Annotated in this window: 55 protein-coding genes (2 of these 55 running past the window's edge); 17 read left to right on the top strand and 38 right to left on the bottom strand. The window is 66.1% G+C overall.

The window, feature by feature from the left end; all coding sequences use genetic code 11:
• Positions 1-463, top strand: partial view of a hypothetical protein gene (locus tag GSQ87_RS07730; RefSeq protein ID WP_158914932.1) — the end only. Its footprint begins 521 nt before the window's first position; only the last 463 of its 984 coding nucleotides appear in the window; its start codon lies beyond the left edge, outside the window; its stop codon occupies positions 461-463.
• 73 nt (positions 464-536) lie between these two features.
• Here GSQ87_RS07730 and GSQ87_RS07725 read toward each other — a convergent pair whose 3' ends face one another.
• From GSQ87_RS07725 to GSQ87_RS07695, 7 genes are all read right to left on the bottom strand, one after another.
• Positions 537-824, bottom strand: a complete 288-nt coding sequence (locus GSQ87_RS07725; RefSeq protein ID WP_158914931.1) for a hypothetical protein — start codon at positions 822-824, stop codon at positions 537-539.
• Between the two features lie 136 nt (positions 825-960).
• Entirely contained in the window at positions 961-1,215 is a 255-nt protein-coding gene (locus tag GSQ87_RS07720) for a hypothetical protein (protein ID WP_158914930.1), read from the bottom strand.
• 70 nt (positions 1,216-1,285) lie between these two features.
• Positions 1,286-2,125 carry a carboxylesterase gene (locus GSQ87_RS07715; RefSeq protein WP_158914929.1) on the bottom strand — a complete coding sequence of 280 codons (840 nt, stop codon included), beginning with the start codon at positions 2,123-2,125 and terminating at the stop codon, positions 1,286-1,288.
• A complete protein-coding gene (locus GSQ87_RS07710; protein WP_158914928.1) occupies positions 2,122-3,510 on the bottom strand; it encodes an aspartate aminotransferase family protein in 1,389 nt (462 codons plus the stop codon). The genes GSQ87_RS07715 and GSQ87_RS07710 overlap by 4 nt, the downstream gene beginning before the upstream one ends.
• Complete coding sequence (locus GSQ87_RS07705; RefSeq protein ID WP_256375876.1) at positions 3,507-4,250, bottom strand: MtnX-like HAD-IB family phosphatase; 744 nt, start codon at positions 4,248-4,250, stop codon at positions 3,507-3,509. The genes GSQ87_RS07710 and GSQ87_RS07705 overlap by 4 nt, the downstream gene beginning before the upstream one ends.
• 375 nt (positions 4,251-4,625) lie before the next feature.
• Entirely contained in the window at positions 4,626-5,501 is an 876-nt protein-coding gene (locus tag GSQ87_RS07700) for a retropepsin-like aspartic protease (protein ID WP_158914926.1), read from the bottom strand.
• Positions 5,502-5,691: 190 nt separating this feature from the next.
• The gene (locus tag GSQ87_RS07695) at positions 5,692-6,780 is read right to left on the bottom strand and encodes a 2OG-Fe(II) oxygenase (RefSeq protein ID WP_158914925.1); all 1,089 of its coding nucleotides are present in this window, start codon (positions 6,778-6,780) and stop codon (positions 5,692-5,694) included.
• A 166-nt stretch (positions 6,781-6,946) separates the two neighbouring features.
• Between GSQ87_RS07695 and GSQ87_RS07690 the strand changes: the two genes are divergently transcribed.
• Positions 6,947-8,176, top strand: coding sequence for a cyclopropane-fatty-acyl-phospholipid synthase family protein (locus GSQ87_RS07690; RefSeq protein WP_158914924.1), 1,230 nt, complete (start codon positions 6,947-6,949; stop codon positions 8,174-8,176).
• Between the two features lie 6 nt (positions 8,177-8,182).
• Here the strand turns inward: GSQ87_RS07690 and GSQ87_RS07685 are convergent, their stop codons facing one another.
• The 3 genes from GSQ87_RS07685 to GSQ87_RS07675 form a co-directional block, all read right to left on the bottom strand.
• Positions 8,183-9,679, bottom strand: a complete 1,497-nt coding sequence (locus GSQ87_RS07685) for a phospholipase D-like domain-containing protein (protein ID WP_158914923.1) — start codon at positions 9,677-9,679, stop codon at positions 8,183-8,185.
• A gap of 143 nt (positions 9,680-9,822) precedes the next feature.
• Positions 9,823-10,245: a hypothetical protein gene (locus tag GSQ87_RS07680; RefSeq protein WP_158914922.1), complete on the bottom strand. Its 423-nt coding sequence runs from the start codon at positions 10,243-10,245 to the stop codon at positions 9,823-9,825.
• A 120-nt stretch (positions 10,246-10,365) separates the two neighbouring features.
• Positions 10,366-10,803: a helix-turn-helix domain-containing protein gene (locus tag GSQ87_RS07675; RefSeq protein ID WP_254062814.1), complete on the bottom strand. Its 438-nt coding sequence runs from the start codon at positions 10,801-10,803 to the stop codon at positions 10,366-10,368.
• Between the two features lie 258 nt (positions 10,804-11,061).
• Between GSQ87_RS07675 and GSQ87_RS07670 the strand changes: the two genes are divergently transcribed.
• Positions 11,062-11,475, top strand: a complete 414-nt coding sequence (locus GSQ87_RS07670; RefSeq protein WP_158914921.1) for a helix-turn-helix domain-containing protein — start codon at positions 11,062-11,064, stop codon at positions 11,473-11,475.
• A gap of 118 nt (positions 11,476-11,593) precedes the next feature.
• Positions 11,594-12,151 carry a DUF4337 family protein gene (locus GSQ87_RS07665; protein ID WP_158914920.1) on the top strand — a complete coding sequence of 186 codons (558 nt, stop codon included), beginning with the start codon at positions 11,594-11,596 and terminating at the stop codon, positions 12,149-12,151.
• A 43-nt stretch (positions 12,152-12,194) separates the two neighbouring features.
• On the opposite strand, the gene GSQ87_RS07660 is transcribed toward GSQ87_RS07665, so the two are convergent.
• From GSQ87_RS07660 to GSQ87_RS07650, 3 genes are all read right to left on the bottom strand, one after another.
• Positions 12,195-14,390 carry a family 1 glycosylhydrolase gene (locus tag GSQ87_RS07660; RefSeq protein ID WP_158914919.1) on the bottom strand — a complete coding sequence of 732 codons (2,196 nt, stop codon included), beginning with the start codon at positions 14,388-14,390 and terminating at the stop codon, positions 12,195-12,197.
• A gap of 121 nt (positions 14,391-14,511) precedes the next feature.
• Entirely contained in the window at positions 14,512-14,691 is a 180-nt protein-coding gene (locus GSQ87_RS07655; protein ID WP_158914918.1) for a hypothetical protein, read from the bottom strand.
• Positions 14,692-14,746: 55 nt separating this feature from the next.
• On the bottom strand, positions 14,747-15,259 hold the full coding sequence (locus GSQ87_RS07650) for a MucR family transcriptional regulator (RefSeq protein WP_158914917.1): 513 nt from the start codon (positions 15,257-15,259) through the stop codon (positions 14,747-14,749).
• A 242-nt stretch (positions 15,260-15,501) separates the two neighbouring features.
• On the opposite strand from GSQ87_RS07650, the gene GSQ87_RS07645 reads away from it, so the two are divergent.
• Positions 15,502-16,389 carry a DMT family transporter gene (locus tag GSQ87_RS07645; protein ID WP_158914916.1) on the top strand — a complete coding sequence of 296 codons (888 nt, stop codon included), beginning with the start codon at positions 15,502-15,504 and terminating at the stop codon, positions 16,387-16,389.
• Between the two features lie 5 nt (positions 16,390-16,394).
• On the opposite strand, the gene GSQ87_RS07640 is transcribed toward GSQ87_RS07645, so the two are convergent.
• Together GSQ87_RS07640 and GSQ87_RS07635 are read right to left on the bottom strand one after the other, a co-directional pair.
• A complete protein-coding gene (locus GSQ87_RS07640; RefSeq protein WP_158914915.1) occupies positions 16,395-17,009 on the bottom strand; it encodes a DUF938 domain-containing protein in 615 nt (204 codons plus the stop codon).
• Positions 17,010-17,025: 16 nt separating this feature from the next.
• Positions 17,026-18,453 (bottom strand): short-chain fatty acyl-CoA regulator family protein, encoded by a 1,428-nt coding sequence (locus tag GSQ87_RS07635; RefSeq protein ID WP_158914914.1) that lies wholly within the window; start codon positions 18,451-18,453, stop codon positions 17,026-17,028.
• A gap of 145 nt (positions 18,454-18,598) precedes the next feature.
• On the opposite strand from GSQ87_RS07635, the gene aceA reads away from it, so the two are divergent.
• The 3 genes from aceA to aceB all read left to right on the top strand — a co-directional run bounded on the left by aceA (position 18,599) and on the right by aceB (position 21,864).
• A complete protein-coding gene (aceA, locus tag GSQ87_RS07630; RefSeq protein WP_158914913.1) occupies positions 18,599-19,912 on the top strand; it encodes an isocitrate lyase in 1,314 nt (437 codons plus the stop codon).
• A 3-nt stretch (positions 19,913-19,915) separates the two neighbouring features.
• Entirely contained in the window at positions 19,916-20,119 is a 204-nt protein-coding gene (locus GSQ87_RS07625; RefSeq protein ID WP_158914912.1) for a hypothetical protein, read from the top strand.
• Positions 20,120-20,247: 128 nt separating this feature from the next.
• The gene (gene aceB, locus GSQ87_RS07620; RefSeq protein ID WP_158914911.1) at positions 20,248-21,864 is read left to right on the top strand and encodes a malate synthase A; all 1,617 of its coding nucleotides are present in this window, start codon (positions 20,248-20,250) and stop codon (positions 21,862-21,864) included.
• Positions 21,865-21,926: 62 nt separating this feature from the next.
• Here the strand turns inward: aceB and GSQ87_RS07615 are convergent, their stop codons facing one another.
• Together GSQ87_RS07615 and GSQ87_RS07610 are read right to left on the bottom strand one after the other, a co-directional pair.
• On the bottom strand, positions 21,927-22,625 hold the full coding sequence (locus tag GSQ87_RS07615) for an AIM24 family protein (RefSeq protein WP_158914910.1): 699 nt from the start codon (positions 22,623-22,625) through the stop codon (positions 21,927-21,929).
• Between the two features lie 395 nt (positions 22,626-23,020).
• Positions 23,021-24,427: a carbohydrate porin gene (locus GSQ87_RS07610; protein ID WP_158914909.1), complete on the bottom strand. Its 1,407-nt coding sequence runs from the start codon at positions 24,425-24,427 to the stop codon at positions 23,021-23,023.
• Between the two features lie 301 nt (positions 24,428-24,728).
• Between GSQ87_RS07610 and GSQ87_RS07605 the strand changes: the two genes are divergently transcribed.
• Positions 24,729-25,460 (top strand): DUF4286 family protein, encoded by a 732-nt coding sequence (locus tag GSQ87_RS07605; protein ID WP_158914908.1) that lies wholly within the window; start codon positions 24,729-24,731, stop codon positions 25,458-25,460.
• Positions 25,461-25,675: 215 nt separating this feature from the next.
• On the opposite strand, the gene GSQ87_RS07600 is transcribed toward GSQ87_RS07605, so the two are convergent.
• The 17 genes from GSQ87_RS07600 to GSQ87_RS07520 form a co-directional block, all read right to left on the bottom strand.
• Complete coding sequence (locus GSQ87_RS07600) at positions 25,676-27,121, bottom strand: FAD-binding oxidoreductase (protein WP_158914907.1); 1,446 nt, start codon at positions 27,119-27,121, stop codon at positions 25,676-25,678.
• A gap of 32 nt (positions 27,122-27,153) precedes the next feature.
• Positions 27,154-28,884 carry a dihydroxy-acid dehydratase gene (locus GSQ87_RS07595; protein ID WP_158914906.1) on the bottom strand — a complete coding sequence of 577 codons (1,731 nt, stop codon included), beginning with the start codon at positions 28,882-28,884 and terminating at the stop codon, positions 27,154-27,156.
• Positions 28,881-29,291 carry a Zn-ribbon domain-containing OB-fold protein gene (locus GSQ87_RS07590; protein ID WP_158914905.1) on the bottom strand — a complete coding sequence of 137 codons (411 nt, stop codon included), beginning with the start codon at positions 29,289-29,291 and terminating at the stop codon, positions 28,881-28,883. The genes GSQ87_RS07595 and GSQ87_RS07590 overlap by 4 nt, the downstream gene beginning before the upstream one ends.
• 10 nt (positions 29,292-29,301) lie before the next feature.
• On the bottom strand, positions 29,302-30,471 hold the full coding sequence (locus GSQ87_RS07585; protein WP_158914904.1) for a thiolase domain-containing protein: 1,170 nt from the start codon (positions 30,469-30,471) through the stop codon (positions 29,302-29,304).
• 4 nt (positions 30,472-30,475) lie between these two features.
• On the bottom strand, positions 30,476-30,886 hold the full coding sequence (locus GSQ87_RS07580; RefSeq protein ID WP_158914903.1) for a Zn-ribbon domain-containing OB-fold protein: 411 nt from the start codon (positions 30,884-30,886) through the stop codon (positions 30,476-30,478).
• 11 nt (positions 30,887-30,897) lie between these two features.
• A complete protein-coding gene (locus tag GSQ87_RS07575; protein WP_216839123.1) occupies positions 30,898-32,058 on the bottom strand; it encodes a thiolase family protein in 1,161 nt (386 codons plus the stop codon).
• Positions 32,055-32,933: an oxaloacetate decarboxylase gene (locus GSQ87_RS07570; protein ID WP_158914902.1), complete on the bottom strand. Its 879-nt coding sequence runs from the start codon at positions 32,931-32,933 to the stop codon at positions 32,055-32,057. The genes GSQ87_RS07575 and GSQ87_RS07570 overlap by 4 nt, the downstream gene beginning before the upstream one ends.
• Positions 32,930-33,598, bottom strand: a complete 669-nt coding sequence (locus GSQ87_RS07565; RefSeq protein ID WP_158914901.1) for a 3-oxoacid CoA-transferase subunit B — start codon at positions 33,596-33,598, stop codon at positions 32,930-32,932. Before GSQ87_RS07565 ends, GSQ87_RS07570 begins: the two co-directional genes overlap by 4 nt.
• Positions 33,591-34,265, bottom strand: a complete 675-nt coding sequence (locus GSQ87_RS07560) for a 3-oxoacid CoA-transferase subunit A (protein WP_158914900.1) — start codon at positions 34,263-34,265, stop codon at positions 33,591-33,593. The genes GSQ87_RS07565 and GSQ87_RS07560 overlap by 8 nt, the downstream gene beginning before the upstream one ends.
• A 28-nt stretch (positions 34,266-34,293) precedes the next feature.
• Complete coding sequence (locus GSQ87_RS07555; RefSeq protein ID WP_158914899.1) at positions 34,294-35,067, bottom strand: enoyl-CoA hydratase/isomerase family protein; 774 nt, start codon at positions 35,065-35,067, stop codon at positions 34,294-34,296.
• A 152-nt stretch (positions 35,068-35,219) separates the two neighbouring features.
• Complete coding sequence (locus GSQ87_RS07550) at positions 35,220-36,011, bottom strand: alpha/beta fold hydrolase (protein ID WP_158914898.1); 792 nt, start codon at positions 36,009-36,011, stop codon at positions 35,220-35,222.
• The gene (locus GSQ87_RS07545; protein ID WP_158914897.1) at positions 36,012-36,644 is read right to left on the bottom strand and encodes a glutathione S-transferase family protein; all 633 of its coding nucleotides are present in this window, start codon (positions 36,642-36,644) and stop codon (positions 36,012-36,014) included.
• 13 nt (positions 36,645-36,657) lie between these two features.
• Complete coding sequence (locus GSQ87_RS07540; protein WP_158914896.1) at positions 36,658-38,199, bottom strand: acetolactate synthase large subunit; 1,542 nt, start codon at positions 38,197-38,199, stop codon at positions 36,658-36,660.
• Positions 38,200-38,232: 33 nt separating this feature from the next.
• Positions 38,233-39,168 (bottom strand): hypothetical protein, encoded by a 936-nt coding sequence (locus GSQ87_RS07535; protein WP_158914895.1) that lies wholly within the window; start codon positions 39,166-39,168, stop codon positions 38,233-38,235.
• Between the two features lies 1 nt (position 39,169).
• Positions 39,170-40,600: an NAD-dependent succinate-semialdehyde dehydrogenase gene (locus GSQ87_RS07530; protein WP_158914894.1), complete on the bottom strand. Its 1,431-nt coding sequence runs from the start codon at positions 40,598-40,600 to the stop codon at positions 39,170-39,172.
• A gap of 10 nt (positions 40,601-40,610) precedes the next feature.
• A complete protein-coding gene (locus tag GSQ87_RS07525; protein ID WP_158914893.1) occupies positions 40,611-41,786 on the bottom strand; it encodes a CaiB/BaiF CoA-transferase family protein in 1,176 nt (391 codons plus the stop codon).
• The gene (locus tag GSQ87_RS07520; protein ID WP_158914892.1) at positions 41,783-42,478 is read right to left on the bottom strand and encodes a CoA transferase; all 696 of its coding nucleotides are present in this window, start codon (positions 42,476-42,478) and stop codon (positions 41,783-41,785) included. The genes GSQ87_RS07525 and GSQ87_RS07520 overlap by 4 nt, the downstream gene beginning before the upstream one ends.
• Positions 42,479-43,180: 702 nt before the next feature.
• Between GSQ87_RS07520 and GSQ87_RS07515 the strand changes: the two genes are divergently transcribed.
• The 4 genes from GSQ87_RS07515 to GSQ87_RS07500 all read left to right on the top strand — a co-directional run bounded on the left by GSQ87_RS07515 (position 43,181) and on the right by GSQ87_RS07500 (position 48,391).
• Positions 43,181-44,095, top strand: a complete 915-nt coding sequence (locus tag GSQ87_RS07515) for a LysR family transcriptional regulator (RefSeq protein WP_158914891.1) — start codon at positions 43,181-43,183, stop codon at positions 44,093-44,095.
• Positions 44,096-44,208: 113 nt separating this feature from the next.
• Positions 44,209-45,093, top strand: a complete 885-nt coding sequence (locus GSQ87_RS07510) for an amidohydrolase (RefSeq protein WP_158914890.1) — start codon at positions 44,209-44,211, stop codon at positions 45,091-45,093.
• 197 nt (positions 45,094-45,290) lie between these two features.
• Positions 45,291-46,583: an MFS transporter gene (locus GSQ87_RS07505; RefSeq protein ID WP_158914888.1), complete on the top strand. Its 1,293-nt coding sequence runs from the start codon at positions 45,291-45,293 to the stop codon at positions 46,581-46,583.
• A gap of 278 nt (positions 46,584-46,861) precedes the next feature.
• Positions 46,862-48,391 (top strand): CehA/McbA family metallohydrolase, encoded by a 1,530-nt coding sequence (locus GSQ87_RS07500; protein WP_216839122.1) that lies wholly within the window; start codon positions 46,862-46,864, stop codon positions 48,389-48,391.
• Positions 48,392-48,432: 41 nt separating this feature from the next.
• Here the strand turns inward: GSQ87_RS07500 and GSQ87_RS07495 are convergent, their stop codons facing one another.
• Complete coding sequence (locus tag GSQ87_RS07495) at positions 48,433-49,659, bottom strand: TlpA disulfide reductase family protein (RefSeq protein WP_158914886.1); 1,227 nt, start codon at positions 49,657-49,659, stop codon at positions 48,433-48,435.
• Between the two features lie 333 nt (positions 49,660-49,992).
• Here GSQ87_RS07495 and GSQ87_RS07490 point away from each other — a divergent pair, with 333 nt between their 5' ends.
• Together GSQ87_RS07490 and GSQ87_RS07485 are read left to right on the top strand one after the other, a co-directional pair.
• The gene (locus GSQ87_RS07490; RefSeq protein ID WP_158914884.1) at positions 49,993-50,883 is read left to right on the top strand and encodes a fatty acid desaturase; all 891 of its coding nucleotides are present in this window, start codon (positions 49,993-49,995) and stop codon (positions 50,881-50,883) included.
• On the top strand, positions 50,880-51,731 hold the full coding sequence (locus GSQ87_RS07485) for a phosphate/phosphite/phosphonate ABC transporter substrate-binding protein (RefSeq protein ID WP_158914882.1): 852 nt from the start codon (positions 50,880-50,882) through the stop codon (positions 51,729-51,731). Before GSQ87_RS07490 ends, GSQ87_RS07485 begins: the two co-directional genes overlap by 4 nt.
• Before the next feature lie 34 nt (positions 51,732-51,765).
• On the opposite strand, the gene GSQ87_RS07480 is transcribed toward GSQ87_RS07485, so the two are convergent.
• Positions 51,766-53,457, bottom strand: a complete 1,692-nt coding sequence (locus tag GSQ87_RS07480) for an SDR family oxidoreductase (RefSeq protein ID WP_158917424.1) — start codon at positions 53,455-53,457, stop codon at positions 51,766-51,768.
• Positions 53,454-53,855, bottom strand: a complete 402-nt coding sequence (locus GSQ87_RS07475) for a thiol-disulfide oxidoreductase DCC family protein (protein WP_254062813.1) — start codon at positions 53,853-53,855, stop codon at positions 53,454-53,456. Before GSQ87_RS07475 ends, GSQ87_RS07480 begins: the two co-directional genes overlap by 4 nt.
• A 225-nt stretch (positions 53,856-54,080) precedes the next feature.
• Here GSQ87_RS07475 and GSQ87_RS07470 point away from each other — a divergent pair, with 225 nt between their 5' ends.
• Both GSQ87_RS07470 and GSQ87_RS07465 read left to right on the top strand, forming a co-directional pair.
• Complete coding sequence (locus GSQ87_RS07470; protein ID WP_158914878.1) at positions 54,081-54,995, top strand: LysR family transcriptional regulator; 915 nt, start codon at positions 54,081-54,083, stop codon at positions 54,993-54,995.
• A 186-nt stretch (positions 54,996-55,181) separates the two neighbouring features.
• Positions 55,182-55,931 carry an SDR family NAD(P)-dependent oxidoreductase gene (locus tag GSQ87_RS07465; RefSeq protein ID WP_158914876.1) on the top strand — a complete coding sequence of 250 codons (750 nt, stop codon included), beginning with the start codon at positions 55,182-55,184 and terminating at the stop codon, positions 55,929-55,931.
• Between the two features lie 160 nt (positions 55,932-56,091).
• Here GSQ87_RS07465 and GSQ87_RS07460 read toward each other — a convergent pair whose 3' ends face one another.
• A protein-coding gene (locus GSQ87_RS07460; RefSeq protein ID WP_158914874.1) for a CGNR zinc finger domain-containing protein crosses the window boundary here: on the bottom strand, positions 56,092-56,232 show its end. 474 nt of this gene lie beyond the right edge of the window; only the last 141 of its 615 coding nucleotides appear in the window; its start codon lies off the right edge, out of view — the gene reads right to left on this strand; its stop codon occupies positions 56,092-56,094.

Here is a 56,232-nt window from a genome sequence, read left to right as displayed (position 1 = left end):
CGCGCCCGTTGCGGCCCCGCTTGCAGGTGGTTTCTGGATGATCGGGGCGGCCGATCGTCCAACCGCCATCGAGATGATCAATTCGAGCGCGCTGACGTCGCTCGGCCTTTCGCCGGAGGAAGCGCTGATGGTCGGCAAGCGGAATATGCTTCACTCCATGAGCGATCATCTGACCCACGCGCTCGAGCATCATAGGACAGGCGTCGGGATGCTGGAGAACGATCCCTACATCTCCAGCCTTTTCGCATTTCCCGAACTGTGGGCGCCGTTGGCGAAGGTGGCGGGCGGCAGCCTGCTGGTCTCCGTCCCCGCTTCGAACGTCGTCCTGTTCTGCAACGGAGACGAAGCCGGCGCGAACGAGGCGATGAAGCAGGCCGTCCAAGAGGTGATGAGCCACGCCGAACGGCCGTTTTCCCCTACCGTCTTTCGCTGGAGCGCCGACGGTTGGACCGCGCAGCCCTGATGATCGGCGAGGACCGGATCTCGTTTTTGTAAACGAGGGCCGGACCGCGCCTTACACCTTGGTTATTCGAGTTTCAGCGCGAAGCGGTCTGGGTCCCGCGCGGAACCGGCGCGCGTTCGGCGCGGTGAAGCTCGTCCAGAGCGATCCGCAGGGTGGTGTTGTAGCAGTCGATGGGCGCGTTGACTTCGTCGTTGGTTACAGTCTGGCAGACCTGGCGAGCGGCTACGCGCAGCGCAGCTTCAGCAGCATTGGGGGTCAGGCCGGCGATTTTGACGGCGACGGAGTCTTCTGGCGCAGGGTCGGCATGGGCCATGCCTGCGGTGGCGGCGAGAAGGCTGAGGGCAAAGAGGGTGCGAAGCATGGGAGTCTCCTAGTGATGGAAAACTCCTCCCAGGGGCCGCTTCTAGAAGGCGGCGATAATTGGCGTTTTAAGCAATTTCCGGCCGAAGCCAAGCTTTAATTGTGCGGTGCAACATCGCGGCGTGCGGTGTACCGGCTCAGGCCTCCTCGGCGTCCTCGCCTTTCAGGACGACGAAAGCATCGTGGAACCGCTTGAGCGCCGCGACCGAGGATTGAACCCGGCTGGTCGCCGCCGCCGGGTCGCCTTGCGCCCCGTTGATCACTGCGAGGTTGGTGCTCGCGATCGCGTCGGCGAGCGCCTGCAGACAGGTCCTGAGGGCGACAAGGTCTTCCGCCTCTCCACCATCCACAGGCTCGTCATCGCCGGGATCGATAAAGTCGGACAGGTCCACCACGTCAATTTCTCCAGCGGCTCAAACGCTGCCGCAGATATTCGCATTGTGCGAGGCGGATGTGATCCACCTACAACTTGCAGTATTCTTCCAAGAATTCCAGCGTCGCCTTGGCGACCTTGTTGCGCTCGCGATCCAGCGTGACGAGGTGGTAGCTGTCTTCGAGATAGAGCTTGCGAACGGGCCCGCGAACGGAGGCGGCCAGCCGCTCCGCGTTGCGGATGTCGGTGATATCGTCCTCGCGGGCGTGGACCAGCAGCATGGGCGCGGTGATCTGCTCCAGGCGACGGCTCGTCCAACGGATCAGGTCTAGGTTCTGGGCAAGGCTGCGCCCCGGCATGAACGCCAGGCCGGCTTCGGCGACGGCTCCGGACATCAGCAGTTCGGCCATCTTCGCCCGCAGGCGTTCGTCCTTGATGCCGTAGGGCGGCCGTTCCTTGAAGCGATAGCGGTTCACCAACGGGATACGCGCGCCGATGGGGATGAACCACGAGCCCTTGGGAATCACCCAACCGTCGTAACGCAGCGTCGGGGCGAAGCAGGCGATGCCGCTCACCCGCTCCGGATGGCGGATCGCCAGGGCCAGCGACAGCACCGCGCCCATCGACAGGCCGCCAACCAGCACCTTGCCGCCGCCGTCAGTCAGCCGGAAAAGCTCGGCCTCGGCGCCGGCCAGCCAGTCACGCCAGCCGGTCTTGAGCAGTTCGCGTTCACCCACGCCGTGACCCGGAAGCATGGGGGCCTCGACCCGATGCCCTGCATGGCGCAGGTGGCGGGTGATGATCTGGAGATCCGCTGGCGCACCGGTCAGGCCATGCAGCAGCAAGGCGGGCGACTTGGGTCGAGGAGCCGCCGCGATGGCCGCCTCCACATCGCGCCGCGGCGGCGCTTCCAGTAGCGCAACACTCATTGAGCGGCCGCGCGGGTGAAGAGCTGGTCGAGCAGTTCGATCGCCATGTCGATCTCGGCCTCTGAAATCTCGAGCGAAGGGGCGAACGTGATCACGTTCTTGTAGTAACCGCCCACATTCAGCACGAGGCCCATCTTCTTACCCCCATGTTCGAGATCGCCAGCGAGGGCGATTCCCAGCATCTTGTCGAGGAAGGCCTTGTTCGGCGTCCAGCGGTCGTCCGGCTGGCAGACCTCCAGGCGCAAGGCCAGGCCCAGGCCGTCCACTTCGCCGATCTGGTCATGGCGCTTCATCAGCCCGCGCAGGCCGTCGAGGAAGCGATCGCCCTTGGCCTTCACCATGGCGCCGTAATCGGTCTCGTGGACCATCTTCATGATCTCCAACGCCACGCTGGTGCCCAGCGGGTTGGAGTTGAAGGACGAGTGCGTGGAGCCCGGCGGGAAGATCTGCGGGTTGATCATCTCCTCGCGCGCCCAAAGGCCCGCCAGGGGGTTTAGACCGTTGGTGATGGCCTTGCCGAACACCAGCACGTCGGGCGTCACGTCATAGTGCTCGATGGCCCAGAGCTTCCCGGTGCGGAACATGCCCATGTGGATCTCGTCGACCACGAACGGGATGCCGTACTGGTCGAGCACGACCTTCAATTCCTTGAAGAAGTTCAGCGGCGGAATGACGTAACCGCCGGTCCCCTGCAGCGGTTCGGCGTAGAGCGCCGCGTATTCGCACTTGCCGAGCTTGGGGTCCCACACGCCGTTGTATTCGGTCTCGAACAGGCGGGCGAATTTCTTCACGCACTGGCTGGCGTATTCTTCCTTGTCCATGCCGCGACCGTTGCGGAACGTATAGGGGAACTCGATAAACAGCGCCTTGTCGCCGAAATGGCCGTAGCGGCTGCGGTAGCGGTAGCTGGAGGTGATGGCCGAGGCGCCGAGCGTGCGGCCATGATAGCCGCCCTCGAAGGCGAACATGTTGCCCACTCCGCCGCGCGCGTTACGCACCAGCTTCAGCGAATCCTCGATCGCCTGCGCCCCACCGACGTTGAAATGCACCCGGCCAGGCAGTCCGAATTTCTGCTGGCAGTCGTTGGCGATGAAGGCCGCCAGCTCGATCTTGTCCTCGTGCAGATACTGCGAGGCGATTTGGGGCATGGTGTCGAGCGTACGCTTGGCGACGTCGTTCAGGCGCGGATTGCGGTAACCGAAGTTCGACACCGAATACCACATCTGGAGGTCCAGATACGGCACGCCCTTACGATCGTACATGTACGACCCCTCGCAGGCGGTGAAAATCGGCGGATGCTCGACGTAGTGGACCGTGTCCCCATAGGAACAGACCCGGGCCTCCAACTCACGGAGGCGATCTTCGTCGGCTTGGCTAGCGATCATTGAGCGACCTTAAACTTCGAATGTTGCATCATGGAAACGAGATCGTCCGACGGCGACGTTTCGCCGCCCTGCCCCACGGTTTTCCATGGGCCGTCGTCGCCCAGGGTGGACAGCGCTGCGCGGATATCGGCGAAGCTGGTGAACGGAATCGACGCCAGGCCCCGGTCCATGCGCGAAGCCAGCAGCGAACTCTTGGCGAAAACCAGGTCGCATACGTCGGACACGCACATGTCCGAGCGCCCATCGCCGATGTGCAGTCTCGGATGGACCCTGGAAACGGCGAGGCATTTGCACGTCCCGGAGACACATCCCTCCGCCGCATAAGGGAAGTCCACGCTCCAGCGTCCCTCCCCCTCATAGACCAGGCGATTGGCGACGACCGGGATGTCTTCCAGGCCCAGGCGAGCCATCACCCGGCGAATCACCCAGTCATAACCGTCCGAAACGATCCGGACGTCGAGCTTGAGGCGGGCGCAGTCCGCGAAGAAGGCTCGTACCTGCACATCGACCGCGCGCTGATCGACCCAGTCGGCGAGATCGGCCTCCGACACGCGCAGCATCCGGGTTTGAAGCTCGAGGCAGGTCCGCGATCCGATGCGACCCGCCTCCCACTCGGCTTCCACCTCCAACCATTGGGGCCCCGCGAAACGGGCGAGCATCGACTGGACGACGTCGTCGCAGGTGATGGTGCCGTCGAAATCGCAGGAGATGCTCCAAGCCACGTTGGACTCACTAAGCATCGTGCTGCGGGCGAATGGCCGCCGCTTGCGGAATCCGGGATGGGTTGGTCACACTCAGACGCCTCAATACTCGTACGCTCTGCAGGCCGCCGCCGCCCCGGTTCGCACGCGCGACTTGATCATTTCCACAGCGTCATATGGCTTTACGTCGATCCGGCAGGCTCTGCTATCCTGGGCCGCCGTCTCCAGGTGCGGCTAGGGGACGCGGAACCCGAGCGTCGCCTTTCGCGTGGCGTACGCTGAAACCGTCGAGCCCCCTGACATCTGGGGAATCCGGACGAAGGGTCGGCTGTTTACGCCCCGCTGACGAGTGGAGCCTACGCGGGCCGATAGGTGGGGCGTGCACCGCACCTATCGACGACGACGCGACCGCGCCTATCGGGTGGGGGCGTTCGCCGAACCGGGCGCGGGCGTCTGGGGTTGGGAGCTGTCGAATATGGGCCCGCCCGCATAGCTGAAAACCATCACCTTCAGGCTGTTGGCCACCAGCACCCGATGAGCGTGCAGGAAGTCGGCTCCGAGCAGCATGCGCGGTTCCGCCAGATCATGGGTATGGGAGCCGAGCCGCGTCCCCGTCTCCTCCATCTTGTTGTATTTCCACATGTCCGAGACGACGATCTCGGCGTTCCGGATGGTTTCGTCACCGATGGTGAAGGTGTCGAAACGCACCACATTGGCCGGGAGACGGTGGACGCCGATCCCGCCGACCTCGCCGGACATCTGGGCCTTGTCCAGATCGACACCCGCAGCCCTGGCCGCGGCCGGCGTGACGATGGACTGGGGCGCCCCACTGTCGATCAGGGCCGGAACGACGTGACCGTTCAGCAGGATGTTCACGAGAATAGCCGGGCGGCTCGAACCGTCCGATTCGAGCGCCACCTGCGAGTAAGGCTTGTTCCAATAGGCGATCTGGGAGGCTGCGCACCCATCCACCTTCACCAGCCGAACCGCATTGTCCGGCATGTCCAGTTCGAGATCGTGCTGGGCCAGAAGTTCGCGGCCGATGACGGCGACGGCGTGATGGTCCAGGGAGGCCATGGGGAGCACGGTCATGGCCTCGTGGGGCAGTTCAATCTTGCCGAGCGTCATATTGAACTGCGCCTCGCCAGTGCCCACCCGGCCGCCGATTCCTTCCGACTTGAAGGCGTTCGAAGCGACCATCTTGACTCCCAGCCGTTGCGCGTCCGGGTAAGGCATGGCGCTGATGTCGGCGCCCGTGTCCAGCATGAACACGGCCGGTTGACCGTTCACCGCCCCCTCCACCAAAGCCCGATTGGGACTTGGTATGAGTGGGAAATTTCCAAAGACCCCAATCTTACAGTCGGCGTAAGCGTGCGGCGCCATCCCAAGCGCCGCCGCCGCCAACAGACTTCCAAGCCCCCAACGCACGTCTTTCTCCGATCAACCCCGGCGCGAGGTAGAAGCCACGGAGCGATCTTCGTCAAGACGTCGGTGCGGCGTCGACGACGTGCCGATTGCGGTCGCGGAGCGCTGCGGCTTCTTCATCGTACAGGAACGGAAGGTAGGCGTAGCGGCGCCCCGAGGTGACGGGTTTGACCTCGTGCAGCAGGCCGCAGCCGAACACCGTCGCGCCGCCCGTCGGCGGCTTGAACAGGCCCTGGCCGAACTCGGGGAAGCACAACTCCCCCCCATCATATTCCTCGGCGTTGAGGTTGATGGTGACGGCGAGCTGGCGGTGCGCGGTGCCAAGGGTGGTGTTGTCGCGATGGGCGGAAAAGAAGCCCCTGTCGCCCACATCGTAGCAGGCGACCAGGTAACGTTCGATCCGCGTCGCCTGCCAGCTGTAAGCCCTGGCGATGATCGGGGCCAACCGATCGCGCAGGCGCACCTGGACGCCGATCCTTAGCTGTTCATCCTGGAGTTCGACGTCCGCGCGGCGTTTGAAGGTCGGGTCGTAGACGCCCACGGTCCGCTCCCCCTCCTGCCGCATGACGCCCGAAAGCGTCCCGCCGACGGTTTCGTAATAGTCGATGAGCGTGCGGCAGAACTCAGGTTCGAAGACGCGCGGGATGGTCAATACCGGCGCGTGACGAGCCTCCTCGATAGGCGCCCGATCGAGGCTGGCGCGAAGAAGGTCCAGCACCCAACCGGTCTGGGTGATCGGCGCGCTGGCCGCCACGCGCAACAGGGGGTCCAGCAGGAAGACGGTGGGACGGTAATCGTCGGTGTCGCCCAACACGCCGTACAGGCGGCTGATCGCGCCGTCGTAGTCGTCAAAATAACGCAGGCCGCCGCCCGGCGCGAGCTGGCCGGAGGCGCGGTCACGTCGCGTGACGCTGACGCCGAAGAAAAGCGCGTGGCCGCCGTCGAACAGCGCGCGGCTGGCGAGGATCTGCTGGTGAGCGTTTCGGATCACCTCGTGACCCAGGCCACCGAAGAACATCAGCAGGACCCAATGGCCGCCCACGCTGTCGAAGGTGAAGGCTGGGATGTCGTCGCAAGGCGCGCAGAACCAGGGGGCGGGTTCGCCGTATCGCGGCGGCGAGCCGGTCGTCGTCGGCGTGGTCATGCTCGGTTGCGCCCGCTGTCTTCCGTCGCGGTGTGCGAAAGGCGCATCCGCGCGCCCGATGCTCGCCGCCGGATATGTCCCTCGCCATCCGGCGGATCGCCGCACGTTAAGGAAGCGTTTGACCGTCGCCTGTTCCAGGCTCGATAGGGTCGGGCGCGGGGGTGTCATGCAAGCGCTACTGAAATTCGTCTTCGGCTATGCGGTGAAGACGGGCGATCTGACGGTGGTCACGGCCAAGGGGCGCGTCCTGCGTTTCGGCGACGGGACTGGCGCGCCCGTGACCATCCGGTTCAATGACAGCGCCGCCGAACGGGCGTTGGCGCTCGATCCCGCCATGAAGCTCGGCGAGCTGTTCACCGACAGCCGGCTGCTGGTGGAGCAAGGCAGCATCTATGACTTCCTGCATCTCATGCTCCGCGATCTGCGGAACATGAAGCCGCCGCTGCTATTCCGGCTGATAGACCGCGTTCAGATGGCGCTCTGGCGATGGCTTCCGAAGAACAAACCCGAACAGTCGCGCCGCAACGTCGCCCACCACTACGATCTGGGCGACGCGCTCTACGCGCTCTTCCTCGACCCGGATTGGCAATACTCCTGCGCCTATTTCGAATATCCGGGACAAAGCCTCGCCGATGCCCAACTCGCCAAGAAACGGCATATTGCGGCCAAGCTGCTGATCGAGCCCACCTCCAGCGTGCTCGACATCGGCAGCGGATGGGGCGGGCTGGCGCTCTATCTCGCCAAGGTCGCAGGCGCGGCGGCGGTGACGGGCGTCACCCTTTCGGACGAGCAGATTGCGCGCGCACGGCTGCGGACGGAAGCGACGGGTTTGAACGACCGGGTCCAATTCCGCCTGGAGGATTATCGCGCCGTCCAAGGCCAATTCGACCGCGTGGTTTCCGTCGGCATGTTCGAGCACGTGGGACTTGGCTTCTACGATGAATTCTTCAGCACCAGCCGTCGACTGCTCCGCGACGAAGGCGTGATGTTGCTGCACACCATCGGTTCGGTCGGCACACCGGGCCCAACCAACCCCTGGATTCTGAAGTACATCTTCCCCGGCGGCCACATCCCGTCCCTTTCGGACATTGTGCCTCCGATCGAGCGTTCGGGGCTGGTCATCACCGATATCGAGATGCTGGGGCCCCACTACGCCGAAACCCTCTTGGCCTGGCGCACCAACTTCATGGCCCGGCGAGATGAGGCCGAACGTCTCTATGACGCGCGCTTCTGCCGGATGTGGGAGTTCTACCTCGCCCTGTCCGAAGTCGCGTTCCGCACCAACGACATCACCATCTACCAGATCCAGCTCTCGCGGGAGCGCCAGACCGTGCCGCTCACGCGGGACTACCTAGCCGCCGCCGAGGAGACCCTTCGCACACGCGAGAAAGCCTGACGGCCCTCAGTGCTCGGGAACGAGCTTGGCGTGTGACGGGTCGAACGCGAAAGCCTTCAGGTTAGCCTGCAAAGCGGCACGACGTCGCCAGGGTCGCCAGGCGTCCGCCGAAGCGACCGGATCGCCGATGTGGTAGGTGGCGACCGCGGCGGAGAGCGCATTCATGCGACCCGAACCGATCGGGCGCAGGCGCGTGTAGCCGCTGGCCCTTAACCGCTCGACCGCCCGGGTGATCGCGCCTTCCGCGTCGATCGCCGCGCTCACCACCCCCTCGTCGCATCCAAACCAATGCGCGAGTAGACGGGTGCGGAGCTGGGCGATCCGGGCTCCGGCGGCGGTGGCGCCAGGACCCGAGGCCTCGATACAAAGGTCGCACTCGGTGTCGAAGCCCATGGAGCGGTTGTTGATATTGGCCGACCCGATCCGCAGCAACACATCGTCGATGATCGTCAGCTTTGCGTGGACGATGATGGTGCGGCCAAGCGTGGTCACCGGGCTGTAGGCCCTGAAACGACCGTGCACATCGGCCGCCTTCAGGTGCGCCACGAAGTCCAGCCGGGTCTTGTCCATCGTCGCCTGGTCGAAATAGCTCGGCGAATGCTGGGTGGAGATCAACATCACCTCGGGTCCACCAGTCTCCCTCAGGCGGGACGCCAGCGCCTCGGCGATCAGGGGCGAGGTGAAGTATTGGTTCTCCATATAGATCGACTTGCGCGCGGCCTTGATCGACGCGATGTGCAGCGCCTCGACTTCGCGCACCTGGGGATAGGCTCGCCACGCGCCGTGCGTGCGCGCCGCGCCGACGTCGATGTCGTGGAAGTCCGGCTCGACGCATTCGGGCCACGCCGGCGACTGCGATTGCTGGCAAGGATCGATGGCCTCTCCGGTCGCGCGCAGCCAACGCTCACGGAAAATCTCGCTCAGCATCACCGCGGCGTCGCCGTCGACGATGCCCATCACCTCGTGGCGGCTGTCGAAATCCTTATGGTCGCGCCGGGTCTTTTCGCGGCGAGGGTCGTCGTCCAGGTGCTTGGTGGTGTCCCATCGGTCCGGCCCGATGTCGCCGCCGCCGCAGAACGCGATCTGGTCGTCGACCACCAGCATCTTCTGGTGATGGCAGGCGCCGGCCGGCAGCTTGCCATCCAGGACAAAGCGGACACGCGTGCCTGCGAACGCCTTGCGGTCGGCGAACGGGAAGAAACGCTGGGTCGCCGCCACCGGCATGGCCGAGTTCCAACACAGGATGCGGATGTCCAGGTCCGGTCGAGTGGCGGCGAGGTGCTTCAGGAAGTTGCCGAACCGGTCGTCCTCGTCGCCGCTACCGTCCGGCCCCGGATGGAAGAAGGTGTCGTGCTCGAAGGCCCAGTTCAGGAAATGGATCGAGCGCTGCGCCCGCTGCATCGCCACCTTGGCCGCCTCGAAATAGCAGGCCATGTCGACCAGCAGCGCCGCGCGGTTGGCGCGCGTCACCCGCAGGCAGGTGCGTCCCTCCTCGAGCAGCATGGCGTCCCCTCCGAATCGATGGGGAAAGCGTATGCGACCTGAGCTTCCGCGTCAGGCGCTATGGTCCGGCTCGCCCGCACGGAAGGGTATAGAAGCCCATCTTGTACGGATGGACTTCTCGCTATTTGCAAACGTTTTGGCCCTTAGGCTGCGCGTCTACCCGTTTCGGCGGGATTGGCCGCCATTGTCAGCAACAGTTCAAGCATGACGGCCTGAGCAACCAAGCCGCTCATCTCGAGCGCCCCTGCCCCACAGCCCCTATTGGCCATCAACCTGGCCATGGCGCTCATGGTGATGGCGCCCCCATCGTGGGGATGCGTTTCGGCTAGGAGTTCCAGGGCCGCATCGGAATATCGGGTCAGGTAGGGGACGTCGGCGGCGCACATCCATTGCGTCACGTGACCCTTTGCGTCGGGTGCGCAATTCACGCCCCACCCATCGATGTCCTCGATCATATCCAAGGCGCAACCCGGCGGCCCCAGCACGACGGCGATGATCTCGGCGTCCAGCCGCCTGCTGGGCTCCGACGTAGCGTTCAGCTTTTCGACGAGTTCTAAGATCGACATGAGGCCTCCCTCGGTCAGATGCGCGGGGCTCCCCGCCCGACACAAAGGCTGCGCCGAGACTGTTAATCACTACCTAAGACATTTTTTTTGGTGGCCCGGCTAAATCGTGAGTGGACGCGCTCAATCCTGTTGCGGCTCGTGATCGTCGTTGGAGGCGGCATGGAGGGCGGGCGTGTCGTAGGGGTGGTCGGCCAGGTCGCGGGCGAGAGCGACCATAAGCTGAAGCCGCCGCTCCGAGATGTGGGTGAGGCTCATGATCAACTCATGCATGCCGCGCACGGTCGTCGTAAGGGTGAGTAGGGGCGCGTGCTCCTCGACCGGATAGTCGACCGGGGGAAGCAGGTCGGCCGCCGACACATCAAGGTGACGAGCCAACTTGACGAGCACCGATGCAGAGACGCGGTTTGCGCCCCTCTCGTATTTTTGCACCTGCTGGAAGGACACGTCCACGGCCATACCTAGCTGGGCCTGCGATATGTTCTTGCTGCGCCGTATCTCACGGAGGCGGTGGCCTACATAGATGTCGATCGGGTCTGGCGTCTCATTGGGCGTCTGCAATTTTTCCGATCTCATGCGGCTAGGAACGGTCAAGCTGGGTGTTGGATGCATACAGCATTACCGGCACGATGAACATTTCGTCCGACCATCACATGAAGCGCGGCGTGTTCAGCTTCCTGGTTCCGCTATCACTTTGTCAATCAAGGTTTCTTCGTAAGGGCCCGCGTGAAAAGATTTCGCGCAAGCAACGAATGCGCGTGCATATTGCGACATTGCAATATTAACCTACGCCCAGAACATTGGGTGGGAGGCGATAAAATGGCCCTGACAAATGCCGAAAGAGGTGGACCCGATCCGATCGACGTCCTCGTTGGCTTGAAGATTCGGGAGCTGCGTCGGGAACGGCGTATGTCGCAAGCCTCCCTAGGCGAAAAGCTCGGCATCACGTTCCAACAAATCCAGAAATACGAGCGCGGCGCCAACCGGATATCGGCTTCGATGCTGGTGAGGGCGGCCGACGCGTTCGAGGTTCACCCCGCGGCGTTGCTTCCCGATTCAAGCGCTGCGGCGCCGGAATCGTCCACTGTCCTCTACATGCTGACGAAAGTTCGGGGAGCAAACGAAATGGTGGAGGTGTTTTCGCGGACATCGCCGCGCCTTCGAACCGAGCTCTTGCGTTTCGCACGCAGCCTGGCCGCGGAGACGCATCAGGAATTGGAGTTGGAAACCTAGGCCACCTCCCTGTCGCGCCGCTTGGACGGGCTCTGACGGGGGCTCGCCCCCGTCCGCTCGACTCGGGCCGCAGGCGCAGTCTAAACGGTCCATTCTCGACGCCAGCGCTGGGAGCTCAATGTCCGCATACGAAGCTCACGAACAAAACGAACGCGCCGAACACGCCCATCAGATCCATCACCCGCTGATAACCCGCGTATCGATCACCATCGCCCTCCTGGCGGTCAGCGCGGCGATCGTCGGCAGCCTGGAGACGGTGGCGAGCGGCGCGGCGATCAACGCCACCAGCCGCGCGGTGCTGTTCCAGGACCGCGCGACGGACGCCTGGAACGAATACCAGGCCGACAGCCTGAAAAAGCACATCTATGGAATCGCCGGCGATACGCCCGGCCCGAACGCCGCCCGCTATCGGAAGACGGCCGCCGAACAGGTCGAAGTCCAGAAGCTGCTCCGCGCCAAGGCCGAGGGAGACGAGCGCCAGCGCGAACATCTGGTGCAGGTCGCCGAAGCGGCCGAGCGCCGCCACCATTGGCTGACCGCCGCCGCCGCGCTGCTGGAGATCGGCATCGGCGTTTCGTCCGTCTCGATCATCACCCAGAACAAATGGCTCTGGTACGCCGCCCTGGCGCTCGGTGCGGGCGGTCTCTCCCTGTTCGCGGTGAGCTGGCTGGTCTGAGTCGGCGGCTTCGACCTGAAGCGCGGGCCGTCCAAGCCGTAGACTAGGCCGCCGCCTGCAGTGCGCTCAAAGCCGGACGCAGCGTGCGGGCGAACCGGCCGAGCGCGCCCTCGAAGCTGGGCATGATGAAGCCCCGCTCGGTGGCCAAGGCCGAATCGGTCGGACGTTCGGCGCGCCAACCCAGCATTTCGGGCGAGGCGCGGGAGACCAGGCTGATGTCCTGCCCCAGCGCGCTACCGATACGCACGGCGAAATCATACCAAGACAAAGCCTCGCCGCTACTGAGGTGCCGCACGCCAGTCTCGCCATCAATCAGCAGATCGAGCACGGCCTGAGCCAGGTCGGGCGTATAGGTGGGCGTCATGATGTGGGTGGCCGATGCATAGACCGGCTGCCCCGCGGCCAGACCGCGCGCCACCTGCGCGGCGAAGTTCTGGGCGTCGTAGGGCGAGAACAGCGGCCCGATCCGAACCACCAGATTGCTAGCCCCGACGGCCGCGATAAGGCGTTCGGCCTCGGCCTTGCTACGCCCATAGGCGCCAAGCGGGCTTGGCGAATCGCTTTCGGTATAGGCGCCCTCTCGCCTATCCCCGAAGACCAGGTCCGATGAGAAGTTCACACACGGCAGTCCGCGCTCCACGCAGGCCTTGGCCAGCGCGGCGGCGCCTCGGACATTGACCACATCGCAGTCGTCGGGGCGACGTTCCGCCTCGTCGACCCCCGTCCATCCCGCGGCGTTGATCACCGCCCACGGTTCCAGGCCGTCGAGGATCGTCGCGAACCCGTCCGACGCGGCGAGATCGATTTCTTGGCGGGAGGTGAGCCGATGCGGAACACCCCGCAGCCGACACGCGCCGGCAATGGCCTGACCGAGGGCGCCCGTCGCCCCCGTGATCAGCAAGGGCGGCTCTTGCAGGAGATCATGGTCGGGTGCGTGCGCGAGGACGGGATCACAGCTATACGGCGGCCGCTCGAGCCGCAGGTCGCGACGCCACCAGCCCCGGTTCAGCAGCACGGGATGCGCCCTGGCTACAGCCTCGGGACTGTCACCTAGGCCGAGCCGGCGGAGCATGTCCGCCATCGCGGTCGCGCGCACCGACGGACCTCGAATGTCGAACGTTCCCGGCTCGTAGGACCCGGCCTTGCGGGTGATCAGGCTATCCCAGTCGTAGTTGCCGAGCAGCGCCCAGGCGGTGACTGCGCGAACGTCGACGCCCGCATCCCGCAGGTCGAGCGCGGTCCGCCAGGCCTCGAAGGTCCAGCGCATCTGCTCGTCGCGGGTGCAGCCGTTGTGGCTCTCGGTAATGGCCAGCGGGATCGCATACCGATCCCAGGCCTGGCGGAGCAGCGACTTCAGGTCGACCGGCTGGGGCGAAAGTATCCGTACGGCGTCAACGTCGGCATGGGCGCCCGACGGGATATCCCACTCCGGATAGTTCTCCACCCGCTCGTCGAGGAAGCGGACGCTGGTGGGGTAGTGGTTGACGCCAATGATGTCCGGCGGACAGGGATCGTCGGCGATCGCCTTCAGGCGGTCTGCGAGCCCGAATCCGGCGATGCGTTCAAACAGCGGGTGGTCAGGGCCGATGCTGCCCGTAAGCAGGTCCCAGGTCGCCCACCGCCGGACATTCTGGAATTCGGCGTCCGCCGCCAGTCCGGGCGTGGAGAAGACCTGTCCCAGGTCTTCGGTCTGGATCAACCGGGCCTCAGGGTTTACGTCCCTGATCGCCCGCATGGCGACCCTCACGCCATCGATCTGGTTGAGAAGGGCGCGCCAGAACAACCCTTCGTCACAGGCGTGGGGATACCAATGACCGTACAGCGCGCTGAACCTGGCCGTGGTCAGTGGTTCGTTGATCGGCGTCCAATCGCGAACCCACGGATATCGCGCGGCGACGCTATGAGCGTATTCGCCGAACGAGGAGACGAAATTGTCGCTGAGCAGGCTGGTGTATCGCGGGCCACTGCCGTGATGCAGCAGACCCACGATGGGCTGCATGCCCAGGCGTCGGATTTCGGCCAGGCAGGTGTCGGCGCGACTCCAGTCCCGCGTGTCGGGGGCGTCTGGGGCGACGCGTTCCCACAGGACGGGGTAGCGAAGAGATTTGACGTTCAGCCCGGCGAACCGTCCCAGGTCTTCCAAGGCGCGCTCATCGTGACCCGTCTCCTTGGACTGGTCCCGGTATTCATCTCCAACGCGATTGACCGTGCATTCGTGGCCGCCCCAAAGTTCGAGCATCAATTCCTCGGAACCCCAAATTCGTTGGCTAGGCGGTCGCGCCAAGGGATTGAACACGCGAACGCACGCCACGACTTTGTTCAGGTCGGCAGCGGCGTGTTTCTTCTACGCCTTCCGGCGCTCAATCGCGAGGAATGCGGCTTTGGGCGAGATCGTACCCGTCCACCCCGGTGTTCTCGATCAAACGCTCCGTCAGCCAGTCGATATAGTCTTCAAGCAGGCGACGGCTACATTCCGGCGTGCGCAACAAGGTGCGGTGGGCGACCGCCAACATCGCCAGGTCGGTGCAGTTGCAATCCATCCCCTAGAAGTGGGCGGCCCGACGTCCGTTCGCCAGTCCGCCCCCTCTGTTGGGATCAGGTGAAGGAATCTTCGCTTGGCTTGATCGCCTTGCCCCTGCCCTTCGCCGTCGGTTTGACGGCCTTGACGGCCTTGACAGTTTTTGCGGCCTTGGCGGGGACGACGGGCGGCGGCGCAGCCTTGCGGCCCAGACCCAAACTCTTGGCCAGCGACGATCGCTGGGCGGAGTAGCTGGCCGCCACCATGGGGTAGTCTTTCGCGAGACCCCATTTTGTCCGGTACTCGTCCGGCGTCATACCCCGCGTGGCGAGATGGCGCTTCAAAGACTTATACGGCTTCCCGTCCTCCAGACTGATGAGGTGGTCGGGAGTGATCGACTTCCTGATCGATATGGCGGGCGTCAGGACCGGCGAAACGACTTCGGGCGCCGTCCCGGCGGAGCCAAGCGCCTTGTAGGTCGCGGCGATCAGACTAGGCAGGTCGCTGGCCGCAACGCTGTTGTTGGTCACGTAGGCGGAAACGATTTCAGATGTCAGGGTAACCAGGTCAAAGCCCGTTTCTTCGTCCATATGGCAAAGCTCCACATCGAATCAATAAAGAGCTGTAAGCCAATACGCGGAGATACAAAAAGTCCCGTTAGACTGATTGGCGCGATTTTCTACAAAACAGAGCATCGCATCCGGTGTCGTTATCTTTCGCCTTCTGATCGGCTCGACGCCCCTCGACCATGTCTCGCAGGGCGCTATGAAGGTTTCGTCCAGCCCCGAGCAGCGCCACCGATAATGCACTCCTTCAGCTCGCAAACGCCCGCATGACCGGTTTGTGGGTGATCGCCACGATGCTGGCGGCCGGTTTCCAAGTCGCACGCAATGGCTTGCAACGAAGCCTGATGGCGCAGAACGGACCTTGGGGCGCCACCCTCGTCCGGTTCTTATTTGGGCTGCCGTTCTCCGTGGTGTTCGCGTTTGGGGTCGCGGCCTTCACGCCGATGGCCCACATGCGCCTTTCGCAAGCCTTCTGGCTGAGCGCGGCGGTAGGCGCCGCGTCCCAGGTATTGGCCACCGCAGCCCTTCTGCTCGCCATGCGGCGCGCGGGCTTCGCCGTCGCCACCGCGCTTCAGCAGAGCTCGCTGCCCCTGGCGGCGGTGATCGGGCTGTTCGTGTTCCATGACCCCCTGAGCCGCATTGCATGGGCGGGCGTGGCGCTGACCACCTTGGGACTGGCGATGCTAAGTTGGCCGGGTCGGCCCAGCGGGGAGCGGCCGATCACAGGCGCCCTGTTCGGCCTGCTGTCGGGCCTGGCGTTCGGGTTCTCGCTGAACGCCTTTCGACATGCCGGGCTGGCGTTGGAGCCCGCCCATCCGGTGTTCGCCGCCGTAGTCACCGTCTGCGTGGTGCAGGCGATGCAGTCGGCTGTCCTCGGTGCGATCCTGCTGATCGTCTCGCCACAGACCGTGTGGACAGTGATCAAGAGCTATCGGCGCAGCCTTGGCGCCGGCCTTTGCGGCTCCCTCGCCTCCTGCGGATGGTTCCTGGCCCTAGCGCTAGCCCCGGCGGCGTCAGTGCGCGCGGTCGGGGTGATCGAGGCTCCCATGGCGGCGTTGGCCGCGCACCGACTGTTCAAGGAGCGGCTTCACGCCCTGCAACTTGTCGCCGGGCTGGCGGTCGTGGCCGGGGTGGTCATGACCGCCCTCAACTGATCGGCTCAGGTCTTGTGGAAGATCAGGGACAGGTTGTTGGCCGGCATGACGATCCTCTCGGCCAGCATCAGGCCGTGCGTCGCCGCCAGGGCTGTCACCTCGTCCAGATGGCGCAGCCCCCAGGCGGGATTGCGGCTTTTGAGGCTTGCATCGAAAGCCAGGTTGGAGGGCGCGGTCTCGATATCGCGCTCGATATAGGGGCCGTAAAGGAAGAGGACGCCGCCGAGTGGCAGCAACCGCCCAGCGCCCAGCATCAGACCCAGCGTCGCCGCCCAGGGCGAGATGTGGATCATGTTGATGTTGACGATGGCGTCTGCTCGCTCGACCGGCCACCCGGCGGGATCGGAGGCGTTCAAGGACAAGGGCGGCAGTAGATTGGGCAGGCCGGCGTGATGGCGCCAGGCGGCGATGCTGGCCCGCGCCTCGGGATCGGGATCGGTCGGCCGCCACTGGAGATGGGGAAAGGCCGCCGCGTTGTAGACGGCGTGTTCGCCCGCGCCGGCGGCGATCTCGAGCACGACGCCGGTGTCTGGCAGGCGCGAGTTGAGTACATCGCGGATGGGATCGCGATTGCGGGCGGTCGAAGGCGAGACAGCGGCGCCTGAGGGGGGATCGGACATAGGCGCAGGTATAGCGTCAGGCGTTCGCGAACGGATAGGGCGAGATCGACTTGCGATGTTCGTCCACCAGCAGCGTCCGGCTGACCGGCTGAGCGGCGCGCTGGGGACAGTCCTGCCGTTCGCACAGACGGCAGGTCGGTCCAATCGGCATCACCGCCGGGGAGTTCAGGTCGAGGCCCCGGGCGTAGGCCAGCCGGGCGGCGTGCTTGATCTCGCAACCCAGGCCCACCGCCAGATCGTCCTCACCCGTTTCGACGCCAGCGCGGCGGACGGTGCGGCCCAGCGTGAAGTGGCGCACGCCGTCCTGGGTCTCCACGATCTGGGTGACGATCCGGCCCGGGGTGCGGAAGGCGCCGTGCAGGTTCCAGCGCGGGCACCCGCCCCCGAACCGGGCGAACGGGAAGCTGGCGTCGGCGGCGAAGCGCTTGGAGACATTCCCGGCCGGATCGATACGCATCATGAAGAAGGGCACGCCCCGCGCGCCCGGCCGACCAAGGGTGGTCAAGCGGTGACAGGCCTGCTCGAAGCTGAGCCCGAACCGCACGCACAGATGGCCGAGATCGTAGGCCTGCGCCTCGGCGGCGGCGTGGAAATCGCCATAGGGCGCAAGGATGGCGGCGGCGAGATAGTTGCCGAGCGACACCCGCAGCAGGTTGCGCGTGGCCGGGTCCGGCGGCGCAGCGCGCTGGACCAGGGCGGCCACCGACTCGGCGAATTCCAGCAGGGCCAGTTGATAGGCGGCTGAAAAGCTCCGCCCCGAACCGCCGAGCAACTCGGACAGGAACAGGCGTTTGCGATGCAGGTCGAAGCGGCGCAGTTCGCCCTGCATTAGCTCCGCCGTGGCCACCTGGACGCGGATGCCGAACCGGGTCTGCAGGCGTTGGCGAACCTCCACGGCGCGGACCTCGGCGGAAGATGCGTCCAGCTCATGCGCCAGGGCCTCGGCGCGCTCGTCCAGTTCGGGGAAGAAATTGCGCTGGCTCTGGATGAAGGTCCGCACCCAGTCGGACGGGGTGGCGATCGAGGCCCCCTCGCCGCCCTTTGCCTGGACATCGCCAAGCTCGATCAGGCGGCGGCGATCGAGGTGAGATTGGTAGAGCCGCACCACGGCTTCCGCGACGCCTGGCGCGTTCTCCGCCAGTTCCGAAATCTCGTGGCGGGAAACCGCGAGGTCCTTGAACAAAGGGTCGGCGAAGATCTCCACTAGGCTGGCGCCGCCCGCCTCCGCCTCGGCGGAGAAGCTGCGCAGGTCCAGTTCATAGGCGTCGGCCAGGCGCAGGAGCACCTGGGCCGTGACCGGCCGCTGGTTGCGCTCGATCAGGTTGAGATAGCTTGGCGACACGCCGAGGTCCTGGGCCATCCGCGTCTGCGTCAGGTCCAGCTCGCGCCGCAGCCGTCGCATGCGTGCGCCCAGGAACAGCTTGCGGTCGGATCGCTCGGCCATTTCGTAAATATGTCGGAATTTTACATGTATGACTAGATATAGATTTTCAGATTGGCATTTTGAGATTTTTCATAGGGTTACATACGCTCACCCAGCTCGTTAGATGCTCACAACGGTCGGAACGTCGACCTTCAAGGAGCATCTTATGAGCAGCTTCGAAGCCCTCGTCCCCAACGCCCCCGCGGGCCGTTACGACGGTGTCGAGCGTCCCTACGCCGTGGCCGAGGTGGAGGCGCTGCGCGGCTCCTTCCCGATCCAGCACACCCTGGCCGAGCGTGGCGCCAACAAGCTCTGGAAGCTGCTGCACGACGAGCCCTACGTCCACGCGCTGGGCGCGATGACCGGCAACCAGGCCATGCAGATGGTCCGCGCGGGGCTGAAGGCGATCTATCTGTCCGGCTGGCAGGTGGCGGCCGACAGCAACACCGCCTCCGCCATGTATCCGGACCAGTCGCTATATCCGGCCAACGCCGCGCCCGAGCTTTGCCGCCGCATCAACCGCACGCTCCAGCGCGCCGACCAGATCGAGCATGCCGAGGGGGGCGCCCAGCGCGACTGGTTCGCCCCGATCGTGGCCGACGCCGAGGCCGGCTTCGGCGGCCCATTGAACAGCTTCGAGATCATGAAGGCCTTCATCGAGGCGGGCGCGGCCGGCGTCCACTTCGAGGACCAGCTGGCCAGCGAGAAGAAGTGCGGCCACCTCGGCGGCAAGGTGCTGATCCCCACCGCCGCCCACGAGCGCAACCTGATCGCCGCGCGCCTAGCCGCCGACGTGATGGGCACGCCCACCCTGATCATCGCCCGCACCGACGCGGAGTCGGCCAAGCTGATCACCTCCGACGTGGACGAGCGCGACCGGCCGTTCATCCTCAGCGGCGAGCGCACGCCGGAAGGTTTTTTCCACGTCCGCGACGGGGTGGACGCCTGCATCGCGCGCGGCCTCGCCTACGCCCGGTATGCGGACGTGCTGTGGTGGGAGACCTCGCACCCGGACCTCGCCGATGCGCGCCGGTTCGCCGAAGCGATCCATGCGCAGTATCCGGGCAAGCTGCTGGCGTACAATTGCAGCCCCTCATTCAATTGGGCGGCCAAGCTCGACCCGCAGACCATCGCCACCTTCCAGCGCGAGCTGGCGGCCATGGGCTACAGGTTCCAGTTCGTGACCCTGGCGGGCTTCCACAGCCTGAACCACGGCATGTTCCAGCTGGCCCAGGGCTACCGCGATCGCGGCATGGCGGCCTATTCGGAGCTGCAGCAGGCCGAGTTCGCCGCCGAGGGCGACGGCTACACCGCCACCCGCCACCAGCGCGAGGTCGGCACCGGCTACTTCGACAAGGTGGCGACCACCATCGCCGCTGGCCGCTCGTCCACCACCGCCATGGCCGCCTCCACCGAGACGGCCCAGTTCAAGAAAACCCAAGCGCCGGAAATCGCCGGCCTGCAACTTCAGGAGGTCTGAGTCATGAGCAAGGAACGTTTCTGGGTCATCGGCGGGGACTACACCTGCACCGGCTTCAAGGCCCTTCGCGGCGGCAGCCAGGTGGAAGGTCCGTTCGAGAGCCGCGACGAGGCCAAGGCGGTCTGGAAGCAGCTCTCCCGCGAGCATTCCAGCCGGGCGACGGCGCGCTTCAGCATCGCGTCCGAGCACCTCGTCCTGCCGAACTGAGGCCAATACCGGGGCCGCTGAAGCCGTCACGGTTCTTTTCGTATCCGCTCATTCCCGCCTTTGTGGGAATGAGCGGATGACAGGCTCGTGTCCTTACACATTCCCAGACTCCCCCAGACGAGGTCCGTATGCCGCTCGACACCGCAGACCTTCCCGCAGTCGTCGTGGCGCCGGCGGAGGGCCGCTCGGCCGAGGTGCTGACGCCCGAGGCCCTGGCCTTCGTGGCCGACCTGCACCGCCGCTTCGACCGCCGCCGCCGCGACCTGCTGGCCATGCGGACCAAGCATCAGGCGCTGTACGACGCCGGCGGGGCGCCGGACTTCCTTCCCGACACCGCCCATATCCGGGCCGGCGACTGGCGGGTGGGACCCATCCCCGCCGACCTGCTGGACCGGCGGGTGGAGATCACCGGCCCGGTCGACCGCAAGATGATCATCAACGCCCTGAACGCGGGGGCCAAGGTGTTCATGGCCGATTTCGAGGACGCCACCGCCCCGACCTGGGCCAATATCGTCGAAGGCCAGATCAACCTGAAGGACCGCTGGTCCGGCGGCCTGAGCTTCGTCGACCCCGTGTCCGGTAAGACCTACGCGCTCAAGGGCGATCCGGCGGTGCTGATCATCCGTCCGCGTGGCTGGCACCTGCCCGAGCCGCGCGTGCAGGTGGACGGCGAGCCGGTCTCAGGCAGCCTGTTCGATTTCGGCATGTACCTGTTCCACAACGCCAAGGCTGCGCTGTCCCAAGGCTCAGGCCCCTACTTCTACCTGCCTAAACTTGAAAGCCATCTGGAGGCGCGGCTGTGGAACGAGGTCTTTGTCCACGCCCAGACGGCGCTCGGCCTGCCGGTCGGGACCATCAAGGCCACGGTGCTGATCGAGACCCTGCCCGCCGCCTTCGAGATGGACGAGATCCTCTACGAGCTGCGCGAGCACATCGTCGGGCTGAACTGCGGGCGCTGGGACTACATCTTCTCCTACATCAAGCGCCTCGGTCGCCAGCCGCAGCGCCTGACCCCTGACCGCAAGGTCATGACCATGGACCGCGCCTTCCTGCGCGCCTATTCGCTGCGCCTGATCGCCACCTGCCACCGCCGCGGGGCCTTCGCCATGGGCGGCATGGCGGCCCAGATCCCGGTGAAGGGCGATCCCGCCGCCAACGCCGCGGCCTTCGCCAAGGTGCGCGCCGACAAGGAGCGCGAGGCTGGCGACGGTCACGACGGGACCTGGGTGGCGCATCCCGATCTCGTGCCCGTGGCCATGGAGGTGTTCGACCGCCTGATGCCGCGACCCAACCAGCTCGATCGACCCATCCCAGAGCGCGAAGCGACTCGCGATGAGATGCTGGAGGTCCACGAGATGCTGGAGGTCCACACCGGCGCGCGTACCGAGGACGGCCTGCGCGAGAACATCCGTGTCGGCGTCCAGTACATCGAGGCCTGGATGCGCGGGCGCGGCGCGGTTCCGCTCTACAATCTGATGGAGGACGCCGCCACAGCCGAGATCAGCCGCGCCCAGACCTGGCAGTGGCTCAAGCTCGGCGCGCCGCTGGACGACGGCCGTCCCGTCACGCCGTCGCTGTTCGAGAAGCTGCTCGCCGACGAACTGGACAAGCTTCGCCACGCCCTGACGCCGCCGGTCTACGACGCGGGCCGTTTCGAGGCGGCCACGGCCCTGTTCCGCACCCTTTGCGCGGAGCCCACGTTCGAAGAGTTCCTGACTGTACCGGCCATGTCGCAGCTGGGGTGAACAGGTCGCGGTTCGACGCCGCGATCCCAACCGCCGGCGACTAGGACGTCCACGCGCCTCGCCTAGGTCTCCGTGACGTAGTGGACGTACATAGACTGGATGCCGACGCGGCCCGGCCCCGTGAAGCGGTTCAGGATCAGGTTCATGTTGGCCCCGAACATGCTCGACGTCAGCCGATCGACCACCGTGTCCATCCGCACCGACGGCTCCTTGTAGAGCCAGCCGCCCGGCTCGATGTCGATCGACTCGCCGGCCGCGAGCTCCTTCTCGAACACGTTGCCATAGCCATGCAGCCAGAGGATGCCGTCGCCACGGTGGCTGTGGAACTTGTCGATGAAGAAGCCGGTCCCCCCGAATAGCATGTTCGAAATCCCGCGAACCCGGCTGAAGCTGTAGTCGATGGCGTCGGTGGCGGCGAGGAACTGGTGTTCGCGGACCTCCAGCTCCCGGCCCTGCGCCAGGTGGACGGAGACGATGTGGCCGGGTCCGTCGCGGCTGAACGCGATCATCCCGTCGCCGGACGCCTCGGTGACGAACACCTGCATCCCGGCGACCATCCGCTTGAGCATCCCGCCCATGGCCTTCAGGCCGATCCGCACCGTGGGGTGCTTCCAGAGCAGGATGTGGTGCTCGAAATAGATCGGGGTTCGGCTGACGTCGACGGTCAAGACCGGCACCAGCTCGCCATCGATGTGATAGGTGACGCCGCCGAACGTCTCCGCGGTAGCTCGAGTCGGCATCAGGCGGGGAAGATCGACCATCGCGGTAGGCTCCAAGTGTCGTCCTGATGGAAGCTACGCCCGTTGGACCATCGCCGTCCACGGCTCCGGCGGCTCACCGCCAGCGGAACGCATACGACCCTTGAACGGATGGCGGGCGGTGGAGCGAAGCGCCGCCTACCCAATTAGAGGATGATTGCGAGCTTCTTCCTCGTTCACCACGGCCGCTGTGAGGAAGCCTTTGGCGCCCGAACCGCACGTGGCGTTGGTGTGGCCGATCCACCCCGGCGTCCTAAAAGGTTAGGGCCTTTGCCGCCCTCTTTGTCCTCGATGACGCGGTTCCCTACTCCGCCAACGCAGCGGAGCGTCGTTCCTTGTAATAATTCCGGCTGATGAGATGGCGATGCTGATTGACTTTGGCTAAGCCCGCTGCCGCTTTAGTAGTTGAAAACCACGTTTGAAATGACCGTCAATGCGTGTCCGGTCTCACTAGTGTAATTGATCGGGGTCGGATGGTCGGTGTAGCCAAGGCCGAACCCCAAGGTGATGCCTCGAATGACGTGCGCCGTATAGGAAACTGTCGCGGACTGTGCGTCACCATGGGCTAGGCCGCCGCTGCTTCTGACGTTATCGACATAATCTCCACTGAAGACGTTGTTCGCCAGGATCAACGACATCATGTCGTGCGGGCGGCTCTTCAACAGGCCAATGCCGTAGAGGCGGGCTTCGTAATATTGGCTAAATCTGTTGATCGATGGCGGTGCATACATGGCGGAGAAGCCGGCGTATACTCCGCGATAGGCGGAGCCCTTGGCGTTGGAAATCTGAAACAGCTGCTGATCGCCCAGCACGTATACGCCCCATTGCCCTCGAATCCGCTGCGTGTTCAGCGCATTGGTGTACTCGCTAGTGGACTTCATCAGGGCGGCGCGGAACCAGCTCTGTTTTTGGTCGACGCCGCTGTCGGTTCGGTAGCCCATTTCGTCGATGTAGAAGGTTCCGGCATGATCGACGCTGAACTTGAACCCGGTCGGATTCTGCATCTTCTCTGTCACGGTGCCATCGGGGCTGATGGCTGACTGCACGCCGAATTTGTCGTAGAAGTGGCCAAGATTGAATTTAATATTCATGCCCGGCTTAGTGTAGGAGGTGGTCGAAAGTCCGACCTCGGCTGGGACCGACGCGCTCGTCCCGAAGACACCAGCCGCAAAGTTGCCGGCGATATACGGGTTGTAGAACTCGAAACCATTAGCCATGTAGCCGGCCTTGACCTCGATCATCTTGTCGAAAAAACTCTTGTATACGGTCAACGTGGCTAAGCTGAACCCTCGCGGGCCGCTTGGATTCCAGTTCGTGTCGAAAGCCTGAAAACCTGCAGCCACTTGGGCGTCGCCCAGCCCGAGTTGTCCAAGATCGTAGGTCATAATGAAGGGCGTCCCGGAGCCGACCGTGAATTTCTGGCCAGAGTAGACCTGGGTTCCGCCGCGCGGCACATCGAGAACGTTGTAGAAGACGTTGGTCGGCGAATAGCCAAACCAGCCAATCCCGACTGACGCGAGGCGCTCCCGCAGGCCTCCCGCATCGCCTTCGATCGTGTCGGAGGGTCCAGGTAGCGGAATGTCGTACCCCTTGATCCGCACGTTCTCGTAAATCTTATCCGGGTCCGTGTCCGCGTCCGTCGTCACACTCGGGGCCAGCGCCGTCGGCGGTGTGTTTGCGGTGGGAGGATCGGACGCCTGCTGCGCGGTCGCCAGGGTCGGCAGACAAACGGTCATCATCAAAACCAAGCCGAGATTGCGAACCTCGACGCCAAATTCACGCCCGACGATCTTACTGGAAAGCAAATCTATCACCCTATGACTCCGGCCCTCTTGCAACCGGCCACGACACGCGCCTGTCGCCGCCCGGATGCGGAGGGAGTTCGTTTTTCCAACGAATGGTCTTTTGCGGAGATGACGCTCAGGTGGCGGCCGGTCAAACGAGAAACCGTCACAATTCGCGTGAGCCTATCTCAATCATCACACTAAATATGATTGGAAATTCAGCACGCCCTGGACATCGACTCATACCAATATAACAATGATGGATAGATATTGGATGGCTATATCAGCACCTTTTCCGATTCTTCACTCAATGGTGAGAAAATTGAAAGCGAAATACGGGGCGATTGAATATCTAACACTCTCGGTGTTTGTTGTGCTGACGCTTGCCGGACAAGCACGGGCGACGGCGTGTCGCGCGGGGTGGCCCGATCTGACGGTCCTGGCCTTCGGCCAAGCCGCAGATCCCGCCGCAGCAAAGCTATCGCCGGCGATCTTGAGCCGGGTGAAGCCGACCGTGCTCGAACTGGAGGTCGACAACTCGCATGGGGCGACGCCGCCCCCCCAGCTAAGCCTCTACACGCTACCCTGCCGGAGGGTCGCGAGCCTGACGGCTGGGCCAAGGCCCAAAGGGTCGTCCACCGTGGTCGGCCTCTACCGCAAGATCGGCCCCCTCGTCCAAGCTATGGCGCCTGGCGTTCCGGCCAAGGCGCCTGAAGGTCCCGCCGCCCGGATGCGAACGTTCGATCTGATCGTGCTGTCGAACGCCAAGGCGGGCCGCGATGCTGAATTCAACAGATGGTACGATACCGAACACCTACCCGATGTCTTGAAGATCCCTGGATTTGAGACCGGACAGCGCTTCGAGCTTGTCTCGAACCTTACGCCAAGTGCATTTCGGCTCCCACGCTACGCCGTCCGTTTCATCCTGCGAAGCGCAGATCTTCAGGCCACGATCACTGAAGTAAAGCGGCGCCTTGCAACGGGCGTCACCCGACCCGGCCCTGACTTCGACATGGCGACGAGCATCAGCCGCTACTACAGGCGAAAAAAATAGCGGCAAAATTTTCACGTGCTTGAGATTTTCGCCCAAAATTGTAAGGGCGCCCACCGTCTCCACCTCGATCGACATGGCCTAGCTGGCCATCCTCTGTGAGATAGCGACACAGAAAGCGATGGGATGAGCGCACGCCGCCGCGCCGAAGGGGTGGACCTCTCATACGACATAGTCTTGGCGGACATTCCGATAAACCTGGGCGCGATGAGGTGTACTCAGTGCGTTGCGCCGCCATCGACGGCGGCTGCGCTTGAAATCACCTTGCCAGGGTTCATCAACCCGGCCGGATCGAGCATTCGCTTCAACTGCTCCATCACCCCCATGTCCACCGGCGAGGTGTAGCGGTACAGGTCGGCGATCCGGTATTGCCCGACGCCGTGCTCCGCGGTGATGCTCCCGCCCTCGGCCGCGATCAGGTCGTGCACGAGGCGGTTGATGCGCTCGGGCGCCTGTGGGTCGTTCGCCTGCGCGGGCGACAGGATGACATTGACGTGCATGTTGCCGTCGCCGACATGACCGAAGATGTTCGGCCGCGCGCCGGGAAAGCGCTCCGCCAGGCCTGCCTCCACCGCCCGGATCAGGGCCGGTATCCTCGAGATCGGGGTGGAGACATCGTGCTTGACGCTCTTGCCCGCCGCGCGTTCGCCCTCCGACGCCCCTTCGCGCACGCGCCAGAAGCCCTGGCCCTGGGCCAGGGTCTGGGCGATCACGGCGTCCTCGGCGCAGCCGTGCTCCAGCGCGCGGCCGAGCGCCGCCTCGAGGATATCTGCCAGCGGAACCTCGGGGCTGCTGGTGGCGACCTCGACCAACACGCTCCAGCCGCCGCGGAACGGCCAGTTGGCGTCGGGCAGGTGATCCAGCGAAACCTTGCACGCGGCGGCCGAGATCAGCTCGAAGCTGGATAGGAACTCGCCCATCTCCGCATTCAGCCGCACATACAACTCCACCGCCGCCTCGGGGCCGCCGACGGCGACCACGGCGGCCTGGGTCTGCACCGGGCGCGGGAACAGCCGAAGGCTGACAGCGGTGATGATCCCCAGCGTGCCCTCCGAGCCAATGAACATCTGCTTGAGGTCGTAACCGGCGTTGTCCTTGCGCAGGCGACGCAGGCGATCCAGCACCGCGCCATCAGGCAACACCACCTCCAGCCCCAGCACCAACTGGCGCGCGGAACCGTAGCGCAGCACGTTGACGCCGCCGGCGTTGGTGGCGATGGCCCCGCCGATCTGGGCGCTGCCCTCGGCGGCGAAACTGAGCGGTAGGAGCCGCCCGGCCTCTTCGGCGGCCACCTGCAGGCTTTGCAGCACGCACCCCGCTTCGGCGACCAGCACATTGTCGACAATGTCCAGGTCGCGCACCCGGTTCATGCGATCCAGAGCCAGCACGATCTGGCCCGGCGCATCCAGCGGCGTGGCCCCGCCCGCCAGCCCGGTTCCGCCGCCATGCGGGGTGATGACGACGCCGAACTCGGCGCAGATTCGCACCACGCCCGCGACCTCCGCCGTGCTCTTCGGCCGCACGACAGCCACCGCCTGCCCGTGGAAGACGTCGCGCCAATCGCGCAGGAAGGGCGCCTTGCCTGGCGCGTCCAGGATCAGGCCGGCGTCGCCGACCACGCCGGTCAGGCGGGCGATCAGCTCCGAAGTCGGGGTCGAGGACATGGCCTACCTTTGCACGGATCGAACGGCGCCGCTCAGCCGTCCACATCCGAGATAGCCGTTTCGCCTTCGCCGCGCAGGAAGGTGAAGTCGCAACCCTCGTCGGCCTGGGTGATGAAGCGGGCGTGCAGCCAGTCATGGCCGCGCCGCACCTGTTGCATGGTGAGATCCGCCAAGGGCGTGCGCGCCGCCAGCTCTTCCTCCGACACCAGCAGGTCGAGCCTGCGCTTGGCCACGCTCAGCGCGATGCGGTCGCCGGTGCGGATGCGGGAGATCGGGCCGCCCGAGGCGGCGTCCGGCGCCACGTGCAGGATCACCGTGCCAAAGGCAGTGCCGCTCATGCGCGCGTCGGAGATACGGATCATGTCCTTGACTCCCTGCTCCGCTAGCTTCCTTGGGATCGGGATATAGCCCGCCTCCGGCATGGCCGAGGCGCTGCGCGGGCCGGCGTTGAGCAGGATCAGGGCGTCGTCGGCGGTGACGTCCAGCTCGGGCGCGTCGATCCGGTCCGCCAGGTCCTCCAGCGAATCGAACACCACGCAGCGCGCCTCGCGCTCGAACAGGGCGGGATCGGCGGCGGAGCGCTTGAGGATGGCGCCGAGCGGCGCGAGGCTACCGAACAGGGCCACCAAGCCGCCCTGCGGGTCCACCGGGTCGGCGAAGGGGCGCACGGCCGCGCGGTCGACCCAAGGGTCCCACCGGTCCAGCCGCTCGGCCAAGGTCTCGCCGGTGACGGTGAGGCAGTCCAGGTGCAGCAGGTGGCGCAGCTCGCGCATCACCGCCGGTATCCCGCCCGCCGCCGCTAGGTCCTCCATATACAGATCGCCGGTCGGCTTCAGGTTGACCAGCACCGGGGTGGTGTCGGAGAGCGCGTTCAGCCGGTCCAGGCCGATCTTCAGTCCCAGCCGCCCCGCGATGGCGGTCAGGTGCAGGATGGCGTTGGTCGAACCGCCGATAGCCAGCAGCACCCGCAACGCGTTCTCTACCGACGGGGCGGTGATGATCTCGCTTGGGCGGCGGGGATGGGCGATCAGCTCGACCGCGACCCTCCCGCTCTCCTCGGCGATGCGCAGGCGCTCTGCATCGACGGAGGGGACGGCGGCGGCGCCAGCCGGCATCATGCCGAGCGCCTCGGCGATAGCGGCCATGGTGCTGGCGGTCCCCATCACCGCGCAGGTGCCCGACGTGGTCGCCAGACGCCCCTCGACGGCCTGGATCTCCGCATCGTCGACCTGGCCGGCGCGATAACGACCCCAGAACCGGCGGCAGTCGGTGCAGGCGCCCAGCCGCTCGCCATGATAGCGCCCGGTGGACATCGGCCCCGTGACCAGCTGGATCGCCGGCAGGTCGGCGGAAGCGGCGCCCATCAGCTGGGCCGGCACGGTCTTGTCACAGCCGCCGACGAGCACCACGGAGTCCATCGGCTGGGCGCGGATCATCTCCTCCACATCCATCGACATCAGGTTGCGAAACTTCAGGCTGGTAGGCGATAGGAATACTTCGCCCAGCGTGATGGTGGGAAACTCCACCGGCAGGCCGCCCGCCGCCAGCACGCCGCGCTTCACCGCCTCGACCAGTTCGGGCACGTGGCGATGGCAGTTGTTGAACCCGCCGGCGGCGTAGCAGACGCCGACGATGGGGCGGTCGAGCATCTCGCGCGAATAGCCCATCGAGCTGGCGAAGGAGCGCCGCAGATACAGGCTGAAGCGCGCGTCGCCGTAGTTGGTCAGGCCCCGGGCGAAGCCGTGGGGCGGCTTTTCGCTCACGATGCAGCCCCGACGCCGCTCGGTCGGAAGCAAGGGACGGCGAACCCGCCCTCGCTACTGCGGAAGGCCAGCTCCACCGCGTCGCCGATGCGCAGGCCCTCGGGATCGCAGTCGACGATATTGGTCATCATCGTCGGCCCCTCGGCCAGGGCGACATAGGCCATGACGAAGGGCGGCGTCGCCCTGCGCATATAGCTGTAGCTGTAGATCGTCCCTCTGCCCGACCCTTCGATCCACTCGGTATCCAGGCTGGCGCAGAAGGGACACAGGGTGCGCGGATACCAGTGGGCCTTGCCGCACGCCTTGCAGCACCGCACCAGGAACCTGCCGGCCTTGGCCGCCTCCCAGAACGCCTCGGTCTCCGGGGAGGGATTGGGATCGGCGGGAATGCGCTCTGCTTGGGCCAAGGCCGGCCTCCTATTCTCGTTCAAGCACCAGGGTGGCGCTGGCGTGGCGCACGGCCAGCTGGCCGCCGATGGCGTTGACCAGGGCGAGGTCCAGGTTCGGAACCTGCACCGCTGGATGCGCCTCGCCGCGCAGTTGGCGCACCGCTTCGATCACCTTGGTCATGCCGCCCCGGTTGGCGGGATGGTTGTTGCACAGCCCGCCGCCGTCGGTGTTGACCGCCAGCCTGCCGACGCCCGAGATCAGCCCTCCGTCCGCGACGAAGGCCCCGCCCTGACCCTTGGCGCAAAAACCCAGGTCCTCCAGCTGCATCAGCACGGTGATGGTGAAGCTGTCGTAGAGCGAGGCGTAGCGGATGTCGGCGCCGGTCACGCCCGCCTCGGCCAGGGCCGCCGGGCCGGACTGGGCCGCGCCGGAAACGGTGATGTCGAACTCGCCGCCGTTCTGGCCTTTAGGCGCCTCCGCCGAACCGATCAGCCTGACCAGGGGGCGCTTGAGGTTGCGGGCGATCTCGGGGCGCACCACTAAAAGGGCGCCGCCGCCGTCGGTGACCACGCAGCAGTCCAACCGGTGCAGCGGGTCGCACACCAGGGGCGAGTTGGCCACCTCCTCCACCGTCACCAGGTCTCGGAACAACGCATAGGGGTTGTGCTGGGCGTGGTGGGAGGCGGCGACCTTGACCCAGGCCAGTTGCTCGCTGGTGGTGCCGTACTGGTGCATGTGGCGCATGGCGGTCATGCCGTAGACGTTGATCACCGCCAGGCCGAACGGGTGCTCCCACTGGAAGTCGGGCTGCTGGGGATTATCGGTGCGGGCCAGGGCGCCCTTGGCCCGGCCCTCGCTGCGGGGGCGACCGGCCAGGGTGATCAGGGCCACGTCGCATTTGCCGGCAGCGATGGCCTGGGCCGCGTGGGCCACGTGGATGGTGTAGGACGAGCCGCTGGTGTTGGTGGTGTCGACGTGGCGCAGCTTGAGGTTCAGGTAGTCGGCGATCGACAGCGGTCCCGTGCCCGGCGCGTCCGGTCCGCAGAAGAAGCCATCGATATCGCTGCGCTCCAGCCCCGCGTCGGCCAGCGCGCCCAGCATGGCCTCGGCCTGGAGCTCGGCCAGCGACTTGTCCGGATAGAGGCGCATCGGCAGTTCGTAGGCGCCGGCGATATAGGCGGAGGCGGGACGGGCCACGCGCTCAGGCCTGCCCGGCGGGCGTCGCGATCAGACGCGCGAAATGCTGGGTGCGCCCGGCGTGCTCAGCATAGCCCAGCCGCACCCGCTTGCCGATCCAGCTGCCCTCGGGCTCATCGCCCTGCAGCTGGGTGACGATGATCGGCCCCTCGTCCAGCTCGACGGCGGTGGAGTTGTAGGGCGGTGGATGGTCGTCGAAATACTTCCGGTGGAACACCACCCACGAGATGATCGTCCCCTCCCCCGACACCGCGGTCCAGGTCGCCTTCTCCGACAGGCACTTGGGACAGACCGGGGCGGGCGGATAGCGGATCGCGCCGCAGTCGTCGCAGGTCTGCAGCTCCAGGCGATGGCGGTCGATGCTCGCCCACATGGGAATGTCGTCGATGCCCATGACGATCTTGGAGTTGGCCATGCCGGTTCTCCTCAGCGGCCGTAGATGATCGAGACGGCCTTGCCGGCCACGTCGGAGCTGTAGTGGACGTAGTTGCAGTCCTTGACCTGACGCTCGCCGCACTCGCCACGCACCTGGCGCACCGCCTCGACCTGGTGGGCCCAGCCCTGCATGTAGCTTTCCGACAGGTGGCCGCCGCTGGTGTTCACCGGCAAGCCCCTCTCCACCGAGATGCCGTGTTCGCGCATGAACCGGCCGGCCTCGCCCACCTTGCAGTAGCCGTAGCCCTCCAGCGCCAGGGGGATGTGGCAGGAGAAGCTGTCGTAGACCTGCATGGAGGAGACATCCTTCGGCCCGATCCCGGCCGCACCGAACACCTGCTCGGCCACCGCCTGCTGGGCCGGGAGGTAATAGTTGGTCAGGCGCGGTTCCAGGCTGGTGGCGCCCTTGTTCAGGTCGTAGCGGCCGACTCCGTGGATGGTCACCGGGTCCTTGCGGATCTTCTTGGCGCGTTCCCCCTCGCACACGATCAAGGCCACGCCGCCGTCGTTGATCAGGCAGTAGTCGAAGATGTGCAGCGGCTCGCACACGAAGGCGGAGTCCACATAGTCCTGCACCGTGATCCGCTTCTGCTGGATGGCGTTGGGGTTCAAGCTGGAATGCAGCCGCTGAGCCACCGCCACCTCGCCAAGCTCGGCCGAGGTCAGGCCCGTCTCCTCCATGTAACGGCGGAACATCATGGCGTAGAGCGCGCCCTGCGAGGTGAAGCCCCAGGGTGCATGGTAGATGTAGGACAGGAAGGACGCGCCCCCCACCGCATTGTCGCCGCCATAGTTGGCGCCGCCCGAACGCTGGTTGTTGCCGTAGACCAGGGCCACGACTTCCGCGAGACCGGCGTTGATGGCCATACAGGCCTGGATCACGCCCAGCATGGCGTCGGCCTGCCCGCCCCAGCGCACGTCCAGGCCCAGCACCTCGCCCAACCGCTCATAGGGCGTGGTGGGGCCGACGATCAGCCCGTCGATGTCCGACGCCTGGAGCCCCGCGTCGGCCAGGGCGGCCTTGAAGGCGTCCGCGCCGTAGCCGACCGAGTCGCGCGGCTTCTCGCCGGCGCGCACGCGGGTCCAGTCGCCACGGTAATCGGTATGGCCGACGCCCACGACTGCGGCGACTTTGGAAAGGTTGCGGGTCACGTCTGGCTCCCGGTGTCTGTCGGCGGCGCCGATCCGTCGAGATAGTCTTCGGTCCACCGCACGTAGTGGCCGTGGCCGCTGAGCTGCTTGGTCAGGACGCGGGGATCGGTCTCTGCGGGAAAGTCGCCGTGACGCTGCTGATAGAGACGACGGTAGGTGGCCATCCAGGCGTCGAAACTGGGCTGGTGGCCCTGCAGCTGAATCCGCACGCCGCGCGCCGCGAGCTCGGCGTCGTCGACGCCCTTGATGGCGGAGGCCAGGATCAGCGGTGTACGCCTCCCCTTGGCCAGGGCGTCCAGGTCTTCGAGCGTCTTCAAGCCGGCGATAAAGATGGCCTGGCAACCGGCGTCTTCGAACGCCGCCTGGCGCGCCAGAAGGTCGTCGCGATCAACGGTCAGGGCCGCGTTGGTGCGGCCGACGACGGTGAAGTCCAGGTCCTGGCGGGCGTCGACGGCCGCGCGCACCTTGGCGCCAGCAACCTGGATCGGCAGCAGCCGGCCCGGCCCGCTGGAGGCGGCGGGGAGCTCGGTGTCCTCGATGGTGACGGCGGCGGCGCCCGCGCCTTCCAGCTCCTCGACGGTGCGGCGCGCGCTCAGCGCATTGCCGTAGCCGTGGTCGCCGTCCACCAGCAGCGGGATGGCGCTGTTACGGCAAACGCGGCGCACCTGCTCGGCCAGTTCGCTGAGCGTCAGCACCGCCAGGTCAGGCGCGCCCAGCACCGCCAGCGAGGCCACCGATCCCGCCAACATGGCGACCTCGTAGCCGATGTCCTCGGCCGCGCGCATGGACAGGGGGTCGACCACAGAGGCCGGCCGCACGCAGCCACCGCCCGACAGCAGGGCCATGAACGCCTTGCGCCGCGCGTTCGGGGTCAAGACAGGCGCTCCGTCGTGGCGGCGAGGTGCAGCTTCGCCTCGGTGCGGTTCTGCAGCGCCTCCCGCGTCATGCCGGGGATCATCTCCCTGACCACAAAGCCTTTAGATTCAACGTCGATCACCGCCAGGTTGGTGTAGATGCGCGAGATGGAGCCCAGCGCGGTCAGCGGATAGGAGCACGTCTTCACCAGTCGCGGACGGCCGTCGCGGGTGGTGTGCTCCATCACCACCCAGACCCGCTTGGCCCCGACCGCCAAGTCCATGGCCCCGCCGACGGCCGGCGTCTTGTCGTTGGAGTCGGTGCTCCAGTTGGCCAGGTCGCCGGTCTCGGCCACCTCGAAGGCGCCCAGCACGCACAGGTCGATATGGCCGCCACGGATCATGGCGAAGCTGTCGGCGTGGTGGAACAGGGCCGCCCCCGGCTTCAACGTCACCGCCTTCTTGCCGGCGTTGACCAGCCAGGGATCGAATTGCTCGGGCGTAGGCGCGGGCCCCATGCCCAGGATGCCGTTCTCGGAATGGAAGATCACGTCGCGATCCAGCGGCACGTGGTCGGCGACCTGGGTGGGCACACCAACGCCCAGGTTGACGATCCAGCCTTCGGGAATGTCGCGGGCGACGCGCGCGGCCATGGCGGCGCGGTCGAGCGGGATCGCTTCAGCCATGACGGGCGACTCCGTTGATATCGACTACGTGGTTGACGAAAAGGCCCGGCGTGACGACCTCGTCTGGGGCGATGCCGCCGAGATCGACCGTCTCGTGCACCTGGGCGACGGTGAGCCGGGCCGCCATGGCCATGATCGGGTTGAAGTTGCGCCCGCTGCCGCGATAGCTGAGATTGCCCCAGCGGTCGCCGCACCAGGCCTCGACCAGAGCTAGGTCGGCGTGCAGCGCCTCCTCCATCAGATAGGTCTTGCCGCCGAACTCGCGCACCTCCTTGCCGGCCGCCATCTGGGTGCCGACTCCGGTGGCGGTGAAGAAGGCCGGCACGCCCGCCCCCGCCGCGCGGATACGTTCGGCAAGCGTGCCCTGGGGCACGATCTCCAGCTCGATCTTGCCGACGCGGAACAGGTCGTCGAAGGCGGGAGAATTCTTGGGGAAGCTGCAGACGATCTTGCGCACCCGGCCCAGATCGAACAGGCGCGGGATGCCGGTCTCGCGGCTCCAGCCAGCGTTGTTGGCGACCACGACGAGGTCGCGCGCACCCTGCTCGACCAGGCCGTCGATCAGGAAGTCGGGCTGGCCGACGGCCCCGAAGCCCCCGATCATCACCGTGGCCCCGTCGCTCACATCCTTCAACGCCTCGGCCACATGGCAGCGTTTGTCGATCATTGGCCGGTCCCGTGCTGGCGCATCCGCGTCATCGTCCCCGGTACACCGGCTTGCGCTTTTCCTTGAAGGCCTCGCGCCCCTCGATGCGGTCCTCGGTGTTGCGCAGCACGCCCCAGGCCATCCGCTCCGCCTCGATGGCGGCCTTCAGGTGCAGGTCGGCGCCGCGATGGACTAGGTGCTTGACCGCGCGCACGGCCAACGGCGCGTTGGCGGCGATCTTCTCGGCGATGGCGTTGGCTTCGGTCATCAGATCGTCGCCCGGGACCACCCTGCTGACCAGACCCATGCGCAGCGCCTCGGCGCTGTCGATGCGCTCGCCGGTGAGCATCATGTGCAGGGCGTTGGACATGCCGACCATGCGCGGCAGGCGCTGGGTGCCCCCGGCGCCGGGAATGGAGCCAATCGCCACCTCGGGCAGGCCGAACTTGGCGGTGTCGGCGGCGATGCGGATGTCGCAGGCCAGGGCCAACTCCAACCCGCCGGCCAGGGCGTAGCCGTTGATGGCGCAGACGATCGGCTTGTCGAGTTCGATCATGTCGGCCAGCGAGCGGTCGCCCTCGCCGGCGAAGGCGGCCCTGGCGTAGCTCTCATCCGGCGGCATGGTGTTCTTCAGGTCCGAGCCGGTGCAGAAGGCCTTGCCGGTCCCGGTGAGCACCATCACGCGGATAGCCTCGTCGGTACGGATCTGGTTGCAGGCCTCGATCACGGCTACGCGCATCTCGGCGTCGATGGAGTTCATCGCTTCGGGACGGTTCAGGGTGATGGTCGCCACCGGGCCGGCGACGGAAAACAGCAACCTCAAGCGATACCCTCCGGTGCGCATTGTTCGTTCTCGTCTTAGGGACGATGGCCAGCGCTCAGCGATTAATGGGCGTCGGGTCCGGGGCGGTCAAACGACTTCGGAGCGGTCTCGATTGATATAAGCTCAGTCGAGCACACGCCGGAGAAGCGTCCTCAAAGCGTGAGGATATCAAGTATTTTTCCCACCTTTTCAGCGATCAAGACGGGTGTGAGAATGTGCATGACGTGCCCGCTGTCGATGACTTCGAAGCACGCCTGGGGGATCGCGCGGGCCACCGGCTCGACCAGGGACGGCGGCCGGGTCCCGTCCTGTCGTCCGGCCAGCACCAGGGTCGGCGCCGCGATCCGCGGCAGGTCGGCGGACAGGTCCATGCCGCATAACATCCGATAGGCCTGGGCATAGGACCGGCTGTCGTTGTGGAGCAGACGCGCGCGCACCTCGGCGCGGTCGGTCCGTCCTTCGAAATAGGCCAGCGGATAGCTGTGATCGAAGCGGAGATCGACCCGCGACCGCACACCCTCACGCTCCAACGCCTCCGCCAGTTCGAGGGTGGCGGGGCGACGCGCCGGCTCGATCCCCATCGCCGGAGCCAAGGCGACCAGGGCCGAGGTCCGTTCTGGACGGCGCGTCGCGAAGCGCATGGCCACAGCGGCGCCCACCGCGCATCCGACCAGTACCGCCGGCTCCGAGAGGCCCAATCCGTCGAGCAGAGCGGCGAGATCGTCCACTAGGTCGTCGAGGCTGAACTCGCCCGTCGGCTTCTCCGACAGGCCGGCGCCGCGCGCATCGTAGGCGAGCAGGCGCGCACGCGGCTCCAACAGGGCGACGACGGGGTCCCAACTCTCCAGGCAGCCGCCCATCTCGTGCACCAGCACGACCAGTGGGCCGCCCTGCCCCCGCAACGCATAGCGCAGCGATACCCCGTTGGCGTCGATCCAGGCCATTCAGCCGGGCAGAGGCGAAGCGGATTCGCCTTCCAGCTTCACCGCCCGCATGGAAGGCCGCGCCGCGACCTCGTCGTAGAAGCGGGCGACATCGGGATAATCCTTGCGCCACTCCAGCGCCGGAAACCGAAAGTCAGCATAGGCCAGGGCGCCCGCCGTCACGATATCGCCGATGTCGAAGCGCCCCTCGGGGCGCGAACGGCACTGCTGATCGAACATCGGCAGGGACCGAAAGAACTTGCCCTGGATCACCTCGACATAGAGCGGCTGGAGCGGGTCGGTGCGACGCCGCTCAGTGAACAGCTTGACCAGCGCTTCGAGCAGGCCGTTGCCGAGCGCATGGCGGGTCAGCGCATCCCAGCGCGCTGCGCCCGCCGCTGGGAACAGTCGCCCGCCGCCCACGAGCGCGTCGAGATATTCGCAGATCACCAGGGAATCGTGGATGACCGTCCCGTCGTCCAACTGCAGGGTCGGGATGTGGCCCAGCGGGTTGAGCGCCGCCACCTCGGGACTGACCGAGGTGGAGCTCACCACCACCGGCTCGAAGCTCATCCGCCCGAACAGGTCTAGTTCGTGCGCTGCGACGACCACCTTGCGCACGAAGGGCGAGCGGGTGGAGCCGTAGAGCTTCATCCGGCCGGCTGGCTCACAGCACCACCTCGATCAGGAACGGACCGGGCCGGGCGAGCGCGGAGATCATGGCGGCGGTGAACTCCTCCATGATGGTCGCACGCGCGCCCTCCACCCCCATGCCCCTGGCCAGCGACACCCAGTCGATCGTCGGGTTGTCGAGGTCGAGCATGGTGCGCGCCGTCGGCCCGGCGGCTCCGGCGCCGACATTGATCAGCTCCCCATGCAGGATCTTGTAGGAACGGTTGGCCCAGATCACGGTGACGACGTTGAGCTTCTCGCGCGCCTGGGTCCAGAGCGCCTGGAAGGTGTACATGCCGCTGCCGTCGGCCTGTAGGTTGATCACCTGCCGCTCTGGACAGGCGACGGCCGCGCCGGTGGACAACGGGATGCCCATGCCGATGGAGCCGCCCGTCAGTTGCAGCCAATCGTGGGGCGGCGCGCCGGCGGTGGCGGGGAACAGGCCCCGGCCGCTGGTGATCGACTCGTCGCAGATGATGGCGTTCTCGGGGATCAGCGCGCCAAGGGCCTGCGCGACCTTGGTCAGGGTCAGCTCGCCCGTGGGCATGTCCGGGCGGGCCAGCACGTCCGGCTTGACCTGATCGGCCCTGGCCGCGAAAGCCTCCGCCACCTCGGTCAGGGCGGCGACCACATCGTCGCCGGACGCCGCCAGGGTTAGAACCCGGCAGGTGTCTGCGGTCAGCTTGCCGATCTTGCCGGGCTGGGCGAAGAAGGAGACCGGCGACACCTCGTCCACCAGGATCAGCGTCTTCAGCGCCGCCAGCATGGGGCGAGAATTCTCGACCGGGTTGGGGATACGGTCCACCGACACCCGTCCGGCGCCGCGCTCGATGCGCGGGTTGCGGCTGAGGCTGGCGACCTTGACCCCGGTCGCGGCGCCGATGGCCGCGGCGATGGGCAGGGCGTCGGCCCGCAGCGCCCGGTTGCCGATCAGGATCATGCTGTCGCCCTGCTTCAGGGCCTCGACCACCTCCTGCACCACCTCGCTCGGCACGGGGCGCGGACCGGGCGTGGGCGCGACAGTCCCGACCACGCCACCCTCGTTCCAGGCCGTGTCAGCGGGCAGGATCAGGGTGGCGATCTGGCCCTTGGGCGAACGGGCCACAGCGATGGCGTCAGCAGCGTCGGCCCCGACCAGGCGCGCCTCGCGGGAGGTGTGGACCCAGGCCGACATCGGCCGGGCGATGGACTCGATGTCGGAGGTCAGAGGCGCGTCGTACTGGATGTGATAGGTGGCGTGCTCGCCGACGATGTTGACGATTGAGGAGTTGGCGCGCCGGGCGTTGTGCAGGTTGGCCAGCCCGTTGCCGAGCCCCGGCCCCAGGTGCAGCAGGGTCGCCGCCGGCTTCTCGGCCATGCGGTAGTAGCCGTCCGCCGCCCCCGTCACGACGCCCTCGAACAGGCCGAGCACGCAGCGGATGCCGGGGATGCGATCCAGGGCGGAGACGAAGTGCATCTCGGAGGTGCCCGGATTGGCGAAACAGACGTCCACGCCTCCGCGCACCAGGGTCTTCACCAGGCTCTCAGCGCCGTTCATGGCGATCTCCCAAATTGTTCAAATGGCTCGCGGTCATGCATCCGACCAGTCCGTAGCGCCGAAAGCGAACAGACTATCCACCTCGGGCTCGCGGTCGCTCAGGCCTTGTTCTCGCAGGTAGCGGGATAGGGTCGCGATGTTGCGCCGGTTGGTCTCGGTCAGGCCGTAGCAGCAGGGGTCGTCGGGGCCAAAGCGGTCCCAGGCCCGCTCGGCGAAGGGCAGGAAGCCGGCGCTCAAGCGGCGAGCCAGCGCCTTGCGCTTGGCCAGGACGTAGGCGTCGAACAGCCGGCGCGGCAGGCCCTTATCGCCGGTCACGCGCGGGTGCAGCACCATGGCGTGCATGATCGGATACAGGCCCGTCGCCGCGAAATAGGCCCGCTCGACCGCGTCCGGATCGTCTACCAGGCAGCGCAGGCGGCGTTCGGCCGGCGGACGCTTCAGGTCCTTCGGCTTGCCGGCCATCAGCGCGTCGATCCTGCCCGAGGCCAGCATGTCCTCCAGGTCTCCGTCAGCCGGCGTGGCCCGCACGCCGGCGGGGATCGGAAAGCGCTGTCCCGGTCCGACCACCCATTCGACGTCGCGTACGCCCACGCCATGGGCGTCCTGCAAATGACCGCGCGTCCACACCGCCGTGGTCATGGCGAACTCGCTGACGCCGACGCGCTTGCCGGCCAGGTCGGCGAACCCGGTCAACGAACTGTCACGCCCGACGAAGATGGCGGCGTTGCGGAAGGCGCGGCTCGGGAACACCGGGATCGCCGTCAGCCGCCGGTCGCCGGCCGCGTGCAGCATGATCAGGTTGGCCAGCGAGTACTCGGCGACGTCGAAGTCCTGACCGCCCAGCACCACCTTGCTCAATGGGACCAGCGGGACCCGGCGGTAGGCCAGCCCATCGCCCTCGAACTCCAGCACGTGCTCGTAATCGCCGCCCTGGACCTCGATCAAGCCGCTCTGAGGGGTGTCGCTCATCTCAGGCGGCGAAGGTGACGAACTTGGTGTTGAGATAGGCTTCGATCGCCTCGCTGCCGCCCTCGGAGCCGTAGCCGGAGTCCTTGACCCCGCCGAACGGCGTCTCGATCAGACCCAGCGCCTGGTGGTTGACCGACACCATGCCGCTCTCCATCGCCGAGGCCGCTGCGTTGGCCGTGCTCAGCGAGCCGGTGTAAAGGTAAGCGCCCAGCCCGAATGGCAGGCGGTTGGCTTCGACCATCGCCTCGTCGAAGGTCGAGAAGCGCGAGAACAGCGCGACGGGACCGAACGGCTCCTCGTTCATCGCGCGTGCGGCCGTGGGCACGTCGACCAGCACGGTCGGCTCGAAGAACGAGCCCTTGTTGCCGATCCGCTTGCCGCCGGTGCGCAGCTCGGCGCCCTGCTGCACGGCGTCGGCGACCAGGGCCTCGACCGCCTCCAGCCGGCGGGGGTTGGCCAGCGGCCCCATCTCCACCCCAGCCTCCAGGCCGTCGCCCACCTTGGTGGTGGCGATGTGGGCGGTGAACTGCTCGATGAAGTCACCATAGACCTCGTCCTGGACCAGGAAGCGGGTGGGCGAGACGCAGACCTGGCCGGCGTTGCGCACCTTGTTCTGGGCCAAGATCTTGGCCCCGCCGGCGATGTCGGCGTCCTTGAACACCACCACCGGCGCGTGGCCGCCCAGCTCCATGGTCACCCGCTTCATGTGTTGGCCGGCAAGGGCCGCGAGGTGCTTGCCCACCGCGGTGGAGCCGGTGAAGGAGATTTTGCGGATGATCGGGTGCGGGATCAGGTAGCTGGAGATCTCGGCAGGCGAGCCGAACACCAGGTTGACCACCCCCGCCGGCGTTCCGGCGTCCGCCAGCGCCCGGACCAGCTCGGCACACGCGGCCGGCGTCTCCTCCGGTCCCTTCAGGATCACCGAGCAGCCGGCGGCCATGGCCGCGCCGACCTTGCGAACCGCCTGCATGATCGGGAAGTTCCAGGGCGTGAAGGCGGCCACGGGGCCGACCGGCTCCTTGTCCGCGCGCTGGACCACGCCCGCGATCCGCGCTGGGATCACCCGGCCGTAGGTGCGCCGCGCCTCCTCGGCGAACCATTCCAGCACGTCGGCCGCCGTATTGGCCTCGACAAGCGACTGGGCGAGCGGCTTTCCCTGCTCCTGGGTCAACACCTTGGCGATCTCCGGCGCCCGCTCGCGCAGGAGCTCCGCCGCCCGCCGCAGCACCTTGGCCCGCTCCATGGCCGAGGTCTTGCGCCAGACCTCGAAGCCGGCCTGCGCCGCCTGCAACGCCGCGTCCAGATCCACCCGGCCGGCCTTGGCCACGGTCCCGATCACCTCGTCGGTGGCGGGGTTCTCGACGGATAAGGTCTCGCCCGACGCCGCGGCTCGCCAAACGCCGGAAATGAAGAGCTGGGTGTTCGGATACATGGGCAAATCCTCAACTGACTCTGGATAGGGCGGCCGGCGCGACTTCGACCACGCCGGCGCTGAGAAGGACGTCGATCTCCGCTCGCGTGAAACCACCGACCCGTTGCAGCACGTCTTCGCTGTCGGCGGCGTTGCTCGGAGCCTCCCGTGTGATGGCGAGCGGGCAGTCATCGAACTGCACGGGGAAGCCTTTCACCAGAGCTCCCTCCGGCGAACGTTGGAGCGCTTGGTCCCAGATTTCGCCGCGTCGCTCGAGCACCGCGCTGCCGTCTAGCGCCTCGGCGGCGGCGACACCCTCGGCCGCCAGGAGTTCGACAGCCCTAGATGCGGCATGGGTCCTCATCCACTCGCCAAGAGCGCGCGCCAAGCCATGTTCTTCCGTCGCAGAAACGAGCGGCCCAAGCCTTGAGATGTCGCTATTGCGCACCGAAACCGCGACCCAGGCGCCGTCAGCGCTCAGGAAGCAGTCCTGAAGGACGTAGGGCGCCTGGGCGTTGCCCTCGGGTCCAGCCGCCAGGCCGGCGCCGACGGCGACGAAGGCCTCGCCTGAAAGGTAGCTGGTCAATTCGCGCTGGGACAGGTCCAGATGCACGCCCGCGTCCCGCTCGTCCCGGCCGAGCCATGCCGTCATGATCATGGACGACGCGAACAGGGCGACGATCTGGTCGGGGTAGTTCAGGTCCACCCCGCTGAGCGTCGGCCAGCCGTCCTCATAGCCTGTGGTCCAGGCCAGCCCGCCCACCGCCTCCAGCGTCGAACCGTAGGAGACATAGCCCGCCTCCGGCCCGGTCTCGCCCTGGCTCGAGATCGAAGCGAGGATGATGTTGGGGTTGGCCGCCCGCAGGGTCTCGAAATCCAGGCCCAATTTCTGCAGCACGCCGCGCCGGAAGTTCTCCACCACCACGTCGCTCTTCTCAACCAGACGCAGGAAGGCGTTCCGGCCAAGCTCGTGCTTGAGGTTCAGGCTGAGGCCGAGCTTGTTGCGGTTGGTGGCGCGGAAGAAAGGCGACAGGCTGGGGTCCGCGTCGGCCGGCCGTTCCGACAGCCAGCGGCGGAAGGGATCGCGATAGGTCGGCGACTCGACCTTGATCACCTCGGCGCCGAAGTCGGCGAGCAGCGCGGAAGTGGCGGCTCCGGCCGTGATGATGCCCAGGTCGAGCACGCGGCACCCGCTCAGCGGCTTCACGACGCGGCTCCCGCAGCGAACCGCTGACCATTCCAGATCACCGGCGCGCTTGGCCTCAACACCGCGACGCCTCCCACCTGGACCCGTCGCAGGAAGTCGCGGGCCACATACTGCGGATCATGTTCCAGTTCGGCCGGCGACCAGACCGGTCCCAATGGAATCCGCTTCTCCAACGCCAGGTCGCGCAGCTGCTCGCGGCTCAGACCGATGAAGAAGTCCTCGATCGCCCCGGTGATTAGGGCGGCGTTGGCGCGCCGCACACTACGATCGTCGAAGCGGGGATCGCGCAGGCGGGGATCGTCTATGAGATCGCGCAGGATCGGCCAGTCGGCTTCGAGATAGACCACCGCCGTCCACCCATCCGAGCAGCGCACCGTGCGCCACTCGGCGGCGTGGCCGAGGCGGCTCGCGCTCCGCGCACCCCAGGTGGACATGGCCACACTCTTCCAGTTGAGCCATACCCCGACGTCGGCGAGGTTCACGCGCACCAGTCCCGTCCGGCTCCCCGCCTTCCGCGCGCATAGCGCAGCGGTGAACCCCATGTAGGCGGACAGGCCCCCAGCATAGGCGAGCTGGCGCCCTCCAAGACGCAGCGGACGCCGCTCCGGATCGCCGATCAGGTCTAGGAGCCCACAAGCCGCGGACAGGGTGAATTCACTGTCCAGATGCTCCCCCGCAGCGTCGCTCCGCATCGAGACCAACGCCCAGATCGCCTCTCCGGCATCTGGAAACGCCCGGTGCGCCATCCCATCAGCGAGCACAACGTCGGCCCCGCGGAGCAATGCCGCCAACCCTCCCTCGCCACTTGGCTCGTCTGACCAGCTGATCTTCCCGGCGTCGAGAAAATGCGAAAGCGTGCTTACGCCCTCCAAGCTTGGAGACATGGCGCGGCGCTCCGTCCGGGACCCCGGCGCAATGGTTACCTTGGCGCCGAGGTCGCTCGCGAGCCGCCCCGCGAACGACAGCGCAAGCTCGACGGCCAGCGGACAGTTCTGGGAGGTGTACTCAACTATGCGCACGCCGCTCAGCGGCCCTGGCCGAACATCTTCGGCTCCAGACAGTCCAGCCGCCAGTGTATGGTGCGCACGTAACAAGTTGATGGGGTCCCCTGCCCGCCCATGTCCTGCCGGACTCTCTTTCTGACGGGAGAGTTCCTCTGAGTTGGCCGGGTTAGAGTGTGTCTTGCGTCGGAGGGGGTCAACTGAGTTAGCGGCGGCCCTGCGTGATGTCAGCTCAACCAGGGCTCGCCCATGCATCCGCCATGTTTCTCACGACACCCAAGCTCAACGCACTGATCTAAGCGACGACATCCCCCCGGCTGAGGTCGATGCGTTTGCGGCTGGGCGCGTATGCCGCTAATCTCGTGTGAAAATAAATCAACTGGAGGAAACACCGTGGCGGTCAGACTGCCCCCCCTGAATGCGCTGCGGGCGTTCGAAGCCGCGGGTCGGAATCGAAGCTTCACCATCGCCGCCGACGAACTGCACGTCACCCCCGGCGCCATCAGCCGCCAGATCCGCACCCTGGAGGATCACCTCGGTTTTCCGCTATTCCTGCGCAGCCATCGCGAGGTGAAACTTACGCCCGACGCCGCCGCCTATCTCGAAACCATCACCGACGTGTTCGAACGGATGGAGCGCGCAACCTCGCGCATGATCGATACGCGCAAGCAACGGCTGCTGCACATCCACAACTCCATCACCTTCACCCTGCGCTGGCTGGTGCCCCGGTTGTCGGCCTTCCACATCGCCCATCCCAAGAACGAGATCCGCCTGTCGACGGCCCTTCCGTCTGCGGCGGACCTGTGCGCCTTCCCGACCGACGTCTCGATCCAGATCCGCGACGAGGCCAAGGTCACGGCCCTGCCCATGCTGATGCATCATCGGCTGGTCGACGTGGACCTGATCCCAGTCTGCTCTCCCGAATACAAGGCGCGTCTGGGCCTGGGCGACGATGTGGAAGCGCTGCAGAAGGCGACCCTGCTGCATTCGATGATGCGGGCCAACGACTGGGAGTCCTGGCTGGCCCATGTCGGCGCGCGTCAGGTCGACGCCAATTCGGGGATCAAGTTCGAGAGTTCCAGCCTGGCGCTTCAAAGCGCCATCGAGGGGGTAGGCATCTCGATCGCCAACCGCGCCTTCATCACCAAGGACTTGGAAAGCGGCCTGCTGATCGCCCCGTTCGCCACCAGCTTCAAGGACGGGAGCGCCTTCTACCTCTCCTATTCGCAGGCGGCCGCCAAGCTGCCCCAGGTGGCGGAGTTTCGCGACTGGATGATCGCGGAGGCGCGCGCCCAGGTCCTGGTCTAACGCGCATTCAATCGCCCTCGGATGCGGTTTGCTCAACCCTGGCGCCGAGATCCTGCGTTGAGCTTCGAGGCTTGGCGCCGCTAAGCCTGACAAAAGATCGCGAGGCGACGCAAATGGCCGAAGACTTTTCCCGACTGCCCGTGATGAAGGCCTGCTCCGCGCCACAGACGCCGTTGCCGCCCGGCGCCTGGGACTGCCATTCGCATGTGTTCGGGCCGTTCGACGCCTATCCGCTGCTGGAGTCCCGTCGCTACGATCCGCCCCTGTCCACCGGCGCGCAGTATCTGCGGATGCTCGACACGGTGGGGTTCCAGCACGGCGTGATCGTCCACCCCTCCGCCTACGGCTTCGACAACGCCTGCACCGGGGAGGCGCTTGAGCTGGCGTCCGACCGGCTCAGAGGCGTCTGCGTCGTCGACCCCGCCACGGACGAGGCGGAATTCCGGCGGCTCCACGCCCGGGGCTTCCGCGCCATCCGGTTCACGGTGACGGGCGCGCGGGTGCGCCAGTACGCGGGCTCGCTGGATTTCGACGACCTGAAGCGGCTGGCGCCGGCGATGAAGGCGCTAGGCTGGCATGCCCAGGTCTGGGGAACCTGCGCGGAGATCGTCAAGGCGGCCGACGACCTGGCGGGCTGCGGCGTGCCGGTGGTGTTCGACCATATGGGCTATTTCGACATTATGGCCGGGCCTCAGGGCGAGACCTTCCAGGCCTTCCTGGCGATGCTCCGGTCGGACAGTTTCTGGGTCAAGACCACCCCCATCCGGCTGACCAAGACCGATCCCACCTACGCCTCCGTACGCCCCTTCCACGACCTGCTGCTGGAGACAGCCCCCGACCGGGCGCTGTTCGGGTCCGACTGGCCCTATCTCAGCCTGGACGACGCGCGCCCGGACACCGGGCGGCTGGTGGACCTGTTCGACGCCTGGACCGCCGACATCGAGCTGCGGACCCAGGTGTTCGTCCACAATCCCGCCCGGCTGTACGGCGCGCCTTAGCTGCTTCATGGCTGCGAAAAGCTCAAGCGAGCTCCCAGACTTGTCGCTTGACCGACCGCCTCCCGCATCGTGAGTGTGCGAACAGGGCGGAGACCAACTCGCTCATGAGAACAATAAAATTGTGGAGGATGCCTGGAAGTCGTTGGCCGCGCCCTAGGGCGTCGTGAACTTCCCGGCGCTGCGTCGAGGTAGAGCGGATGAGCGTCCCTGACCGGACCAAGGAATTTACGTCCGCGAGCATCATCGCCGCGGTCGTGGCGTGGATCGGCATGTCGATCGGCCCGAACTCCATGGTGTCCGCTTCGATGAGCCTGTTCATCGCGCCGCTGACCAAGGAATTCCATCTCAGCCGGACCACGATCTCCGCCATCCTGCTGATCTCGCCCTGGACCACAGCGTTTTTCTCGCCGCTGGCGGGGCGGGCGATCGACAGGTTCGGCCTTCGCCGCGTGCTGCTGGCGGGGACGCTGCTGTTCGCCCTGGCCAGCATGTCGCGCGCCTTCGTCATGGCGCCCTGGCAGCTCGCGATCACCTTCTTCGTGGTCAGCATCGCCTCGGCGATGAACAGTTCGGTAGGTTACGCCAAGCTGGTCTCGCTCTGGTATTCGCACCATCGCGGCCTGATCCTAGGGCTTGTCACGGCCCTTGGCGCGGGCGCGGGCTCCGCCATCGTTCCGCAGGTGATGCGGGTGGTGATCCACGCCTACAATTGGCGGATCGCTTACTTCTCGCTCGGTGCCTATATATTGATCCTGCCGCTGCCACTGCTGTTCTTCATGATGCGCGAACCTGCCCGCAGCAACAACGTCGCCGATATCCGCCGCGCGGAAGCGAACCTGCCGGGGCTGACCCGGGCCCAGGCGATCCGCATGCCCACCTTCTGGCTGATCTTCGCGGCCATCTTCCTTGCCTCGATGGCCCTGATCGGCACTACCGCGCATGCAGTGCCGCTGCTGACCGAGCGCGGCTTCTCCTCCCTGATCGGCACCACCGCGATCTCGTGCTTCTTCTTCGGCGGCATCGCCGGCCAGCTCACCGCGGGGTTCGTGGCCGACCGCATCAATTCCCAGCGCGTGGTGCTGCCCTATTTCCTCTCCGCGCTGGTGGGCGCGATGATCGTGCATACGGCCACCCAGACCGGCGTCCTGCTCGGCGGCGCCCTGCTGATGGGGTTGGGCCAAGGCGCAGAGATCGCCTTCGCCGCCTACCTGACCTCGCGCTACTTCGGGCTGAAGGCCTATGGCGGAATCTACAGTCTGTTCTTCGCCGCCAGCAATGTCGGTATCGGAGTCGGTCTGATGACCATGGGCGTCGCCCATGACTATTTCGGCTCATATCGTCCGATGACCTACGTCTTCGGCGGAGCGCTGGCCCTCTCTTCGATATGCATCGCCCTTATCGGTCCCTACGCCTACGCCAGCCGCAGAGCGATCAATACGGCTGGTGCAGGTGGCCTTGGCCTTGGAGCGGCCAAGGTGGAGACGATCTGAAAAGGCCACGCCGACAGCGACTAGGCCCATACCCGTCATTGGAGCTGTCACCGGAAGTGGGCGTTCACCGGCGGCCGTAACCGTTCCGATTGCATGCGCCAAGTTGCCGGCGACCCCGCGCTTCTGATCTCTCCCGAACGCGCGGCGGCTTTCGTGATACGGCCGTCGCAAACGATAATTAAAGCTATCGTCGTTGGACACAAACCGGCGGCGCCCAGACACGCCCGCCCGATCCGCAACCTGCGTTCACACGCTGTCTGGTCGTACGAGGGCTTGGAATGACTAAGGGAATCCGGCGCGTCGGCGCCATGTTGGCGGCGCTCCTGACGGTGTTTTGCACGCCGCAGCTGGCCGCTGCTCTCCCGGATCGCGCATCGACGCCGCTACGCTCGGTCGCGCCGGACTTGGTGCTGACGGGAGAGATCGGGCCGCAGGACAAGCTCACCTTCCACGACGTCCCCTTCGCCGTGCCGCAGGGCGTGGTGCGGATCAGCGTCGAGTTCGACTACACCGAGCGCGACAAGCACACCGTCATCGACCTCGGAATCTCCGACCCCGACGGCGTGCGCGGCTGGAGCGGCAGCAACAAGTCGAGCTTCACCCTCTCGCGCACGGACGCCACGCCCTCCTACCTGCCCGGCGCCATCCACGCCGGAACTTGGAAACTGAATCTGTCCGTCTCCGCCATCCGACCGGACGTGCACGCGCGCTATACGGCCAGGGTCTGGTTCTGGCGCCACGGGGACATACCGGCGGTGTCGACCTTCTCCGCCGCGCCGCTGAAGACGGGCGCGCATTGGTATCGGGGCGACCTGCACATGCATACGGCCCACAGCGACGGCTCGTGCGCCAGCTTGACCGGGCGGCCGGTCCCCTGTCCGCTCTACCACACCGCCGAGGCGGCGGTGGCCCATGGCCTCGACTTCATCGCCCTGTCGGACCACAACACCGGCTCGCACTACGACGCCGTGCGCGAACTTCAGCCGGCGTTCGACACCTTGCTGATGATCCCGGCGGTCGAGGTCACCACCTTTCAGGGCCACGCCAACGTGTTTGGCACGACCGAGCCGGTCGACGCGCGGCTGGGCGGCCCCACCGTTTCCAATGTCGGTGCGATCCTGGACCAGGTGCACGACCTGCACGCCCTGATCTCGATCAACCACCCGACCTCCCCGACCGACGAGACCTGCCGCGGCTGCGGCTGGAGCGCGCCGGACACCGACTGGTCCAAGGTGCAGTCGATCGAGGTGTTGAACGCGGGCGAGTTGTGGGGCGCGATGGGCGATGCGCGGGTCAAGCGGCCGGGCGTCGCCTTCTGGCGTGACCTGCTCAACGAGGGCCATCACCTGACCGGCGTCGGCGGCAGCGACAATCACGACGTGGAGTTGGGTCGGCTCGGCGTCGGCTTCCCCACCACCGTGGTCTATGCGCCCGAGCTATCGGAACGCGCTGTCCTGGACGCGATCCGGGCCGGACACGTGTTCATCGACGCGCGCGGTTCGCGCGACGGCCTGCTGGAACTGACAGCTCAAGGCCCTTCCGGGCGGGCGATGATGGGCGACACCCTCGCCGCGCCGGCAGGCGCCAATTTACAGCTCAGCGTCCACGTCGCCCATGCGAAAGGGGGCCGGATCACTCTCGAGCGAGACGGCGCGCCCCTGACTCTCCCGGACGCCGTGATCGCCAGCGACGACGAAGTGAAAACCCTTCAACTCGCCGCCGACGGTAAATCCCATTGGATAAGCGCGGACGTCTCGATCGGAGGGCGACCCGTTCTGATCGGAAACCCGATCTATCTGGCTCCCTGACCACGTCGAGCAAGGCCGCGCCAGGTCGAAAGGGCGAGACTTCAAGTCGAAGGTCTCGCCAGCATGGTCTCGACCTCGCGCTCGGCCGCCGCCCTGGTCTGGGCGTCCCTAACGCCGCTGCCGGGGCTGGTGAAACCGACGTGCACGCCCTTCACGCGCCCGTCGCGACCGACAAAGAAGGTGGTGGGCCAGGCGCTGAGATTGACGGCCTGGGGCAGCTTCTCGTGAACGGCCTTCGGGTCTCCGGCCAACAGGACGGTGTAGGTGATCCCATAGCGCTGGACGAAGGCGCGCAGGCGCTGGGGATCGGCGAGTTGGTCCGGTTGCTCGAAGTCCAGCGCCACGACCTCCAGCCCCTGCCGGTGATGCTTGGCGTAGAGCGCCTGAAGGAAGGGCGCTTCGTCGTGGCAGTTGGGACACCAGCTGCCCATCACATCCACAACCACTACCTTGCCGCGGAAACGCGCGTCCGTGTTGGCGACCTTATGTCCAGCTAGATCGGGAAAGGCGAACGCGAAGGGCGCGGAAGGGTCTTTCACTCCGGTAAACCGGGTGGGATCGGCCGGCGCGAGGCCTTGCGCCAACGCCGCCTTCGGACGGAGCCCAACCAGATCGGCATGGCCGTCGCTATCGGTCAGGTCGAGCTTGAGCCGTCCGTCGGGCTGGACCCGTATCTCAAGCAAGGCGGGCCGTTCGCCCGCGAAGTGCGACAGGTGAAAGGCCCCGTCGACATAGCGCCCGTTCAGGGTCCCGGTATCGCCATCGACCCTTAGAATGGCCGCGCTGATTTCGCCGCCTGCCTGATGCACGATCAGCCGCCAAGCCTGCTCGCCCTTCGCGCTGGCCTTGGGGACGATCCACTCGCCGGAGATCGATGGCGCGTGGGGCGCCGCCGGCACGCCTGGAGCGCCCTTGACCGCATGGATCGGGATCGCCGTGTGATTGCGCGTGTAGGTGCCATCCAGAACGCCACCGTCCACCGATACGTCCAGCGTCGCGGCGTAACTTGGAAACAATAGGAGCAGCCGCCCCGACGCGATCGTCCCCGGAGCCGACGGATTGGTGGGCCGCGTTCCATCGAAGAACGTCGCCCGCACCACGCCGCTCCGTTCGGCAAGATCGAGGCGGAAGGGGATGTCGGCCCCATTGACCTTGGCTACGGCGCTCCAGCCTCCGCTGAGGGTTGCAGCCGGACCTGCCAAGGTCGGCGGCGGCGCCACGGTCAATGCAGTCGCCACCGCCACGGCCAGATAGACAGCCCTGATCATTTATATTGTTCCGCCATCGCGCTGCGACAGTTCGGTCGCTTCCCAGCAGCAGCACTCGGACTTGAGACCCGCAAACCAGGACTTCGGGGCCCCTCTTCAGTTTTCCTGCGCCCCAGGCGAAACGTCGCCCAAATCCTGTCCCCACATAGCGTTGCGCAACGGGACCCAGCTTCTCTGAAGACGAAGCAAGTCTCTCTGGGTTGCTTGCAAACCCCTCGGTCCGCCTGATCGCATCATGACCTCGTGGACGATGCCGGCGTGTTGACACCCATAAATCCAAACCCGACGAAGGATGATCGCAGCGACGCCGACGTTCGCGGACGCGATAGACGAATGGGCGCGGTCGAATGGCCTACGATCGGGATCGCACTGACCATCTACGTCGGATGGTTCGCCCTGACCTTCTTCCATCACCTCGTCCCGATCGCCCTGCGCGTCATTGCAGGCGGATGGCTGGTGGCCTGGCATGGTTCGCTTCAGCACGAGGCGATCCACGGACATCCGACCCGATCGCGGCGAGTGAACACGGCGCTGGCGATCTGGCCGCTAGCCCTATGGCTGCCGTTCGAGATTTATCGCCGCTCTCACCTGGATCATCACGCGGCGGAACACCTGACGCTACCGGGCTCGGATTGCGAGACGCGTTACCTACCTCCGCCCAAAAACGCCTGGGCGCGCGCCCACTATGTGCTGGAGGCGGTCCAGGCGCCTCTGCTCGGAAGGCTCCTGATCGGCCCCTTCGTCACTGTCGGCCGATTCCTGGCGCAGGAGACAGTTCTGGTGATCGGCGATGCTGGGCGCGCGAAAATCTGGTGCGAGCATCTGGGTCTGGCGCTCGGCGTTATCGCCTGGGTGGTGGGGGTCTGCGGAATGGGTCTGGGCGAATACCTGCTGACCTTCGTCTATCCGGGCGTCGCCCTGTCGCTGTTGCGCTCGTTTGCCGAACACCGCGCCCATGAAGATCCCGGGCGCCGGATCGCAGTCGTCGAGAAGGCGCCGGTGCTGGGCCTGCTCTACCTGAACAACAACCTCCACGTGGTCCATCACGCCGATCCGGGCGCCGCCTGGTATCGCCTGCCCCTGCTTTATCGTCGCCACCGGGCCGAGGTTCTCGACCGGGGCGGCCCCGTCTATGCGGGCTATCGCGAAATATTTGGGCGTTACCTCCTGCGTCCGCACGATCGGCTGGTCCACCTGGCGCTCGACGAAGGCGGAACGTCATGACCGCCCACAGCTTCGACTGGGCTCATATCGGAAAGGCCACAGGGGCGCTCGCCGCCCTGCCGATGTACGACTTCCCCGAACTGCAGCCCGCCACCGACGGCCTATGGGCTGCGATCCGAGATCGCCTGCAGACCACAGGTGTGGCTTGGGCGCCTCCCACGCTGACACGGAGCGGCGAGCTCGAGGCGCTCTGGAGCGACCCCCGTCTCCTGCTGACCCAGACGTGCGGCTACCCTTTGATGACGAAGCTGCGCGGTCGAGTGCGGCTGGTCGCGACCCCACACTACAAGGCGCGCGGCTGCGACGGTCCCTTCCATCGCGCTGCTGTCATCGTGCGCAAGACCGATCCGGCCCAGAATCTTGCGGACCTTCGCAAGACGAGACTGGCGTTGAACGCACCGGATTCCAACACCGGCATGAACCTGCTGCGCGCGGAGATCGCGCCGATCGCCGGTGGCTCAAGCTTCTTCAGCAATGTGATTTTGACCGGAAGTCACGCCGACAGCGTCGTAGCGGTGGCCAATGGCGTTGCGGACACAGCCTCCATCGATGGAGTCACCTGGGCCCTTATGCAGCGATTGCGGTCAAAATTGACGGATCAACTGAGAGTCCTGGCCTGGACCTCCCAGAGCCCCGGCCTTCCGCTGATCACTGGCCGCCTAACAGACCTCGCCACCTTCCAGGCGATGCGTACGGCATTGGAGGACGTCGTCCACGATTCGGCCCTCGCGTCAGTCCGAAATGAGCTGCTTATCGTGAGCTTTCATCCACTTTCCGAAGCCTACTATCATGGGCTGATGTATTTCGAGCAGATGGCTATAGATCAAGGATATCCCGCTCTGAAGTAATACCGCGCCCGAACCCAAAGCGAGCAGACAAGAGCTAAAGTCCATCCAAGGCGACGGCCCTATTGGAAAGTCGACGCCCATGGTTGTCAGCCAACAATCCACGGTAAGCGAATAGCAGACCGAGCCAGGGGTGGGCGACGACGACGCGGAAACGATAGCGACCGGCCTCCTCTTGCGCCCTCGCCCGCATCAACGGCGCCAACCCCAGGGGTAGGTCCAGACCCAGGATGCCCCACCTCGACAAGACCCATGTGACGCCCTGACGTGAAGGCTGCAGATCGAAGCCAAATCTCAGCGGTCCGAAACGCTCCTCAAAGGCGCCAAGCTCCCGTCCCTGGACAAGCCTGGACGAAAAACGCGCCGCCCCGAAACGCCGCGTCCAGGTCTCACCCCGTTCATCCGGGGCGATTTTCACCTCGACATCCGAGCGCCCCGATGAGGGAAGGCCGAGCACTCGGCGCATGATCCGAGCGGAGAAGGAAGAGCCCGCCCGCGCAACGGCGTCGCCTCTGAAGGTCATGGGCGCCATGCCCGCATGCACGGCCTGGACCGCCATCGGCAGTTCGGCAAATCGCCGCCCCAGCAGCCTTCGGTACAGTGCGGGGCTGGAGGGATGGCTCTCGTGGCGGATCGTCGTGATCGGGTAGGGATCGAGTTCGCGGACAATGGCCTCTAGCGGCAAAAGACCGGCGGCGGTCATCGCGCCCCGTCTCGCCTCCCGCCCCTCCAGCATCGCCCGGATCAGCGCCGCGATGGGCGCAACCGGCGTATTGGGGCCGGCGTTGGCGTCTGCGCACAGGGCCCAACGCGCGTAGATCGGCTCGTCGTCGCCGTCCCTTCCCTTGGCCTCGACGATCATGCCGCCGCGGTCGGAGCCAAAGGGGACGAACAGGCCGGCCGCGGCCCGGAGCAACGGAGCGAGCGGCGCCAACGAGCGGACCAGCCCAAGGCGCACCGTCCATCCGAGGAAGGCGAGGCCCAGATGCATTGGTGCGAGCTCAAGCCCCGCCATGAACAGCGCGCTCCCCTGGACGGGAAAGCACGCTGGCAGGAGATCCAGATCGGGCGTCTCGCAGATCGACGCCCAGCGGCTTCCCAGGCCTGGCATCCGGACCCGCCGCAACCCCGACCAGCCCGCCGCCTCGCTCCAGCAGCCATCGCGGAAAATCCACACGGGGAGCCCGACGTAGCTCAGGATCGCTTGGACCACGGCGAGCCCCCGCGGCGCACGCGCACCTGGCGAAATGACCACCCTCACCTCGTCGAGCCGCCGCCAGCCGTCGCATAGCTGGTGCAGCGCGGCGTGCGACAGGGCCGGCGTAGAGCTCGCTCCGGTCACAGCCAGCACGCCGGCCACGGTCGCCCCCGGGCCAAGCGCCTCCGCGAACCCGGCGACGAACGCCCGTCCGTCGGAGATGTCGATGTAATGCGCGCCCGCGCTCACGGAGGTTTCAGCCAGATCGTAGCCGCTGTCCTGGAACGGTCCCGCCACGTCGACCACCAGCCAGGGCTGAAGCCGCCCGAGCATTTCCGGCTGTGCGCGATCGAAAGACACCGTCGAGACCGTGGCGCCGCCGTCTAGGACGAGCACGTCACGCAGGTGCTCCAATGCCGGCAGATTGCGGGCGGCGAGCACCAACTCGATCTCGGGCATGTCGGCGAGCATCGCCGCGAGCCGAGAACCAAAGACGCCGGTGGCGCCGACGAGAACGACCCGCTTCGTCATTCGGCCGGAGGCGCCACTTCGAGGAAACGCGCCCGCGTGGCGGGCGGCGGGATCATGCAGGTCTGTCGCTTGCCCAGCAGACGATAGCGATGGCGCGCCGTCCAGCGGTAAACACCATCGCGCAAAGGCCGCGGGATCACGACGAGAAAACGAAGCCAACGCCATGGCCTGGGAAGTCGGGTCAGCATCGCCGCGATCGCATCCGTCCCCTCGAGCACGCGCCCCTTGTCGAAGAACAGAAAGGTCGCCGGATCGAACGGGTCGACCCCGTTGGCCTCGCAAAGCAAGCGGCCGAACGGCGACTGCATGGCGGCGAACCGGATCAGGCCTTGCCGATCCACCGCCGTTACGAAACGCACGTAACCCGAGCAGAGATTGCACACGCCATCGAACACCATCACTCCATCGAGACCGACCGGCTCGACGGAAGCTGTGATGGGCGAAGGTGCGGTGGGCTCCATCCGATCACCATAGCTCGGCTTTCCTGAAGACAGGATACATCTGCCACCCCCGCCCCTGGCAGCGCAGGAGGGGCTGGCGTGACGTGCAAGCTCATTTGCTCATGTCCCCTTGACGATAGGGGCGCCGCGCAGACTCTTCCTTCATTCCACAGGGGAATATTGATGAATCGATTGGCCGCCATGGAGGCGTTTGTCCGGGTCATAGACACTGGATCGTTCACCGCCGCTGGGCGCCAGCTGCGCATCGGGCAGCCGGCGGTCTCCAAGATCATCGCGCAGCTGGAAGAGAGCGTCGGCGTCAAACTCCTGTTGCGCACCACACAGGGGCTGGCGGCGACGGAGGCGGGCGAGACCTTCTACGGGCACGCCAAACGCTCGATCGAAGAAGCCGACGAAGCGGTGCTCAGGGCGCGGGGCGCGGGGGCGGCGCTGACGGGACGCCTGCGGATTTGTGGAGCGGTGACCTTCGGCCGGCTGCACGTTGTTCCGCGGCTTCCCAAGTTCCTCGCCATGCACCCCGAGCTTGATGTCGAGGTGTTTCTCGACGACCGTAATCTCGACTTGGTGGAAGCGGGGATCGACGTCGCGCTACGGATGGGCGACCTGCAAGACTCCTCGCTCACCGCCCGCAAGATCGGCCAAAGTCCTCGCGTGGTGGTGGGCGCTCCAAGCTATTTCGAGACTGCGGGCGAGCCCACAACCCCAACCGAATTGCTCGCACATCAGGCGGTGATCTACGACCAGCGCGGCGGCGGCGCGGTCTGGGCGTTCAACCAGGGTACTGCGGAAAGCGTGGTGACGATCAAGGGTCGCGTGCGGCTCACAGCGGCGGAGGGCGTGCGGGAGGCTGTCTTCGCGGGGATGGGCTTCGCCATCGCCTCCGAGTGGATGTTTGCGCCGGAGATCGCCTCGGGCCGGGTCAGGCGCGTGCTCCACGATTGGCGCCTGCCCGCGACCGATCTCTGGGCGGTGTTCCCGACCGGCCGAAATGCGAGCACCAAGGCCCGCGTCTTCGCCAGCTTCATCGAGCAGGAGCTTGGCTCAACCTTCCAAAGCGAAGCGGCCGCCTCGACATAAGGGGCGAGCACGGTCCGCCTCGCAAGGACGACGTTCTTCAGCCTGGCCGTGGCCGCCGCGCCGCAGCGCTCGCCATGCCAATTTGGAATGACCCTCATTCCCATTCGCCGGCTTACCGAACCCCCGCCTCCGCTGCATCTATCCGCTCGAACGCCGTCATCGTGACGACGGACAGTGGAGCACCCCATGTCCAACCTAAGTGGAAAAGTCGCCGTCATCACGGGCGGATCGAGCGGCATTGGCCTGGCGACGGCCAAGCGCTTCGTCGACGAAGGCGCTTACGTCTTCATCACCGGCCGTCGCCAGGCCGAACTCGACAAGGCCAAGGCCGAGATCGGCAGGAACGTAACCACGGTCCAGGGCGACGTGGCCAACCTAGCGGACCTGGATAGGCTGTACGCCCAGGTGAAAGCCGAGAAGGGCGTGGTCGATATCGTATTCGCCAGCGCAGGCTTCATCGAGCATGCGCAGATTTTCGACCTGTCCGAAGCCCACTATGACAAGACCCTGGACATCAATCTGAAGGGCGTCGTCTTCACGGTCCAGAAGGCGTTGCCGCTGATGACCCGCGGCGGTTCGATCATCGCCGTCTCCTCCATCATCAATGTGAAGGGCGTTCCCGCCCACGGTATGTACGGCGCCGCCAAGGCTGGCGTCCGGTCCCTCGTGCGCACCTGGGCCCAGGAGCTCAAGGACCGTGGCATCCGCGTGAACACGCTGAGCCCCGGCGCTACCGAAACGCCGATCATCCGCGGTCAGTTCGACAACGACGAAGCGTCGGAAGCCGCCAAGAAGGTGTTCGCCTCCATGACCCCGCTCGGCCGTATTGGTCGCCCGGAGGAGCTCGCCGCAGCCGCATTCTTCCTGGCCTCCGACGAGTCGAGCTACGTCACCGGCATCGACCTGCCGGTCGATGGCGGCCTAGCCCAGGTCTAAACGAGATCCATCCGGCGCCACCCAGGGCCGGCGAGCCTAGAGCCGGTCCTGGAACGCCTCTACTGCTGGAGAACATCGAAGCCTGCCTGCGTCGCCGGCCCGTCACCGAAAAGAAAATTCTAGATGTCCGTTTAATTTGTGATGACCCGCGAGGAGACCGTCACGGCGACTTCTTCCGACGACGATGGGCAGCGACCTTGGCGCGGTTTCCACAAACCCCCATGCTGCACCAGCGGCGGGCTCGGCCTCGAGTGTGATCGGCGAACACCAGCGTGCAGTTCTGCCCCTCGCAGGCCTTGAT

Origin of the sequence: Caulobacter sp. S45, from assembly GCF_009765965.1 — a bacterium.
Lineage (GTDB): Bacteria > Pseudomonadota > Alphaproteobacteria > Caulobacterales > Caulobacteraceae > CAHJWH01.
This window is presented reverse-complemented; position numbering and strand designations above follow the sequence as displayed.

What these genes read in the sequence shown, in the direction of transcription:
- GSQ87_RS07520 (WP_158914892.1), bottom strand. Translation starts at nt 42,478, where the DNA reads ATGCGGAGCGACGCTGCGGGGGAGCATCTGGACAGTGAATTCACCCTG.
- GSQ87_RS07495 (WP_158914886.1), bottom strand. Translation starts at nt 49,659, where the DNA reads ATGATCAGGGCTGTCTATCTGGCCGTGGCGGTGGCGACTGCATTGACC.
- GSQ87_RS07695 (WP_158914925.1), bottom strand. Translation starts at nt 6,780, where the DNA reads ATGACCACGCCGACGACGACCGGCTCGCCGCCGCGATACGGCGAACCC.
- GSQ87_RS07640 (WP_158914915.1), bottom strand. Translation starts at nt 17,009, where the DNA reads ATGTCCGATCCCCCCTCAGGCGCCGCTGTCTCGCCTTCGACCGCCCGC.
- GSQ87_RS07465 (WP_158914876.1), top strand. Translation starts at nt 55,182, where the DNA reads ATGTCCAACCTAAGTGGAAAAGTCGCCGTCATCACGGGCGGATCGAGC.
- GSQ87_RS07710 (WP_158914928.1), bottom strand. Translation starts at nt 3,510, where the DNA reads ATGATCGCTAGCCAAGCCGACGAAGATCGCCTCCGTGAGTTGGAGGCC.
- aceB (WP_158914911.1), top strand. Translation starts at nt 20,248, where the DNA reads ATGCCGCTCGACACCGCAGACCTTCCCGCAGTCGTCGTGGCGCCGGCG.
- GSQ87_RS07545 (WP_158914897.1), bottom strand. Translation starts at nt 36,644, where the DNA reads ATGAAGCTCTACGGCTCCACCCGCTCGCCCTTCGTGCGCAAGGTGGTC.
- GSQ87_RS07715 (WP_158914929.1), bottom strand. Translation starts at nt 2,125, where the DNA reads ATGAGTGTTGCGCTACTGGAAGCGCCGCCGCGGCGCGATGTGGAGGCG.
- GSQ87_RS07665 (WP_158914920.1), top strand. Translation starts at nt 11,594, where the DNA reads ATGTCCGCATACGAAGCTCACGAACAAAACGAACGCGCCGAACACGCC.
- GSQ87_RS07660 (WP_158914919.1), bottom strand. Translation starts at nt 14,390, where the DNA reads ATGCTCGAACTTTGGGGCGGCCACGAATGCACGGTCAATCGCGTTGGA.
- GSQ87_RS07580 (WP_158914903.1), bottom strand. Translation starts at nt 30,886, where the DNA reads ATGGCCAACTCCAAGATCGTCATGGGCATCGACGACATTCCCATGTGG.
- GSQ87_RS07500 (WP_216839122.1), top strand. Translation starts at nt 46,862, where the DNA reads ATGACTAAGGGAATCCGGCGCGTCGGCGCCATGTTGGCGGCGCTCCTG.
- GSQ87_RS07505 (WP_158914888.1), top strand. Translation starts at nt 45,291, where the DNA reads ATGAGCGTCCCTGACCGGACCAAGGAATTTACGTCCGCGAGCATCATC.
- aceA (WP_158914913.1), top strand. Translation starts at nt 18,599, where the DNA reads ATGAGCAGCTTCGAAGCCCTCGTCCCCAACGCCCCCGCGGGCCGTTAC.
- GSQ87_RS07565 (WP_158914901.1), bottom strand. Translation starts at nt 33,598, where the DNA reads ATGGCTGAAGCGATCCCGCTCGACCGCGCCGCCATGGCCGCGCGCGTC.
- GSQ87_RS07470 (WP_158914878.1), top strand. Translation starts at nt 54,081, where the DNA reads ATGAATCGATTGGCCGCCATGGAGGCGTTTGTCCGGGTCATAGACACT.
- GSQ87_RS07510 (WP_158914890.1), top strand. Translation starts at nt 44,209, where the DNA reads ATGGCCGAAGACTTTTCCCGACTGCCCGTGATGAAGGCCTGCTCCGCG.
- GSQ87_RS07650 (WP_158914917.1), bottom strand. Translation starts at nt 15,259, where the DNA reads ATGGACGAAGAAACGGGCTTTGACCTGGTTACCCTGACATCTGAAATC.
- GSQ87_RS07625 (WP_158914912.1), top strand. Translation starts at nt 19,916, where the DNA reads ATGAGCAAGGAACGTTTCTGGGTCATCGGCGGGGACTACACCTGCACC.
- GSQ87_RS07485 (WP_158914882.1), top strand. Translation starts at nt 50,880, where the DNA reads ATGACCGCCCACAGCTTCGACTGGGCTCATATCGGAAAGGCCACAGGG.
- GSQ87_RS07600 (WP_158914907.1), bottom strand. Translation starts at nt 27,121, where the DNA reads ATGTCCTCGACCCCGACTTCGGAGCTGATCGCCCGCCTGACCGGCGTG.
- GSQ87_RS07540 (WP_158914896.1), bottom strand. Translation starts at nt 38,199, where the DNA reads ATGAACGGCGCTGAGAGCCTGGTGAAGACCCTGGTGCGCGGAGGCGTG.
- GSQ87_RS07535 (WP_158914895.1), bottom strand. Translation starts at nt 39,168, where the DNA reads ATGAGCGACACCCCTCAGAGCGGCTTGATCGAGGTCCAGGGCGGCGAT.
- GSQ87_RS07690 (WP_158914924.1), top strand. Translation starts at nt 6,947, where the DNA reads ATGCAAGCGCTACTGAAATTCGTCTTCGGCTATGCGGTGAAGACGGGC.
- GSQ87_RS07615 (WP_158914910.1), bottom strand. Translation starts at nt 22,625, where the DNA reads ATGGTCGATCTTCCCCGCCTGATGCCGACTCGAGCTACCGCGGAGACG.
- GSQ87_RS07530 (WP_158914894.1), bottom strand. Translation starts at nt 40,600, where the DNA reads ATGTATCCGAACACCCAGCTCTTCATTTCCGGCGTTTGGCGAGCCGCG.
- GSQ87_RS07655 (WP_158914918.1), bottom strand. Translation starts at nt 14,691, where the DNA reads ATGGATTGCAACTGCACCGACCTGGCGATGTTGGCGGTCGCCCACCGC.
- GSQ87_RS07680 (WP_158914922.1), bottom strand. Translation starts at nt 10,245, where the DNA reads ATGTCGATCTTAGAACTCGTCGAAAAGCTGAACGCTACGTCGGAGCCC.
- GSQ87_RS07705 (WP_256375876.1), bottom strand. Translation starts at nt 4,250, where the DNA reads ATGCTTAGTGAGTCCAACGTGGCTTGGAGCATCTCCTGCGATTTCGAC.
- GSQ87_RS07475 (WP_254062813.1), bottom strand. Translation starts at nt 53,855, where the DNA reads ATGGTGTTCGATGGCGTGTGCAATCTCTGCTCGGGTTACGTGCGTTTC.
- GSQ87_RS07645 (WP_158914916.1), top strand. Translation starts at nt 15,502, where the DNA reads ATGACCGGTTTGTGGGTGATCGCCACGATGCTGGCGGCCGGTTTCCAA.
- GSQ87_RS07480 (WP_158917424.1), bottom strand. Translation starts at nt 53,457, where the DNA reads ATGACGAAGCGGGTCGTTCTCGTCGGCGCCACCGGCGTCTTTGGTTCT.
- GSQ87_RS07685 (WP_158914923.1), bottom strand. Translation starts at nt 9,679, where the DNA reads ATGCTGCTCGAGGAGGGACGCACCTGCCTGCGGGTGACGCGCGCCAAC.
- GSQ87_RS07635 (WP_158914914.1), bottom strand. Translation starts at nt 18,453, where the DNA reads ATGGCCGAGCGATCCGACCGCAAGCTGTTCCTGGGCGCACGCATGCGA.
- GSQ87_RS07725 (WP_158914931.1), bottom strand. Translation starts at nt 824, where the DNA reads ATGCTTCGCACCCTCTTTGCCCTCAGCCTTCTCGCCGCCACCGCAGGC.
- GSQ87_RS07670 (WP_158914921.1), top strand. Translation starts at nt 11,062, where the DNA reads ATGGCCCTGACAAATGCCGAAAGAGGTGGACCCGATCCGATCGACGTC.
- GSQ87_RS07560 (WP_158914900.1), bottom strand. Translation starts at nt 34,265, where the DNA reads ATGATCGACAAACGCTGCCATGTGGCCGAGGCGTTGAAGGATGTGAGC.
- GSQ87_RS07550 (WP_158914898.1), bottom strand. Translation starts at nt 36,011, where the DNA reads ATGGCCTGGATCGACGCCAACGGGGTATCGCTGCGCTATGCGTTGCGG.
- GSQ87_RS07490 (WP_158914884.1), top strand. Translation starts at nt 49,993, where the DNA reads ATGGGCGCGGTCGAATGGCCTACGATCGGGATCGCACTGACCATCTAC.